This window comes from Sporosarcina koreensis, assembly GCF_001531445.1.
GTDB lineage: Bacteria > Bacillota > Bacilli > Bacillales_A > Planococcaceae > Sporosarcina > Sporosarcina koreensis_C.
The window spans coordinates 13979-71649 of sequence record NZ_LQYA01000064.1 but is presented as its reverse complement, the minus strand read 5'-3'; the positions used below and the strand labels follow the sequence as shown (position 1 = coordinate 71649).

Genomic DNA, 57671 nt, shown 5'->3' with positions numbered 1-57671 from the left:
TCAGAAGATAATTTGTATTCCCTTTATCCATTAGATCATTATCAATTAGATTTTTATGTCGATACAGGTTGGGATTGGCTTCCGTGGAACTGGAATGATGGAATTGGTAAACAAGTTATGTATGGACTTTATACGATTACCAACTTCATTTGGATAATAATTCTATATTTATCAAATGCGACAGGCTACTTAATCCAACAAGCCTACTCCCTTGATTTCATTTCTCAAACAGCGGATGCGATTGGGAAGAATATGCAAACATTAGCGGGGATTACGGCAAGTGGTTTTAGTAGTTCGGGATTTTATGTCGGATTCTTGCTGCTATTTATCTTGATTATTGGAATTTACGTTGCCTATACGGGATTAATGAAACGAGAAACAACGAAAGCGATTCGAGCGATTATGAATTTTTTAGTTGTGTTCTTGTTATCAGCTTCTTTTATTGCTTATGCACCAACCTATATTACGAAAATCAATGATTTTTCAGCGGATATTAGTCAAGCAAGTTTAGATTTAGGAACAAAAATATTAATGCCTAGCTCTACTAGCCAAGGAAAAGATAGTGTCGATATGATACGGAATAACCTCTTTTCTATTCAAATAGAGCAACCATGGATGTTGTTGCAATTTGATGATTCGGACAAAGAAACGATTGGTGAAGATCGGGTTGATACGTTAGTTTCTATCAATCCTGATACGAATAATGGAAAAGACCGTGAAAATGCAGTTAAGACAGAAATTGAAAATCATGACAATAAAAATTTAACGATTACGAAGACCACGACACGTTTAGGAATGGTCTTCTTTTTGTTTCTGTTTAATATCGGGATCTCTGTTTTCGTATTTCTTCTATCGGGCATTATGATTTTCTCACAAATTCTGTTTATTATTTATGCGATGTTTTTACCGATTAGTTTCCTGTTATCCATGATTCCAACTTTTGAAAATATGGGAAAACAAGCGATTATGAGACTGTTTAATGTGATTATGCTTCGTGCAGGAATCACGTTAATCATTACCGTTGCTTTTAGTATTTCCTCCATGCTGTACAGTTTAACAACAAGTTATCCATTTTTCTTAATCGCGTTCTTGCAGATTGTAACATTTGCCGGGATTTACATGAAACTTGGTGACATTATGAGTATGTTTAGCTTACAAAGTAATGATTCACAAAATGTCGGCCGTAAAGTGATGCGACGACCTTACCACATGTTTAATCGTGGGAGTCGTAGATTACAACGAACAATCGGACGTACGCTTGCGGGGGCAACAGCTGGAGCAACAGTCGGGGCCATGGTTGGGAAATCAAAACAAACAAAAGGTTCGTCCTCTCCCCTCCGCCCATTGCAACGGTTAACATCGACGACAAAAAATAATAAAAAACAACCGAAAGAAAAGACGAAACCAACATCTCTCAGTCAAAAAGTAGGTCAAGTCACAGGGAAAATGGTAGGTGCAAAAAATCAATTACGTGCAAATATTAAGCATCGTAAAGAACAAATCCATGATTTACCTACCACTGCCCACTATGCGGTGATGCAAGGAAAAGAACAATTGACAAGACCTGCCCGTGATTTTAAAGAAGGCATGAAACAAGCAAAAGAAAAGAGACACAAAACAGATGCAGACCGTCAAGTAAAACATCGTCAAATCATTGCAGATAGACGGAAAGCGTTGGATAAAAGACGTTCGCCTTCTCTGGAATTTGACAGTCATAAGCGACCAGTCACGCATAATGTCAATGAATCTGTTTATCAAGATCAATTAAAGAATCCAGTTGTCGAATCAAAAGAAAAGACTAAGCCTGCCGCAAAAAGTGAGCATATGAAGCAATTCAAATTACAACGCCAGGTATCGCATCCAGACAGAAAAGAACATTTTACGGATGATACCAAACCACCTATTAAAAAAGAGAACCGATCTTCCAATGAAAAACGGTCTCGTTCAAATAATAGTCGGAAAATCATCAAGCGTCCAATCCATGCAGTTAGGAGGAAACGCTAATGAAAGTGATGAAATTAAAGGTCATGTTCATTGTTGGAGGATTAGGTTTTCTTGCCTTTTTAGGGCTATTAGCATTTGTAGCGATATTTATATCGAATGAAGAACATTCATCGGATAGCAGTGATTTCATTCATGACATAGACAGTATATCCGTATCCGCCGATGTATTAAAACATCAGCCAATGGTAGAGAAATATGCAAAAGAATATGGCGTTAGTGAGTATGTATCCATATTACTTGCCATCATTGAAGTGGAGAGTGGTGGAAAGTTAGTCGATGTGATGCAATCGAGTGAATCCATGGGATTACCACCTAATTCGTTAGATTCAGAAGAAGCGTCTATCAAGCAAGGTGTAAAATATTTTGCAGACTTAATTCAATCTTCAGAGTCTAAAGGGGTAGATAGAAATACGGTCATACAAGCTTATAACTACGGTGGTGGTTTCATTGATTATGTTGCACAAAGAGGTAAGAAATATAGTTTTGACCTAGCCCAAAGCTTTGCGAAGGAACATTCAGGTGGAACTAAAACCACTTATTCCAATCCGATTGCCGTAAAGAAGAACGGTGGTTGGCGTTATCTGTACGGCAATATGTTTTATGCCGATTTGGTCAATCAATATTTTCACTCTCCACAATTTGATGGTGAAACGGTGCAACTTGTGATGGAGGAAGCATTGAAATATGAGGGATATCCTTATGTTTTCGGAGGGGCTCATCCTAACACCTCCTTTGATTGTAGTGGACTCACACAATGGAGTTACCAGAAGGCTGGAATTAGCCTACCAAGAACAGCACAGCGGCAATATGATGTGACAGAACATATTCCACTAACTCAAGCAAAACCGGGTGATTTAGTGTTCTTTCATTCCACGTATAACTCTGGAACATATGTTACTCACGTTGGAATATATCTTGGAGAAAACCAAATGTATAATGCAGGCGACCCGATAGGTTATGCGGATTTGACGTCTTCTTATTGGCAAAAACACTTAATAGGGGCTGGACGTATTAAACAATAGAAAGGACTGGAATAGATGAAAAGCTTTTTTAAGAAAAAAGAAAAACAAACGCTAGAAGCAAAATCTAAAAGACGGAAAGTACGGACTGTTGGAACACAAAAAAAATCAGTGATGATGTTATGGATAGTCCTCATTGGAAGTCTTACCTTTGCGATATATAAAAACTTTACAGCGATTGACCAGCATACCATTCATGAAAGAGAAATCATTGAAACCCAGATGATAGATACAAATGCGATTGAAAGCTTTACTAAAAAATTTGTGAAAGACTATTATACATGGCAAAACGAAAAAGATTCCATTGAACAACGGGCGGAAAAGATCAAAGATTACTTGACAGAAGAATTGCAAGCTTTAAATGTAGATTCCATAAGAAGAGATATTCCGACCAGTTCTAGTGTAGGTAATATAAACATTTGGTCGGTATCGCAGGAAAATGGGGATACTTACGCGGTTGTTTATTCGGTAGAACAAAAAATTACAGAGGATAAAAATAGTAAGTGGGTACACTCTACCTTTCATATTCTACTTCATCAAGATAAGTTAGGAAACTTAGTAATTACTCAAAATCCTACCTTGTGGAGCTTACCGAAAAAATCTGATTATGAACCAAAACAACCTGAAAGTAATGGAACAGTCGATTCTGATACCGTGCATGAAGTGACAGAAATTTTGGAGACGTTCTTTGCGTTTTATCCGACTGCCACAGATAAAGAACTTGCCTATTATGTGAAAAATAGTGCCTTACCACCAATCGGTAAGGATTATCTATTTTCAGAGCTAGTCCATCCAGTTTTCCAATCAAAAGATAGTCAAATAAAAGTCTGGGTTACTGTTAAATATATTGATGAAACGACAAAAGCAACACAGTTTTCACAATATATACTCACGTTAGAAAAAGAGACAAATTGGATGATTGTAGAATAAAAATATATTATTTAAAACACCACGACTCCTTACTACCTGGTCAAGTCGTGGTGTTTAATGATGATTTAGTATATCAATAAATATATTACTCCATTAAAATTCATGTATTAATTGTTAAGTCTTGAAGTGACTTATTTTATATCTTCGTTTTCATCTTCTTTAATAATAGAAAAAACTTCATTCATATCTTCAATATCGAGTGCCCGAACAATTTTTTCTAAATGTTCAAACTGGATTCATTTCCTTTTTCTATTTGCCAGCTCGCTTAAGTTGACATAGAAATTAATTTGAAGTATTATTTATATGAAACCTATCGGTCTCTTTTGTGAGGCGAATCGGCTGCTATTCTTAATCGATATCTTGGTAAGGAGTGTATATAACTTTGCGTAAAGGTGAAAAAACTCGTCAAATGATTATTTCTAAATCATCCCAACTTTTTAACCAAAAGGGATATGCCTCTGCTCTTATTAGCGACGTTATGAAAGAAACTGGACTGAAAAAAGGAGGGATTTATCGGCACTTTGACAGTAAAAATGAACTAGCAATTGAAGCATTTAAATACTCCGCGAAAACAATGCGAGAGCACTATAAAAATGCAATGCATGACAAAAAGAGTGTAAAGGAACAGCTACTAGCATTCATAGATGCATTTACAACTTTGGAAAGAGATGTTCCTATTCAAGGCGGATGCCCCTTAATGAATGCTACAATTGAATTTGATGACTCTACATCTGAATTAATCCCATACGTACAATCAGCAATGAATGATTTATTGTTATCTGTTGAACAGCTAATGATTGATGGACAAAAAAACAATGAAATATCTAAAGATATAAATCCAAAGCAAGCTACTATAATTATACTTTCCAGTCTAGAAGGTGCACTTGCTTTAAGCCGTCTTTATCGTAGTCCTGAACCATTAACCCAAACTGTACATTACTTGCAAAGCTATGTCGAACAACTATAAAAGTGTAATGCTAAGTTTAATAGACTAGCTTTTTTTTAACTAAAAAAGAGACCAATAGGTTTCTTTTGTTCTATCAAAAAAATGTCCACTACTTCGGTTTTATACAAAAAGGAGGACTCTCAATGATTCAAAATGAACGAAAACGTATGTGGCTTTACGCTTTGACAGGTATGATGCTTACACTTACAACAACCGGATTCGCCCGTATGTCCTACGGTGTACTTATGCCGTATATGCAAGAAGAATTACAACTTACTCATGCTCAAGCAGGATTACTCGGCACATTTATTTCTCTAGGATATCTATTCATGGTAATTGCAGCAGGAATATTTGCTTCGCGATTGGGGCAAAAGCGAGTGATTGTAATAGGTGCCTTTCTTGTAACTTTAAGTTTATTTGGTTTCTCGTTAGTTCCTGCCTTTGGTTGGGCGATAACCAACTCTATTTTGGCAGGAGTAGGAAGCGCAATGGCTTTTGTCCCATTAGTCTCCTATATGGTTGCTGCATTTCCACAAAAGCGGGGCTTCGTCTTAGGGCTCTTATTAAGCGGATCTGGAATTGCAATGTTAATAAGCGGATTCATCGTCCCTATTCAGGGAGCATTATTTAATAATTTTTCTTGGCGCTTCTCTTGGCTCATTTTTGCTATTATTTCAACCCTAGTTACTTTTTTTGCTGCTTTTATCCTGAAAGAACCTAAACTAGCTGGTGAAGGGGAGCCTGCTATTGGCCAGAAAATCCACATCGTCTCTGTACAAAAAGTGACATATCAAAATAAAGAGGTAATGAAAATTGCACTTCTATACTTTAGTGTAGGTGTCGCTTATTTAATCCCAATTTTATTCCAAACGGGTTATATGCTATATGTTGGTATTCCTTCATATCTTGCAAGTATTACCTTTGCTGTTGCTGGACTTTTCGGAATTATAGGTGGTCCTATTCTAGGGGGGGGTTCAGACTGGTTGGGGCGAAGAACTACACTTATTATTGCTTTGTGTTTGGCGATAATTGGTACTTTACTACCTGTCTTCTGGCCAAGTACATTTATTTTTTTATTGTCAGCGACGCTATTAGGCTTATTAACAGGAAGTTTGATGGTTTTAATCCAGGCAGCGGTATCAGAACAAGTCAAAACTCATCAGCTTCCCATCGCTGTTGGATTTATCACTTTTTTCTTTGCAACCGGACAGTTAATAGGTCCAGGGTTAGGTGGATGGTTAATTGAAATAGGAGATCATTTTTCGAGTGCTTATCTTTTTTCTAGCTTTCTTTATTTCATTGGATTAGGGATTTGCATCAGTATCAAATTCTCTGAAGACGATAGAAAAGTTCAAGAAAAAAATGTAGCTGGGGCGTGCCCCTAGTTTAAGGAGGAATTTAAATGAACAGTGCAATTCGTCAGATACAGCAAATTATTAATGGAAAACATTCAGGACCACCAATAGCCTATTTAATTGGATTCAGACCCATTGAAGTGAGTGAAGGCTATACAGTCTTTACATTAAACACTAAAGAAGAACATCAGAATCCAATGGGAACTGTGCATGGTGGAGTATTTTGTGACTTAGCTGACAGTGCAATGGGGACGGCATACATGACATTACTTGAAGATGGAGAATCATTTACAACTGTCGAGTTAAAAATAAACTTTCTAAAACCAGTGCGGAATACGGAATTAGTTGCAAAAGCAAAAGTAGTGAAAAAAGGTCAAACAATCGGCCTCGTTGAATGCGATGTTTTCGATGAAAAGAATAGTTTAGTTGCAAGAGCAAGCAGTACATGCATGACATTAAGAGGAAAAACTGCTGATGGACGATAAGATAAACGCATTATTTATGTGAAAAATTCCGCTAATTTAAAAATATTGCAAGTTCTGTTCCATTTGAGCAAACTGTTTTGGAAAGAATAAAGAATGAGATCATTGAGGTGGAAAAATAATGAAGAGAGTTGTTATAACGGGTTACGGTTCTATTTCGTCAAGCGGGGCTAATGCAGAAGAATTATGGGAAAATACGAGTAATGGTCAAAGTGGGATTAAAGCTATTACAAATCCTGATTTTGCGGGGTTACCAACAAAAATAGGTGGGATAATCGAAGAGTATGATATTGAAACTTACTTGGATAAAAAAGAAATCAAGAAAACGGATCGCTTTACTCATTTTGCTACAATCAGTAGTTTACAAGCATTGAAGCAAGCTAAATTTAAAAAGGATGATTTTGATCTGAATCGTTGTGGTGTATTTATAGGCACAGGAATAGGTGGAATTAATTCTTTAGTTGAAAATCAACAAGTGCTAGACACAAAGGGAAGCAGAAAAGTATCTCCACTGATGGTTCCAAAAATGATTGCCAATATGGCAGCTGGATTTGTTTCCATTAAAACTGGATTTAAAGGAGTAACAATGTGTCCAGTATCTGCTTGTGCGACAGGCAATCAAGCAATTGGTGAAGCATTTTTAAATATAAAATATGGATTGAGTGATGCTATATTGGCAGGTGGGACAGAAGCCTCTATGACCCCTTTAGCTTATGCAGGCTTTAGCAATATGAAGGCAATGTCTAAGAATAATGATAATCCGGAAAAAGCTTCAAGGCCTTTCGATAAAAATCGAGATGGTTTTGTGATGTCAGAGGGAGCAGGTGTATTGTTCTTAGAAGAATTAGAGCATGCATTGAATCGAGGGGCTACAATTTTAGGCGAAGTAATTGGTTATGGAATGACCTCTGACGCCTATCATATGACAGCTCCTAGTTCTGAAGGTGCTATTCGCTCTATGCGTTTGGCATTAGAAATGGCACAGGTGGATGCCAGTGAAGTGGACTATTTAAATGCACATGCAACTAGCACTGGTATAGGGGACATTGGTGAGACCAAGGCTATAAAGGAAGTATTTGGGGATTATGCAAAAGAATTGCCTATCAGTGCTACAAAATCTATGACTGGACATTTATTAGGTGCAGCTGGTGGTGTTGAATCAATCATCTGTCTTAAAGCGATGGAAACGAATGTTTTACCGCCAACAATCAATTTAGAGGAACAGGATGAGGAGTGTGATTTGTTCTATATACCAAATGAAAAAATGTCTAAGGAAACCAATATTGTTATGAGTAATGGATTTGGCTTTGGTGGACACAATGCAACCATATTGATGAAAAAAGTTTCTTTTTAAAAACATATAATTTTAATATAAAGTAAAAAATAAAATGTTAGTTTGAGATCTTCTTCTACCGTTCGTCCGTTAGAACACAGTGATATTTAGAGATTAGGAGATAGAAATGAGTGAAAATACTGAGTGGATATACTGTCCGATTTGTAATTCAAAAACAAGGATAAAGGTACATGAAAAAACAATAATAATTAATTTTCCCCTTTATTGCCCTAAATGTAAACAAGAGAGTCTAATTAATATAAAACATTTTAAACTTACTTTAATCAAAGAGCCAGACGCTAAGACGCGGAGCCGATAATCTGAGGTTAATGTATCTCATTTTATCGGCTTTTTTTATAGATATTTAGATTCAATAATCTTTTATTTCATTTGATTCTACAATGCCATTTACTAGAGCTTCCATGAGTATCAACTCTTTTTCAGTAAAACTATCCATCTGTTTTTCTATCCATCTACGTTTTGTACCTTTAATTGTATTTGTAGCAGGTAAGAAAAACTCATCAACGGACACATTTAATAATGATACAAGATCATAGAGTACCTGTATGCTAGGGTGTTGCCCTTTATTCTCAATGTTTGTTAAATAGCGTGGGTCAATCTCTATCGATGCCCCTACCTGTTCTCGGGTTAAACCTTGTTTTATACGGGCTTCTTTTATCGCAAGCCCAAACGTTCTAAAATCATATTTATCTTCTTTTTTACGCATAATAAACCACCTCTATACATTTTACTGTTCCTATTAAACTAGAAACAGGTATAGTAAAACGTACTATGTGGTTATACAATTCCTATTGTGTGTTTTATACAACAAAAGATACTGTCAGACGGCAATAAAAAAAACCGTTATCTGGCAGTGTCCTTTTCATGCCTTAAAATGATATTCCCTTTCCAGACGACGGTTTAAATAGCCGCTGTCTTTCTTTTTATATAGAATTTACAGATGGTGTACGAAGTTTAATCTTTTTTAAAAGATGACGGCTCCTAGGAGGTAGTCGTCATGCAATATATTGTTATTCAACAATGCTTGTTTTCTCACCCCCTTATTAAAAAAGATTATCTACCCACCCTAGATAAAAACGCTTATAAATGTGGTTTTTTAGAACATATAAGACGAACTATTGAAACACATAAACAGACTGAGCAATCTGTTTATGTGTTTTTTTGTTTACCGAAAACTTTTTTAAAAGTATTTTTATCAAATATGCAACAAACAGACCTTTTGTGTTGGGACTTAGTACAAAGGGAGAGAAAAGAGCAAAGCTCACTTCCTTTCATAACACGAAAGGGGATGAGGAAAATGAAGCCATCTTCTTTTCAAACAACCATAGAAAACCAGTTTGATTATATATGCAAGCGTGCGATAGAAGATGAACGTAAAAATTATTTCAAACATCTATCGAGAATTTCAAAACACGAAGTTTCCTTCTCTAATACAGACGATTATCTGGTCAATCAGTTTTCTACCATCGATAACTATTCAAGTGATTTGCAGATTTTCACATGGAATGATTTTAATTTTGGTGTGGAAAGTGATTTGTTATGTGGAGCATTACGGAAGCTGACAGATAAAAAGCGTAACATCGTTTTACTTTATTACTTTATGGATATGAGCGATACGGAAATTGCAGAGTTATTGAAATTAAATCGTTCAACAGTCTATCGTCACCGAACTAGTGGACTAGCCTTTATTAAAAAATTCATGGAGGAGCATACAGAATGAAAACAAAATATCCTATGATTCCCTTCTCTCTTATTGTAAAAGCGACCGATGGTGATACAGAAGCAATTAACTATATTATAAAACATTACAAGGGTTATCTTTCAAAACGTTCCCTTCGATTAATGAAAGATGAATACGGAAATTCACACATGATAGTTGATGAAACGTTACGCGGCAGATTGGAAACCAGATTGATTACCAAGATTTTAGCCTTTGAAATTAAATAATCAATTCTCCATTTGCGGAAGCGTGCTGGAGCGTTACACGCTTCCTGATTAGTAGTTTGTCAATCTATTAAAGCATACTGTACCCAGTATATTTTGATAGGCTGACAAGCCAATGTTCCTTGACAAAGAAAGCACGGAAGAGAATGCCGCGCAGTATAAACAAAAAATCAGATACGTTCTGCTGATGATGAGCTACCTGATTCATACGCCATGACTTTCGATGGAAACGAGCGATTATCTATGAGTCTAATACAATCATGGTAGATTGTTGGCTATAATCCATCAGATAGGATAATGATACTCCTCTATCGTCATGGTTCGAGCGTTCAAAGCGTCGCAAGCTATGAGTAGAGCTGGAAGGAATACTTGCAGGGGTGAAATTCCCGTGGAGCTGTACCGACAGCCGTCTGATTTTTAATTGATTAATTATAAGGGGGCGTGTTTTTTGAAACAAAAACTGATTCTTTATAGTATGCAAATTGCTATGTTAAAACAACTGCTAACCCGTAAATTGATTACTGAGAAAGAATATTACATGGTTAAAAATAAATTAATGAAAGAATATGGCATCATTTCTGATATTACAGGCTGAATTGTGTTTCTATTTGCGATACAATAGAAAGTAAATAGGGAACACAAAAGGAGGAGCTGTTATGTCAAAGGTAGAAGTGATTCGTGCCAATAGTGACTTAGCCAACCAGAAACGTGGGAAAGAAATAAAACAGCTTAGGGTAGCAGCCTATTGTAGAGTAAGTACAGACTCGGAAGATCAGTTAAACAGCTATAAATCGCAAGTCTCTTATTACTCGGATTTAATTCAGAAAAATGTAGAGTGGGTGTTAGCCGATATTTATGCGGATGAAGCCATCACAGGTACACAAGTTACTAAACGTGAAGATTTTCAACGAATGATTAATGACTGTATGAATGGAGATATTGATATGGTGATTACGAAATCAATATCTAGATTTGCAAGGAACACATTAGATACGTTGAAATATGTTCGTATGTTAAAAGAAAAAGATATAGCTGTTTATTTTGAAGATGAAAAAATTAATACGCTTACAATGGACGGTGAATTGTTACTTGTCGTTTTAAGTTCAGTTGCACAACAGGAAGTAGAAAATATATCTGCTAATGTTAAAAAGGGATTAAAGATGAAAATGCAACGTGGAGAATTAGTCGGTTTTCAAGGATGTCTCGGATATGACTATCATCCAGAAGATAAAAGTATTTCAATAAATGAAAAAGAAGCAGAAATTGTTCGTTATATTTTTCAAAGATATGTTGAAGGAGCAGGAGGGAGTATCATCTCAAGAGAGTTAGAGAATTTAGGCTACAAAACAAAGAGAGGTACTCCAACATGGGCTGAAACAACTGTACTTGGAATAATAAAGAATGAAAAATATAAAGGCGATATTTTAATGGGAAAAACTTTTACTTTAGATCCTATTTCAAAACGTCGTTTAGAAAACTTTGGTGAGGAAGATCAGTATTATTTACGAAATCACCATGAACCAATTGTTAGTGCTGAAATATTTGATAAAGCACAGGAAATCAGAATGAGAAGAAATCGTGGACGAAATACAGTAGCAAATAATGGCGGGAAGCGAGAGAAGTTTAGTCGTAAATATGCGTTTAGTTGTATGATTGATTGCGGTTACTGTGAAAGTACATTAACAAGACGCAGATGGCATAGTTCAACGAAATATAGCAAAACGATTTGGCAGTGTGTTACAAGTACAAAGAAGGGCAAAAAATTTTGTCCAGATAGTAAAGGAATACCAGAAGAAGCCATTGAAAAAGCCTTTCTAGAAAGTTATCGAATTATGTGTAATAATAACAAAGATGTGTTGGAAGAATTTTTGCAACGCATGGAAGAAACATTGAGTTCCAATACCGTTCAGAAAGAAATAGCTAAAATAGAAAATGAAATTAAGGGATTGGAAAACAAAAAGAATAAATTAGTGGACATGAGATTAGAGGAAATCATCGATAAGGGAACGTACGAAGAAAAGTACAATGCACTCATGCAAGAGATTAATGAGAAAGTTCAAACAAGAGAAAAGTCCTTATCAAATTTGGAAGAAGAGAAGGATATTAAAAAACGCTTGTTAGCTTTCAAAAAAGTATTGGAACAAAATGAAGTGATTGATACGTTTGATAGGTATGTATTTGAAAGTGTCGTTGACAAGGTAATTGTAGGTGGAGTAGATGAAGATGGAAATAAAGATCCTGCCATGATTACATTTGTATATAAAACAGGTTTAAGTAATAGTCTCGATGGTGAAAAATTTAAACCTGCAAGAAGAAATGCGAAAAAAGAAAACACAAAAACATCTAACGAATTGTGTTCACATACAGTCAACGAGGATAATAAATTGTGTTCACATAGTAGTGACGACACACGTGGAGTGCGTGGCGTTGATAGAGTTGAAATAGCCTAGTGGCGCTGGGTTTGGTGGTTTTTAGTTGAATAGTGAAGTGTGTTTTATGTTCCCTCGGACTAATGGTTCGGGGGATTTTTGACCTGACTTGGAATTAACTTTTTGATTTTTGAATTTGTATGTTTGAGGGCATCTTCAAGAAGCCCGATCAACTGGGAGTAAGAAAGATAATAAAAGGTGAGTAATGAAATAATCACCAATTTAATTGAGCCGCTGCCCATTTTTTATTAGGTATCCGGATAGTAAGACAATTCCCCCACTTTCTTACCGTAGGGGTCATAAAAATATTCAAAAATAGAGCCAGTCGTTCTCTCAAAGAGAATGACCCGGCTCTATATCTATTAAGATATGTTTCTATTACTGAAGGTTCAACTGTACCTTATACAACCTTGTATTAGGATAGCTGATGAATCGACCATACTATATCCGTATTGAAATTAAGGTCTAGACCGTCAGCTTCGTAATATAATTCAACTGTATCACCTGCTTGTAGCTCTACATCACCGGTTAGCGTCACCGTCGCATTACTTAGTACGGTCCTTAGCGTTAAAACCAACGCTACATTGACGTCTAAGATGGGCATATAACCTTTTATTAAATCAGTGTTGCCATTCTTCTTTACAGTAAAAACTGGATCAATGTCACGTCCTATGCTTACACTCACTGCAGCGTTAGTCTTATAGTTAACAGTTGCATGTATCGCATACTTACCAGTAGCCGGTGCCGTAAATGTACCTGTATAAGGATCAAATGCAGAGTTTGCGTAATAAGGAGAATTGACATTCCAGTTATTAAGTACCGTGCTATTTGAGATTGAGGTTGTCGAACCCGAAGCAGAAAACCCTTCCGAGGTAACAGAAGTAGAAGTACCTGGCGGGCCTGGCTCACCTTTATCTCCTTGTGGTCCTGCTGGTCCTACTGGTCCTGGTTGACCTTGGTCTCCAGGCTCACCTTTATCCCCTTTATCTCCTTGTGGTCCTGCTGGTCCTACTGGCCCCGGTTGACCTTGGTCTCCGAGCTCACCTTTATTCCCTTTGTCACCCTGAGGTCCAGACTCTCCTTTATCACCTTGTGGTCCACGAGATCCTGATGAACCTGCGTCTCCTTTATCGCCTTTTTCTCCAGGTGGTCCAGGATCCCCTTTCTCTCCAGATTGTATTCCTTCTTCGCTTATCACTCCAACATAGGTTACTAATATTTTCGTTGCTTGCACACGTGTTACCGGGTTACCAGGCATAAACTTACCGCCTGTTCCACTTGCGATGTCAAATTCATGTAAGAAAGAAATTGCGTTTTTTGTTTCGTCATCAAAGAGTGCAATGTCAGTAAAAGGTGCCATTTCACTCGCAATGTATGGCTCATCCTTAACAATTTCGTATGAGCGCATAATCATTAGCGCAAGTTGGGCACGGGTTACTTTATCACTCGGTTTAAAATTACCATTATGTCCTTTAATAATGCCGTGTTGATAAGCAGCTGCAATTTCTGCTTTTATTGCTTCATCGTAATTTTCGATGTCTTTGAATGGAGCATGTACATTGGTTTTAAGGTCCAATGCACGGACAATCAAGGAAGCTGTTTGTGCACGAGTCAGGTGCATATCCGGTTTAAATGTACCATCAGGATACCCTGTAATAATACCTGCATTTACTGCTTGTTCGATAAAATCTTTTCCCCAATGATTTTCAATGTCAGAGAAGAGACCTTGCGTTGTACTAATTGTTTTCGAACTTAGAACGCTTTCAATGTTCTTTTCTTTCGCTTGTGATGGTAATGGTATTGCTACTAACTGTAAAATAATTGCTAGAATGAAAATCAATCGAAATTTACTCATTTTTTCCTCCTACTTTTTTCTTTTTAATTACTTGGACAACTATAACAAAGCGAAATTCAACTGCCTATTGAGGAATGTTAATAATTATAAATAAATTTGCTCACGTTAAACTTAAATATCTTAACTTTCGCAGAGGGAAATCGGCAAATAAGCCCTGATATAACTAGGCAATCCTTCCATCCAATACATGACTTGCTTTTGGATTAGGTTTCTGATTCGCTTTCCTGTCTTCTTGAGGGCATCTTCAAGAAACCCGACTAATTCCTGCAATGCACAGCCCCAGTCAAGGTCTATTATTACTTGCCACCGGGGAAGTTGTTGGAAATGGTAATTTCTCCTTCTACAAAAACCCAGAAGTTGATAAGCTAATAGAATTAGCACGTACAGAAGCAAATGAAGAAAAGAGAATGGAAATATATGCACAGCTTCAAGAAATTGAGCTAGAGGAGTCACCACTGATTCCTATTAGAACAATTGATCATTTAGCGGTTGTTGCTAAAGATATAGATAATGTATGGATGAATCCAGTCGGCTTCTTCTTCTTTGAATAAGTAAAGCAAGTAGAGTAGGCGCATGAATTATTCATGCGTCTTTTGCGAATCCGTGGATCTGAGAAGAAGGGCATTGCCTCTTCTCCCCTTTTTATATTTTTTTTTGCATAGTTGTTATACTTTACATTAATATAATTACAATTGAAATCGGTAGCATTACCCACCCACCATTCATAAATTGGTAAGGAGGGTGTATATGGACTATTTGTTAAAGCGCGTCCCCTATCACGTTCATAGCACATCTTGATAAATTATTGGAGGTGGCAAGAATGAATAATTTCTATAACGAACTCCAGGCGTTGAATGTTGGCGATTTTAATTCGACTGAGGCAGTTAATTGGGACCCGAACTCAAATCAAGTTGCGCAGCTCGGTACTTTTGGCAACTGTGCCCGTTGCACTAACTGCTTTAGTTGTTTTAGCTGTTTCTTTAACTGCTTTAATTTCTTCCGTTGCTTTAATTGTTTCCAGTGCTCTAATTGTTTCCGCTGCTCTAATTGTTTTCGTTGCGGTGGCCGTTGCCGCGGTTAATACTTCCAGAGTATAACAAAAAATACGATTGCCAAGGTCCCTGCAGTTGTTGCAGGGACTTTTCTATATAAGAGTAAACATATGAAACAAGTTACGGTACATAGGATTGTAGTGTACGTCATCATTTCGATTTAGAAGGAGGAATGGAATGTCAAATTTGACCCCCATGATGCGCCTGAAAGTGAAAAGAGACACATTTTTTCTCCCCGATTCAAATAGTGGTGTGTACTTTCGAAATAATAGGAGTTCTTTTCGTATGGAAGGAAATACGATCGTTCAGTGGATTGAAAAACTGATACCAATGTTCAACGGGAAGAACACGCTAGAGGATTTGACAGATGGATTGCCTGTGCCATATCGGAATCGTGTCTATGAAATTGCGGAAGTGCTGTACCAAAACGAGTATGTTCGGGATGTGAGCAAAGATCTTCCTCATCAATTGGCCGATCAGGTTCTGACTACGTATGCCTCCCAAATTGAATTCCTGGACAGTTTCGGTGATTCGAGTGCGTACCGATTTCAAACCTATCGACAGGCAAAGGTGTTGGCAGTTGGCGCTGGTCCTTTTTTTGTGTCGCTGGTTTCTTCATTACTTGAATCTGGGTTGCCCAAGTTCCATATGCTCATCACGGACTCGGAGTCGACCAATAGACAACGGTTGACGGAACTCGTGGCACATGCCCGTGAAACAGACACCGAGGTAGAGGTAGAAGAAGTCGGTTTACAAAAGGATTGGCGGGAGATTGTTCAACCGTTTGATTCGATTTTGTATGTGTCTCAGAAGGGCGATATTGAGGAACTCCGAGTTCTTCATCAGATTTGTAAGGAAGAGAGGAAGGTGTTTCTCCCTGCTATATGCCATCAGCAGGCGGGCTTTGCGGGTCCGCTAGTGCACCCAGACTCTGAGGTGTGTTGGGAATCTGCGTGGAGGCGCTTGCATCGAGCTGTACTTTCCAATGAGCAGCAGTTCACCGCTTTCTCTGCCACAGTTGGGGCAATGTTAGCCAATATAATCACATTTGAATTGTTTAAAGAGATTACAGGAGTGACCGAAGCCCAACAGAGGGACCAATTCTATCTGCTTAATCTAGACACATTGGAAGGAAACTGGAATCCGTTTTTGCCTCATCCGTTGGTGGAAGGACAGATTTCTAGCGAATGGACATCAGACTTGGATGTGTTTCTTAAACGAAACGTAAGCAAAGATGAATCAAATAGATTGTTACTTTACTTCAGCCAGTTGACATCAGAAGTATCAGGGATTTTTCATATTTGGGAGGAAGGAGATCTCAAACAGCTGCCTTTAGCACAGTGCCGCGTTCAGGCGGTTGATATGTTGTCGGTGGGACCTGCTGACCTTTTACCAGCCGTTGTTTGTGCAGATTTGACGCATGAGGAAGCACGGAGGAAAGCGGGATTGGCTGGAATAGAATCGTATGTGTCACGAGCGGTTGGGCTACTCGATGCGCCCCTACCTTCAAACCAGGAAAATGGGGAGAACGGGGTAGAAATGAAGGAATTCATCGGGGTTGGAGCGGGGGAAACGGTTGCGGAAAGTATATGCCGGGGATTGCAAAAGTGTTTGGACAAAGAGCTAAGCATGCAGCTCATCGATAAAGAAATCCATGTTACTCCGTTGCATGTGGATACTGTAGAAGATGAGCATTGCCGGTTTTATTTGGATGCACTGACCACTATGTATGGCCCGCCGACGATTGGCTTGGGAGAGGAAGTGAACGGTTTTCCTGTCATCTGGGTCGGAACGAATGACGACTGGTATAGCGGTGTAGATCTGAATCGTACATTGGCGTTGCGAAAAGCGCTACAACAAGCGCTTATGACTTCACACCCGGTGCAAGCACAGGAAATTGTTCTATTGGAACAAAAAGTACCACTCAGCCTTATTATCTCCGCTTATGATGAGAAGGGAGAGGCCGAGATTTTGCATTCCGCTATACAAATCCTCGAACGGAATGACAAACGGCTACTCGTATGTGATCTAGCATTTGAACCATTCTTGAAAGAGGGGCTCGCCGGGGTGTTTGGAGTGTCGTTAGGAGAGGAGGGAGGATTCCGGTGAGTGCCGTCATTCTTGTTGTTGGCGAAGGATTATTGGCTGACCGTGTGTGCGGAGATCTATCCACTCAATACGAAGTAATACGCCGCTGCAATTTCGAGGCGGGAGTACCAGAAACGACTGATCTGGTTCTCGTATTGCACGATACCTTGAATCCTTCCATTCATAAAAAAGCGGAAGAGGTATTGCGGCCAACCGGCATACCTTGGATGCGAGGTTTTGTTTCATATGGAGAAGGAGTGATCGGGCCACTCGTACGTCCGGATATACCAGGCTGCTCACAGTGTGCAGACAAGCGACGAATCATGGCCGGACGAGATCGTAAAGAGATGTGGGAGATGGAACAGCGACGTAAGGAAAGTGGTGAAATATCGAGTGATCCATGGGCATCGCGTACGGGATTATTGCAAATGGCGCACCTCCTAGAGTCGGTGATACAGAGCGTACTAGATGGAGATCAGGCTCATTCTGTAGGTCGTTTATGTTTACTCAATCTGAAATCGCTAAAGAGTTCATGGCATTCGTTTCTTCCTGACCCATTGTGTCCAGTCTGTAATCGATTACCCGATGATTCACCAGCAGCTGCCCGAATTACATTGCAACCTAGTCTGAAGATCAGCACTGACAGTTACCGTTGTCGTTCCATGGATGACCTGCAAAAAATTCTAAGCAGGGATTATCTAGATGATCGGACTGGCCTGTTAACTAGTAAAATGTATCACCTTATGCTGCCATTTGCCGATGCAAGTGTTAATCTGCCGTTGTTTATGGGAGACGAGGGGGTGGCAGGCCGAACTCATTCATATGAGGTTAGTGAGTCTACGGCTATTTTGGAGGGGTTGGAGCGGTACTGTGGTTTGTCCCCAAGTGGAAAGCGAACAGTGGTCCATGACAGCTTCCGCAATCTGGAAGATCGAGCGCTTAATCCACTCAAGGTAGGTGTGCATTCAAAGGAACAGTATGCGCTGCCTAATTTTCCGTTCAAACCGTTCAATCCTGATCGCTCCATCGATTGGGTTTGGGGTTATTCGTTTTTGGAAGAGCGCCCTATTCTGGTTCCGGAGTTGCTTGCTTATTATAGCTTGGGAGGAGAGGGAATTGTCTATGAAACTTCCAATGGATGTGCGTTAGGCGGTAGTCTAGAGGAAGCCATTTTCTACGCAATTATGGAAGTTGTTGAGCGTGATTCGTTCCTGATGACTTGGTACGCAGAGCTGGCACTACCACGCCTTGCCCCTTATTCTACTGATGATCAAGAATTACAGTTGATGATTGACCGTGTGAGGACGGTTTGTGGTTATGATCTTCATTTTTATAACTCGACGATGGAGAATGGTATTCCAAGTGTGATGGTACTAGCGAAAAATAGGAAAAAAACGGGGTTGAATATCATTGCTGCGGCCGGCGCTCATCTGGATCCAATACGAGCGGCTAAAAGCGCGATTCATGAGTTGGCTGGCATGATGAAAATACTTGACGAGAATTTGGAGACTAACCGGGAGGAATATGTGCGAATGTTGAAAGACTCTTCCTTGGTACGGAAGATGGATGATCATGGGATGCTGTATGGGCTGCCGGAAGCGCAAGAACGCCTACAGTTTTTGTTAGATGATAATCGGCCATTGCGAACCTTTGATGAGGAATTCAAATGGGAGGCAGTGCATGCAGATCTCACGGATGACCTACGGGATATTCTCCAAGTGTTTAGGGGATTGAACCTCGATGTGATTGTGGTGGATCAAACGACACCGGAAATCAGACAAAATGGACTGTTTTGCGTTAAAGTCCTAATTCCGGGTATGCTGCCAATGACATTCGGTCAACATCTTACCCGAATAACAGGGCTAGAGAGGGTGCTTCGGGTGCCAATGGAACTCGGATATAAGGATGAGCTGTTAACACTTGAACAGCTCAACCCATATCCGCATCCGTTCCCATAACCAGTCGTTAGGAGGTAGGAGGATGAATCTTGAGGCATTGCTGCACAATCTCCATTTTGATATTGATAAGGTAAGTCCGCCCGACTGGGAAGTGGATTGGAATGATGCACCCCTTACGTATAAGCTCTACCGTGGCTTACCTGTGATTCCGCTTTCTTTAGAAGTACCGTTGACGCTTAAAGGAATGGAAGTACCGGCAAAGCCTGACCTAAGCAAAATCGGTCATTTTCTCTGGTATGTATTTGGTCTAACTCAATTTAGCGAGTCTAAGATGGACTTCGGTTCCAGCGATCAAGCCATGGACCTAATGCAGTCGAAACGGCGGTTTGCTCCTTCCGGTGGGGCGCTGTATCCAAACGAATTGTATGTTTATTTGAAGATAGAGAATTTGCCTGCCGGTGTGTACCATTATGATGTGGCACATCATCGCTTAGTGTTGCTGCGAGAAGGGAATTTCGATTCATATATATCCCGGGCACTTGGCAATCGATGTGACCTATCCAATTGTTTTGGGACTGTTTTTGTATCAACAATGTTTTGGAAGAATTTCTTCAAATACAATAACTTTGCATACCGTCTTCAAGGGTTGGATGCTGGTGTGCTAATTGGACAATTACTGGAAGTTGCAAAATGTTTTGGTTTTGCCTCTTGTGTATTCTTCCAGTTCCTTGATCGGGCCATCAACCACCTGCTTGGGCTTTCTGAACAAGAGGAGAGTGTGTATGCGGTGATTCCGCTATCGGCGGGATCAACAAGCTGCTTCAACAGAAGGAACATAGATAGGCATGATTCTGCCACTGAATTATGCCAAGAGTTGACGGCAATTCAGACAACGCACTACGTCCACTCACGAAGGGTTCTAGAGTTTCCGATGTTAACGGAAATGAATGAAGCGTCTATGTTGGAATCGACGAAATCGTTTCGGCAGATCGAGGAGAAGCAAATAAATCCTGAGGGTCAAACAGTGACTCTGCCGTATGTGAAGCGATTGTCATATGATTTGGCGTCAGTATGCCGAATACGATTTTCACCGGACAAAGATTTCGTTTTGGGGAAGGTAAGTCAACAACAGCTTGCTACACTGCTTAAGGGCGCGGTGGATTCCTTTTCGTATCAAAATGATTTGGATGGAGTTCAAAGGAAAACGAAATCCCGTGTCACACTTTACGGATGTTTATATAATGTCGAAGGTATTCCGAATGGTGCATATTACTATGACAGTTCTGGCCATGCGTTACGTAGAGTGCAACCCGGAGATCAGCGATTACAGTTACAGCACGGAATGTCCGGAGGGAATGTAAATCTGTTTCAAGTACCGCTTTGTCTACATGTGACAGGGGGCAAAGATCATTTAAAAACGGAAATGGGATACAGAGGATATCGCATCCAACAAATGGAAGCAGGTATGCTTGTGCAAAGATTGCTCCTAATCGCCTCATCCCTCGGCTTCGGAGGGCACCCACTTCTCGGCTTCGATGTGAACGTAAGTGACGCGATTTACAAGCTGAGTCCACAAGGAAAAACTAGTCTCATCCAAATTCCGACAGGTCCGTATCGACAGCGTCCTTCGTTAAATGGGGGGCTGCATAGTTAAGTAAATGGTAATGCCTCAATTTCCTATTAGGAGTTGAGGCTGTTTTTCTGTGAAAATAAATCTGCACATGGCCTTTGAATAGATTCAATCGGAGAAGTGAGTGACAAAGCTAGATGACAATTTGAAGTGAAGAGAGCGTCGGGATTCCGCTAGTTTACTTGATACTTATTTCAGACTTTGTACTGGATCCCTTTCGCTGCTTTCGTAAAGGGCTTGCTGGAGCTTTTAGTTGAATATTGAAGTGTATTTTATGTTCCCTTGGACGAATAGTTCGAGGTTTTTTCCGCCTGTGATCTACCACTTCATTTGCGTGTTACGTTACGTAATAAGATAACCTGATGTAGAGAAAATAAGGAGGGATCAGGGTGGTAACGGAGAAGAAGCAAAGAAGGAAGATAACGAGAAGATGGTATTTGTTACTATTTATATTGATTGCTAGTGTAGTGGGCTGCTTTAGTTTGTTTTATGATGATGGCTCGGTTTCTTCTTTTATAGATAATGAAGGAGAGCAGGAGTTTATGGAAGCTTATTACGAGGCGATGTCTTATCTGCCGGAGCCTGCGGAAGAAGTTTTGCTCACAACATCATTTGGTCAAGTTAAGCTTTACAAGTTTCAGGCATCCGAGACAGAACGCACCCCATTGCTTTTATTGCCTGGGAAGTCCGCTTCTACGCCAATGTGGGAAGCTAATTTACAAGACCTGATTCAAGAAAGGCCGGTATACACAATTGATTTGATTGGAGAGCCTGGGCTGAGTGTCGAAAATGTGAGAATCCAGACAATACAGGACCAGGCGACATGGTTAAAAGAAGTAGTAACCTCATTAGATGAAGCGGAGATCCACCTGTTAGGCTTGTCCTTTGGAGGATGGAGTGCTGTGAATTTACTAGTTCAGGAAGAGGTTCCGCAGGTAAAATCACTTATTTTAGTTGAACCTGTGTACGTGTTTGATACGATTCCTTTAAAGATGGTTTTAGCCTCGATTCCCGCTAGTGTGCCGTTCATTCCCAAATCGATTAGGGACCGGATGTTAAGCTATATTTCCGGGGGCGCCGAGGTCGAAGATGAACCTATAGCGAGACTCATTGAAACCGGTATGAGATCTTTTAAAAGCAAGTTGCCTATGCCGCAAAAGATTAGCAAGGAGGAACTGGAATCCTTGACTGTTCCCACGCTGGCTATTCTTGGAGGGAAATCAACGATGCACAACCCTGACAAAGCTTTTGCCGCTGCCGAAGCAAACTTGACGCATCCGCAAAGCGAAGTCGTTCTGTTTGACGGGGCATCTCATGCTATTAATGGGGAATACCCTAAGGAGCTTGCGGATCATATTCAGATGTTTTTGACAAGATTGAAGCCGTAGGGATGGAGGGAGAATTTCCATTACGAAAACTTATTCAGTCAAAGAACTGGCAGTAATAAATGGAGTTTCCAGAAGAACTTTGCAATATTACGATAATATAGGAATTTTAGGGGCTATTAAAAATGCCAAAGGGCACCGGACTTACACTGAGGTACATCTGAGGAAACTAACTCGAATTAATTACTACAAAAGCTTGGGGCTTTCATTAGAGCAAATTAAAAATAAACTGAGTGATTCGGATTCAGATAACGCTGTGGAAAAAGAACTGTGTTCCCAAAGTATAATGCTGCGGAGACAGATGGAAGGGATTAAGGCGAAGTTGCATGGCATTGAAGTTTCCCAGAAGCTGCGTGCGGCAGGGTATGAAATACCATGGAAACTGTTAGCTGGCCTGATGAATGTATTGGAAATGGACGCCATTGACCATTGGAGCGAATATGAGTTTCCGGAAGAGGATTATGCGGTTTTTCAGGAAGTTTTCCTGACAGAGGATGCTGTTTTTGAGTTTTACAATGAATTCCGAAGACTGATTTTATATTCAGCAGCTTATGAAGCGAGCGAAGTGCCTATGGAGTCAGAACTGGTTGAAGTACTTTACAAGGATTGGCAAGCGATGGTTACTAACGTAACGTCTGGCAATGCCAAAGCAATGGAGGCTCTGCTAAGAGTGGATAGTGATCGTGCTCAATGGAGCCGAGGAGAACAGGATTTAATAAGTAAAGGGGAACCTTATCTCACCAAAGTCATTCTCCATTATGATCAAGCGAGAGAAGAGTAACTAGGTAAGAGATCGTTCGAAATGGGGTTGTTTCAGTTATCTCCGACGGGGATACTTATGATCATTCTTTATGTTTCTTTTACGCGATTACTTGTGTTTTACGATTCCTATTCATACATCCACGAGTAAAGACCAAACATATTGTATTTACAGTCAGTGTATGAATCGCATTATCAAGTGTCGTTTGACGTCTGTATTGTTCTGAAATCATAAAAAACCGTAGAAGTGTATAGCCGACTTTTAAAGAGGTTATGTACCCTCTGCGGTTTTCGCTTATTTAGGGTTATACTATTTGAATGAATTTCAAAAATACATTATATCTCCGTTTTTTTATATTCGAGGTGTTTTTCTTGTTTAGCGTTTCGGTTATTTAACCTTAATGGTGTGATGAGTCACCCGATTGAGAAGAGAAAGTTTAAAAAGTTGTACTCTATTTTGCTCTACAAGCCGGAGCGAAAGTCAAAGCGGTCTGTTTGAGTTTGACTGAAAGGCAAAAGCTATCGATTAAATGAATCTATTGTATTTACCTATGATAACCATAGGTAAATTGGTATTGTTTACCTTTTTCGTATTTTCTATAATAGAAATTAAGTAGCAATGCTACAAAAAAATGAAGGAGATGATGAATAAATGTCAAAAGCGATTTTTTATCATGCTGGGTGTCCAATTTGTGTAGAGGCGGAGCAAATGGTTCTTGATTATCTTGACAAATCAAGAATTACTACAGAAGTAGTCCATCTTGGTTCAGACCGAAATCGTATTGATGAAGCTGAAAAGGCTGGGATAAAATCAGTCCCAGCATTGGTAATCGGTGAAAATGTATATCATATCAATTTTGGTGCAAGTTTAGCTGACGTTAAGGGATAAATTCTAAAAGAAGGTGCTGTTTGGGCACCTTCCCCTTTTTTCAATAAGGTTTATTACATACCTTTAACTAATATATTTACCACATATAATTAATGGGGAGACCCATATTATGCTTCTGGTGTAATATGGAAGTCGAGAAGGATTACATAAGGAACTTACAAAAGAAAATAGAAAGTTAGATATTCTTGTACAGGTTAACACATCATATGAAGAAAGCAAGTTTGGAGTTGTTACTGAGAAAACTTTGAATTTGTTAGAATTTCTGAATTAGATACTTTAAATATTAAAGGTCTAATGACGATTGGAAAACGACTACTGATGATAAAGAGACTGTAGTATGTTTTCGTCTCCTAAAGTTAATTCAACAACAGGTTATTGATCAAAATTATCCTGAGGTTGCAATGGATATACTATCGATGGGTATGTCTGGTGATTTTGAGATAGCCATAGAAGAAGGAGCAACGCTTGTTCAGGTAGGAACTGCAATATTTGGAGGAAGAGAGTACCCTGACAATTATTATTGGAATGAACAATTACGAATGAGAGATTAATTTAATAAGTAGTTAAGTTACATTAGTAAATGTCTAACAAATAGAATTCTCAAGATTTCACTCTCGTTGTTAAGAATAACAATGAGATTTTTTAATCCACCTTACAGTAAAAAAGTACAGAATATTAGATCATAAATGTTGAACTTGCATATTAAGATTGCAATGAAAAGAGTAGCTAGTGACTGATTTTCTATATGAAACAATTTATAAAATTGAATGTTAAATTAAAAAATGAAAAATTACTATGTAATGAAGTTATACATCGGGGAGGAAATGTAATATGGAGAATTTGATTAAAGAAGATCCTGCTATAGCAAAAGCAATTCAGCAGGAGCTATATCGACAGTGCGATAAAATTGAATTGATTGCTTCAGAAAACTTTGTTAGTGAAGCTGTTATGGAAGCGATGGGTACAGTCCTAACAAATAAATATGCGGAAGGCTATCCTGGACAAAGATATTATGGAGGTTGTGAGTATGTTGACATAGTAGAAGAATTGGCTAGAGAAAGAGTTAAAGGTTTATTTGATGCAGAACATGCCAATGTACAGCCGCACTCAGGTTCGCAGGCTAATGCAGCGGTTTATTTTGCAGCTGTAAATCCAGGAGATACGATTTTAGGCATGAATTTATCACACGGTGGTCATTTGACACATGGAAGTCCCGTTAATTTCTCTGGTCAGCTATATCATTTTGTTTCATATGGTGTCGACGAACAAACCCACCTAATAGACTATGATGAAGTGAGGAAACTCGCCCATGAACATAAACCTCGAATGATTGTAGTGGGAGCAAGTGCTTATCCACGTACAATAGATTTCGAAGCTTTTTCTGAAATTGCTAAAGAGGTAGGTGCGTTATTTCTTGTAGATATGGCTCATATTGCTGGTATTGTTGCAGCTGGTTTACATCCAAACCCTGTACCACATGCAGATTTTGTAACAACGACAACACATAAAACACTGCGAGGTCCAAGAGGAGGAGTCATTTTATGTAAGAAATCCTGGGCACAAGCAATTGATAAAGCAGTCTTTCCAGCTATTCAGGGTGGACCGCTTATGCATATGATTGCTGCCAAAGCGATAGCATTTAAAGAAAATTCCTCTTCTGAATTTAAACAATATATGAAACATGTACTTCAGAATGCAAAAGTATTAGCTGAAGCATTGATGACAGAGGGTTTAAATGTTGTATCGGGAGGTACTGACAATCATCTTATCCTCTTAGATCTTCGCAACATTGAGATCACAGGAATGGATGCACAACTACTACTTGATGAGATTGGCATCACGGTAAACAAAAACGCAATTCCATTTGATCCGACAAGTCCACAAATAACAAGTGGAATTCGTCTTGGTACGCCAGCTATAACTACAAGAGGAATGGGACCGAGTGAAATGATAGAGATAGCACGTATTATTTCACAAGCATTGAAGAATCCACAAGATTCAACTTTAATCAAACGGCTTAGTGATGAGGTCAAACAAATAACTTCGAGGTTCACCTTGTATGAGCGGAAGATTCAGTGAAAGGGGAAAGTAAATGAATACCAAAAGAGTGGATTCTTACTCCAAAGCATTATTCGAACAAGCAAAAAGTGTGATTCCTGGAGGAGTGAACAGCCCCGTACGTGCATTTTCGTTGGTTGACTCTCCTCCAGTTTTTATTACAGAAGGTCGAGGATCTCACATATTTGATGTTGATGGAAATGAATTTATTGATTATATATGCTCATGGGGACCTCTTATACTTGGACATACCCATCCAGCAGTGGAGGAAGAGATACAGAAGGCAGTAAGAGATGGATCAAGCTTTGGATTGTCTACTGAGATTGAAGTGAAAATGGCCAAATTAATATGTGAAATTGTTCCATCGATTGAAATGGTACGTATGGTGAACTCTGGAACAGAAGCTGTAATGAGTGCATTACGTTTAGCAAGAGGCTATACAAGGCGGCAAAAAATCGTGAAATTTCAAGGTGGCTATCATGGACATGCTGACGCTTTGTTAATCAAAGCAGGTTCTGGGGTGGCCACATTTGGATTGCCCGACAGTCCGGGGGTACCCAATAACGTCACTATAGATACTATTATAGTACCTTATAACAGTTTGGAGAGTATCCGTCATACCTTTGAACAATTTGGGGAACAAATTGCAGCAGTTATTGTCGAGCCAGTTGCAGGAAATATGGGAGTTATTCCTCCAAATCTTGGATTTCTCCAAGGGTTACGTGAGATTACTAAAGAGTACGGTAGCTTGCTTATCTTTGATGAAGTAATGACTGGTTTTCGCGTAGACTATCATGGGGCACAGAATCTATACGGAGTCAATCCCGATATTACTTGTTTAGGAAAGATCATAGGAGGGGGATTGCCTGTGGGAGCTTATGGAGGTAAACGTGAAATCATGGAGCAAATTGCACCCGCAGGACCTATTTACCAAGCAGGTACATTATCAGGGAATCCACTTGCAATGTCAGCTGGTTATAGAACTCTGCGGTTACTTGAGCAGATTGAAATCTATGATGAGTTGGAAAGAAAAGCGGCTAGATTAGAAGAAGGTTTCAAACACAATGCTGAATTGACAAGTGTGCCATTAAAAATCAACAGGGTAGGCTCCATGCTTTCTACCTTTTTTACAGAACAAGAGGTTGTTGATTATGAAACAGCTAAGAGTTCGGATATGCAAGTATTTAAAAAATATTATACGAGTATGCTGAATTTGGGGATTTTGACAGCCCCTACACCTTATGAGGTGATGTTCATATCGACAGCACACTCCGATGAAGATATTGAAGATACAATCAAGGCTCATTATCAAGCACTTCGTAATGTCAAAAGTATAGGGTGAGAATAATAATGGAATCGATCAATATATAAAAACAATTTCCAATACTGAATCAAAAGATTCATGGGTATCCGTTGGTTTACTTAGACAACGCAGCATCAACACAGAAACCACTCCAAGTCATAGTAGCTAGCAGCTATGCAAGGGCTGTTTGCAATGAAGGGGATGAAATTGTGATCTCCGCAATGGAACATCAGAGTAATCTGCTTCCTTGGCAACAAGTGGCAAAAGTAACAAAAGCTTAATTAAAATATATACCACTCCAAAATGACGGAACATTTTCTATTGGAGATGCCGAAAAATATACTAAAAAAGAAGAGCTATGATGAAGTTTAAAGTATCTGCAATTAGACAGCGGGTCTCCAATCGGCTCGATGATGGGTAAGAAAAAACTTCGAGAGGATTTCTCAGCAGGGAGTCATGGTTCGTCTCTTGGGGGAGGTCCACTTGCGGTAACCGCAGTTCTTGCAACTCTTGAAACGCTACTTGAGGGATGCTTAATGGAACATGTTACTAAACTTGGAATATACGCATTGTAGCGCTTGACAGATCAACTTCGGCACTATCCCTAGTGTACAAAATATAAGAGGGCTTGGTCTCTTAATTGGTATTGAATGCCGCGAACCGATTGCCCCAATAATTCAAGAGATGCTGCAACAAGGATTGCTCGTACTTACTGCGGGAATCCATGTAATCCGTCTGGCACCGAGTTTATTAATTACTAATGAAGAAATTGACCAAGCCGTTGACCTCTTAGAAGTTATACTGAAAAAGTATTGAAAAGCATAAAGATTATTCCAGATAAAACTCTAATTAAAGCGTTCATCTTTAATTGTTTTAATCAATTGGTCCATAAAAACACGACTAGCAGCACATAAATGTTTGTTCTTTCGATAGGCAATGCCAATCTGTGTGGTGATTACCGGATCTTGAATAGGAATCGTTTTAATATGAATATTATCAATATAATCTAAGTAAGCTTTTGGTAGTATCGTAACACCGACTCCGTTGCTTACCATTTGAATGATAGATTCCATCGTCGTCATTTCAAGTACTGGTTTGGGTGCGAAATTCATTAAGCGACACTGTTCGTTAACAACTTGTCGTAGAAAATAGGTTTCAGGTAATAAAATAGATGATGTTTCTTTTAAAACTTGAAGTGATACAGACGCCTCTTTTGTAATGATATGATCTCTAGGTGCGGCTAAAGCAAGATTTTCTTGATAGAGGGGTATGGCTTCTAGGTCATCATGTTCTATGGGCAAAAAAACGATACCTAAATCAAGTTCATTTTGCAAGAGCCCTTTGTAAATATCTCCAGTTCGTAACCCTTGTACAGAAAGTTCCACATTGGGATAAGCATTGTGAAACTTGATAACTGTTGGGGGAAGCAAGTAATTAACAACTGTTAGCAGAGAACCTATTTTGAGCGTGCCCCGCTCTAATCCCTGAAGCTCGCTAATCGCCGCACGTGCCTGAGAAATTTCATGAAACACATTGTAACTGTGATGTAGCAATGTTTTCCCTGCATCAGTAAGTATGTTCTTTTTGCCAATGCGCTCAAACAATGGCATTCCTACTTCATGCTCTAGTAAGCGAATTTGTTGACTTAAGGAAGGTTGAGCAATGCCTAGTTGCTCGGCTGCTCGTGTAAAGTGCAGCTCTTGACATAATACGATAAAGTATTCCAATTGTTTCAGTTCCATCGAATCCCCTCCTAAGTTTCCAACAAATATCATAGGTTATATCTATTATGTTATACCAACCCATTACGTATTTCCAATCGATGGGGTAAATGGAGGAAAACAGTTTATATAGTAAAGGTTGTACATCATTAGCCCCAAATTATAAAAAGCTGGGATAGAATGAGGGAAAAGGAGTCTGATGTCTGTGAATCAACCTGTAATAGATAAGATAATGGTAGGTAAACCGCAAACATTGGGAAATAAAGATGCAAAACATCCAATGGATCGTGAATGGACGACTGGTATTGTAAAATCCCCTCTTCAAGGGAAAGTTTGGGTGGGAAAAACAAACCTTGAAGGAGATGGACAGGCAGATCTTAAGAATCATGGAGGACTGGAAAAAGCAATTTTTGTCTATACCGTTTCACATTATGATTATTGGCAAAAAAAATTACAAAGGCCGGATTTTTCCGTTGGTGCATTTGGTGAAAACTTAGCTGTTAAAAATATCGCTGAAGATGATTTATGTATCGGTGATATTTTTCATATTGGTGAGGCTGTTGTTCAAGTTTCACAACCAAGGCAACCATGTTGGAGACCAGCAAGACGCTGGAGGATAAAAGATTTAGCTTTGCAAATACAACAAGAGGGCTTAACAGGATGGTATTTTCGTGTTCTTAAAGAGGGGGAAATTCAAGCAGGAGATTATCTCCAACTTCAAGATAGACCATTCCCAGAATGGACTGTGGCTAACTGCAATGATGTAATGCACAATAAAAAACATGATTTGGAGTTAGCAGCTAGACTTGCTGCTTGTGAACTCCTAGCACCTAACTGGCGTAATACGTTATCAAAACGTGCAGAGGGTAAGGGGAAATTGGACATTCGTAATCGTGTAATCGGTCCAAACGAATAATCATGATGTGAAAAATGTGCGGGTGCCTGTGTAACAAAAATTTATGACAATTCGTTACAATGGTGCTCTTCACTTTCAATTTTAATTTATGAAATTGTAGCGTATAGTCAGAATAGTTTGCTGCATAGGCACCATAAAAGAGGCGCCGTACATTATCATAAATAAAGGAGTCGGTTCATAATGGGAATGGTTACACCGTTTTTAATGTTCCAAGACGGTAAAGCGGAAGGGCGATGAATTATTACACATCCCTCATCAAGGACTAGGAAATTACAAGCATTGTTCGATATGGAGCGAATGAGGCTGGTTGGGATGAAGGGACTGTGATGCAGGCTACTTTCGTTTTAAAAGGGCAAGAATTTATGTGCATTGACAGTAATATCGCACATCAATTTACCTTTACACCATCATTCTCGATTTTTTTTACATGCGAAACAGAGGAGGAAATCGATCGTCTTTATGAGCAACTGATGGAAGGTGGCCAAGCACTGATGCCTATAGGGGATTATGGGTTCAGTAAGAAGTTCGGTTGGTTGAATGATAAGTTCGGCGTTTCTTGGCAATTAAATCTGCCTAAATAAAACTTCATGAACTTCCGCTCCCAACCATGTTGCTTAGATGAAAGTCCCATTCACTGGAAATGAAAAAGTCGACCGGTTAATAAAACCAATCGGCTTTTTTCTATTTCAGACGGGCACTTCTCATTCAATTTCATCCTGCTGACTAACCCTTATTTGTTCCATTAAATAACCGACAAAAGCATCGTCCCGTACAAGCCATGCTTCGTAGTTTCTTTTAAGGAAACTTTCACCTTCCTCGAAGCATGCAAAGGTCTGTTCCAACTTTATGTTATTTTGTTTAATTGCCCATACTTGATCGCTCACCGGATAGAGGAAAAAGCTGTCTTCCATCCGATTTTTATAGAGAGAACCGAACGAAGAATATTTTAAATTATAGCGATTTCGTCGCGCATCTTCTCGTAATGGCTCTAAGTGGAACGTGTCCAACACAAACTGCTGAAAAGCATCTTTCGTCAAAGAGCAACCAGAAGCTTTTGCATGACCGCCTCCACCGAATTGTCCGGCAACTTCAGATACATCAATATGATCATGGATTGTTCGGAAGCCGACTCGTTTACTTCCGATATTCAGGATGGTGATGTAATCAAGATGCGGGTATTCTTTGCCAAGTTCATTGCCAAGCTCAGAATGGTAAGATTCCGCATACACGATACCGGCAAAGTGGTCGCCCGCTTGCAATTGGACGAGTTCTCGTCTTTTCCGGCGAATATAACGTTCGATTTTATCTTCTTCCATATCGAGTATTTTCTTTTCGAATTCATCAAAGTGGAAATGGTCATCTGAAAGTAGTCGACTGATCATCGTATCTTCAAATTCTTCAATGGTCATTAGGAAAAAGAGGGCATTGAGACGTTGTGCATACTGATTATTATTTTTCTCCCATTCCCATGTATCATACTGCCTAACGAGCTCGACAAATTCGGCTATCGATTCCGACGGCTCTATAAGTTGATGTGTAACAAGGTATTCATAAAATAGGGAAGTCGCTGAAGTCAATTTTCCTTCGTCGTCCTCTACGACGACATGGCCCCACTTATACTCATTAAAGTGAAGCGCAGTTTTATGGTGATCCATCAATTGGATCTTTCCGCCGTCTTGGTAAAACGCCTCAATCCGACTCTCGTTTTCTTCATTGACCGACAAATCCGTAATGAACAAAAATGTTTCCTTATCTTCATTTTCCAGAAACCATTCCACTTCGCGATCAAGACCGGAAACGGAATTGTAGCGCACTCTAACCTGCTTTCCAAAAGCGATCTTCGCTAAAATTCCGCATCCAACGCCATCCAAATCATTATGAGACAACAATTTATACATGTCCTTCACTCCTCGGACTACAGTATAGTCAAATTGCTTGGGTGGCAATCAATCTAAGTGCTATTCTCCAAAAGAAAACCCCCGATTACCGGGGGCTTGGAATTGTTAATTCGATAGAGACGCCAAGCCTATCGAGAATGAATGCATAACATTCCGCAGCTTCCTTCAAATGGTTGAAACGGCCCGACTTTCCGAAATGGCCGGCACCCATGTTTGTTTTCATCACCAGTACATTGTCATCGGTTTTTAACGCTCTTAGACGCGCAACCCATTTGGCCGGCTCCCAGTACCCGACACGCGGATCGTTTAGGCCGGTTGTAATAAACAGATGCGGGTAGTCTTTTGCTTCCACATTGTCATATGGACTATAGGACTTCATATAAAAGTAATCCTCCCGATCTTGAGGATTGCCCCATTCATCCCACTCCAACGTTGTAAGCGGGATTGTTGTATCGAGCATCGTCGTCACGACGTCGACGAATGGCACTGCAGGAACGACGACCTCGAACAGCTCACCCGCCATGTTTGCGACGGCTCCTACGAGCAACCCTCCAGCACTTCCTCCGCGGGCCGCCATTTTACTCGAAGATGTGTACCCCTCGTCAATCAGATGCTTCGCTGCAGCAATGAAATCAGTAAATGTGTTTCGCTTATGTTGCATCTTTCCATCCTCGTACCAGCTCCGACCCATTTCGGAACCGCCACGAACTTGTGCCGTGACGAATACGACTCCTTTGTCCAAGAGCGGAAGGCGATACGGATCAAAATGCGGGTCGCTATTGGCTCCGTACGATCCGTATCCATACAGAATCAACGGAGCTGGTCCATTATCGAGCGCACCTTCAAGGTAAACGGCGGTCATCGGAACATTGACGCCATCTTCGGAGGTCGCCCACAATTGCTCTTGCCGATAGTCGGTACGATCATATTCTCCGCTGACGGGGGCGACTTGCAATCGATGCTTCTCTCCAGTGAGCAAATCCAGTCCGTATGTTGTTTTTGGCGTGAGCAGGGATTCATATTGAAGTAATACCTCTGCCGCCTCATAGTCTTGATCGGATAGCACGGACACAGTGTATAGAGGCTCGTCCCATTCGATCGGCTCAAGCTTGTCGTCCTGCATCACCCAAATCTGCGTCAAACCGTTCTTCCTGCCGGCAAGCAGCAGCTTGTCGCGGAACGGGTACATAGCTTGAAGATAATGCTCCTCGTCATACTCAATAACATTCTTCCGTGACTTCAAGTTGTCGAGAGGGGAGCGGAATAGTTGGAAGTTCAGTGCGTCTTCGTTCGTCAAGATGAGCAAGTCGTTCTCCCAATGTTCGACATCATATAGAATCCCGTCACGCCGGCCATCTACTAGCTGCAATGGGGATAGCGCGGAATCCGCATCCAGCAGCTGGACTTCACTCGTCGTTTTCGACATGGAATGCACAAAAATGAACTTTCCGCTTTGCGATTTCGACACATACAGTGTGAATGTTTCGTCTTTTTCTTCGAAGACTAGCTTATCACTTTCCACATCACTTCCTATACGATGCCTCCATAGCTGGCAAGGACGTTGATTTTCATCAACGGTAATGTAAAAAATAAAGTCACCGCACCGGCTCCATTCCATACTTCCATACAAAAAGACATTCGGAATCCGATCCGGCAGAAGTTTTCCTGTACTTATATCCTTAATATGAATTGTGTACCGGTCCGTGCCGTCCCGATTCTCCAAATAAGCGAGGTGGGTATGATCAGTATTTATGCGCTGCACTGTTACACTTAAATAGTCATCTTCCTCAGCTAATTCATTCAGATTGAGTATCACTTCCTCTGGCGCTTCCGACAGAAGCTCGCGGCTCTCCGCCTGCTTGCGTGCAAAGATTGGATATTGCTTGCTCTTGTCCAAACGGGAATAATAAAAAAATGTTCCATGCTGCACAGGGATTTTCACTTCCGAATCTGGCACACGGTCCACCATGCTTTGATAAATCTGTTCGGTCTGCTTCTCTAGCGGCCGCATAATTTCATCGTAATATCGATTTTCTTCCTCTAAATACTGGATGACCTGCGGGTTGTTGGGATCCTTCAACCAGTAATAGTCGTCTTCTCGCACATCGCCATGCAGTTCATGGGGGTGTGGAATGCGTTTTGCTATAGGTGGCTTCATATAAAGTCGCTCCTTTCGTTATATGTATAAGGTTCGCGGAAAGGGCAGGGAATTCCTCTTTTTAGATCGACAATGTGTTCAGAATGAAATCAGGAGAGTCGAGACTCGTAACACCTATAGGGTTATCTGCATACTTTAGGGCAAAGGGATTCTTTGCAGACAACCGCCCCCGTCAACATGGGAGTTGCGGGGGGGCGGTCAAATATAGAAGCCTACACATGCTCTCGCTCTTACAGAATGTCCAATTGGACGATTAACGCCAAGAGGATCTGTAGCAATAGCTGCAAGGAAATCGCTATGTCGATATCTTCCGTTTTAACTTCGACATCACGGGAGTTAACGATAAATAATTTTTGACGGTTGGTCTGCCGAATCTGTGAACGCTCCAGTAATTCAGCTGTCACCCGTTCAGCTCGTGCACCGTCAGCGATCGAGATATTGACAACGACAGCAATGGCCACTTGGAGTGCAGCTTGCAAGGACGCGGCGATTTGTGTATCAGTCGTGTGGACCGTGACGTTGCAAGAATCGCGGATGACAATCAGTTCGTGGGAAAGCTGATCGATATCAGAAGTCACCTTTGCCTCTACAGCCGCTTCCTCTTCTTCTTTCCGACAATGACAAGGACAAGGAGACATTGGATGCTTGGCATTACGATTCATGGCAGACCATTTTTCTTGTTGACGTGAATAATATTTATAGCCCATTTTTCTTCCCTCCTCTCTCTATCTATTACATGTGTTGGAAAGCTCTTGAGTTGGACAAATCATCTATTTATGTTGTTTTTTTTATTTTGCTTCATTTGTTTCCTTTGAATGATTGCTTCACGTAATGGATTTGTCGCCTGTCCTTCTGTTTTTTCTGCTGAATCAGCGACTTTCAGGACAGTTGTCGATTCCAAAAAGCCCTCTACTTGAGTTTTTAGGTGTTCTACAGTCTGCTTTAAGCTCTCACGCTGATCATCTGTTATGCGTTCTTTTACTTTTTCGATGTCAACTTTGTTTTTGGAGAATAAATCGGATACAAACAAATCCATCAACTGGCCAGACAGCTCATTCAATTCTTCTCGGCTCTTCCTGTCTTCCACTCAAATCACCTCCTTTTGCACTTACAAATATATATACTCGCGCAAACGAGCTTTGGCCGGGCAGATATACATTCAGACTGAAATTATGCAAACTATGTACATCATTAGTATCTAAAAGGAAGAACATGTCCCTGAATGGACATTGTTCTTCCTTTTTTTTACTGATAGTATGAATGGCTTGATATCAATTCTTTTATTTAAAGTGCACAATAGATTGTTCTTAAATGATATTATTCAAAGTGTACAAGAGGTTGTCCAACTAGTCTGTAGCTGTGAAGAATGTTATGCATTATACATAGCCACCTTTTGTGCGTTTTGTTTAATAGACATAAAGACCTTCTTCATGGGGAGATGTATAATAAGCATTGTTAGATGGATAATAAGTATTGTTAACAACGAAAGAATTTTTGGAGAGTCGCAAATGATGCTCTATGGATGCTTTATGGTTGTTCTACAATAGTAAAATGGGTGGGCAAAATACATGAAGGTTTACCTACAATACTGAAAGGGGTATAACGATGACTTCGATAAATGAAAATATCGACGCACAAGCGGTTCAAAACTCATCATTAGATACATCACTGCATCCAAAATCCGACAGTGATCGGTCTGTCAAACCAAAAGACTATATATTTATGTGGATTGGTGATGGGGTTAACTTAGGGAATATGACACTGGGGGCAAGCGTAATTGTGGCGGGTGTGGCAACATTGAACATCTTCCAGACAATCCTGGCTGCTCTGATCTCAATTGGGATCATTTCAACTGTTTTCGCCTTAAATGACCGACTCGGCTATAGAAAAGGTATTCCGTACGTTGTACAACTTAGAATGTCGTTTGGAATAAAAGGAACTGTCATTTCGTCATTATTACGCGGTATACCCGCCATCGTCTGGTACGGTATACAAAGCTGGATTGGCGGAACTGCGCTGAATGAAATTGCGAAAATCGTTACAAATGGATCTTTTGACAGTATTGTTATCTGTTTCATAGCTCTTCAACTGTTCCAGATTGTTCTTTCGCTATTTGGCTTCCATGCGGTTAAATGGGTAGAGACGGTTGCGTCTGTTGTATTCATGGCTGCACTTGTGTATGTTTTCGGCCTCCTTATGACTTCGCATACAGCTGAGATTTCTCAAAACTGGGTACAGGCTAAAGGTTCATGGGGCTTGCCGTTCTTCGGGCTCATCATGGTGTTCTTAGGTAACTATGCAGGTATCTTCGTAAGTGCTGCAGACTATTCCAGAGAACTTAAAACTGGTTTGAGCGATAAGAAGCGCGGAGCACTATACTTTATTCCGATTACTTTTTCATATGGCTTTGTAATTGTTATCGGTGCAATGCTTGCAGCTGCAACGGGTGTAACGAATCCAGCTCAAGCACTCCCGATCATCCTTGATAATGATTATGTTTCCGTATTTGTATCTGTATTCATCGTAATTGCGGTAATTGCGACAAATATGGTGGCAAACATCATTCCGCCAGTGTATGTTATTACAATGCTGACAAAACTAAAATACAAGCCATCGGCAATCATCACAGGATTGCTTGCGCTAGGTGCATTCCCATGGTTGCTTATCCAGGAGTCATCAGCGACAGGTTTGAATATGTTCATTCTTATCTACTCTGCGTTTTTAGGACCGGTTATTTCCATACTAATCGTCGAATACTATATTTTAAGAAAACAGAGAGTAAATGTTACTGATTTGTACAATGAAGAGGGTCCTTTTGCCGGATATAATCCAGCAGGTTTGCTTGCGATGTTTATCGGTGCAGCCGCTGCGTTTATAGAGGTTGAGCTAGCTTGGATCATCGGGGTAGTAGTAGCAGGCACAGCATACTATCTTCTATCGAAGTTTGCCTTTAAAGGTTCAAGTTTCAAAAAGGGAACTATTTTCGAGGAATAACAACTTTTCGAACTACCTCTTGAAGAATATCTCTTCATGAGGTGGTTTCGTTTGTTTAAAATGCACAATCAGTTATTTAAAGTGCATATAATAATATCCTTCCTTATACACTATACATAATATAAGTTGCTTCTTTTGGTTAAGTGACCTAAAGAAGTACAGCTTTTTATTCTGTATAATGATGTTGTCCATTACTACTATTATAGTAATAAAACATATTGGGTTTACGGCCTCTTGATTAATCGTGTACGCAAAACAAGAAAAAAACTTTTTTGGCGTATGAAGCAATAGGTCTCAATAGTTTGTGGCTACAGTTAAGGAGGAATTCTTTTGAGTCTTTTTGATAGAGAGAAAGCGATGTCTGCTGGATATAGTTTCGATGTTCTGCCGACAAAAGAACAGGAACGAAAGTGGGGAGTAGGGAACTTCTTCTCTGTTTGGATGGGTTCCGTTCATAACATTCCGAACTACATTGCCATTGGCGGTCTTTTTGCGTTAGGTATGTCAGTAGGACAAGTCTTTGGGGCAATCATCGTTGCTTCAGTTATCATTGCAGGGATGCTCGTTCTTAATGGGCATGCGGGATCGAAATACGGATTGCCGTTTGCGATGCTCCTTCGTTTATCATACGGACCGAAAGGAGCAATGATTCCCGGTGTTTTAAGGGGAGTCATTTCGGCGATTATGTGGTTCGGGTTCCAAACGTATGCAGGAAGCCAAGCACTATCCATCCTAATCGGTAAGCTTTGGCCGACATATTTGACGTTAGGCGGGGATTGGAACCTTTTAGGGTTATCATTGCCGGCATTGATTTCGTTTTTAATCTTTTGGTTGTTTAACGTTGCCTTGATTTATGGAGGAATGGGCTTCTTAGGGAAATTTACAAACATCCTCTCACCACTTGTTTACATCGTATTCGGAGGAATGGCAATTTGGGCCATTAACTTGGCGGGTGGAATCGGACCGATTTTAGCGTATACCGGCTCTGGAGTTACTGGAAATAATATCGTTATCTTCATTGCCGCTGTAACAGCTGTAATTGCAGCATGGGCAGCGCCGATTGTTAACGTCTCAGATTTCACGAAGCTAGCGAAATCGACGAAGGCACAAGCGATTGGACAAACTGCCGGACTTGTTGTGGCATATTTGTTGTTTGCGATTGCAAGCATCGCGATTATTGTTGGGTCTGAAATTGCTTTCGGGACGCCAATTTGGAATGTTCTTGATGTTGTAGCCCGATTTGATGGAACATTTGCGATTGCAATTTCCGTTCTTACACTTTGTTTAACGACATTGTCCGTTAACGTTACAGGAAATATTGTACCTGCAGGTTACCAATTAGCATCCTTATTCCCTAAAAAATTCACTTTCAAATCCGGTGCGATCATTGCAGCAATCATTGGTATTCTCGTAATGCCATGGAAGTTGATGGAAAACCCAACGAGTATTTTCGCTTTCTTGAATATTGTTGGCGGGATATTGGCTCCGGTTACCGGAATCATGTTAGCCCAATATTTCATCATCTCTAAAACCAATATCGATTTGAATGCATTATATGATGCAAAAAAGGGAAAGTACCATTATACAAAAGGTTTCAATGTGAATGCGATTGTTACGACAATCATTGCAGGCGTCGTTTGTTTAATTGGAAATTTCGTTCCATTCCTGAAGCCGCTTTACGATATGTCCTGGTTTGTCGGAATCATTACGGCTTTCATCCTTTATACAGTGCTTGAATGGCCGCATAGTAAAGGAACTTTATTTCAAAAAACACCGACATTGAACGAAGAGAATAGTTAAAGAATAAGTGGAAAAACTAATAGTTGGCTAAAAAGTGCGTGTAAAAAATTTTGATAGCTGAAAGGGGAATTCAAATGGCATTTGATTTAGTTATTAAAGGTGGAAATGTAGTTTTACGTGACGGGGTTTATAAAGTTGACTTGGGAATCAAAGACGAGAAAATTTCTTGCATCGCTGAAAATATTACCGACGATGCAAAAGAGGTCATTGATGCAACCGGTCAATATGTTATGCCAGGAATGATTGATACGCATGTTCATATTAGCGAACCAGGACGTGCAGAGTGGGAAGGTTTCGAAACAGGATCGAAATCATTGGCTGCTGGAGGAACGACAAGCTATGTAGAAATGCCGTTGAATGCCCTGCCAGCAACAACGAATAAAGCTGCATTGGATTTGAAATTGGAAGCGGCTGTTGACCAAAACTACGTCGATTACGCATTTTATGGCGGTCTCATCCCTGGGAATGTGGATAAGCTAAAGGAAATGTCTGACGCTGGCGTTCTCGCTTTCAAATGTTTCCTATCCGATATTACAAGTGATATTCCTGATGATTTTGTAAACGTAGACGATTTCACATTGTACAAAGGTATGCAAAAGCTGGCTGAATTGGATCAGATCCTATGTATCCACGCAGAAAACGCAGCTGTTCCATCTGGCCTTGCGAAGGAATTTGCGAGGGAAGGCAAAAACTCCGGAGTCGAATATGCGGAATCCCGCCCAATTTTCACAGAGGTGGAAGCTGTTCAACGTGCAATCCTTTTCGCTAAAGAAACAGGCTGTAAATTGCATCTCGTTCATATCAGCACTTCAGAGGCAATTCAGACGATCTTGAAAGCACGTGAAGAAGGCGTGGATGTAACGGTTGAATCATGCCCGCACTATTTTGCCTTCACTGCCGAGCAAGTTGACGAAATTGGCCCACGAGCAAAATGTCAGCCGCCGATCAGAAAAGCAGAAGACCAAGCGAAACTTTGGGATGAGCTTCTGGCTGGGAACATCGACTGGCTAACGTCTGACCATTCACCATGTACGGAAGATTTGAAGCAAGGGAATCTTTGGGAAGCATGGGGCGGAATTAGCGGCGCGCAAAACAACGTCGACCTTATGTTTGATTTGGCGGTTAAACAACGTGGACTTCCGGTTCATGAGTTCGTTAAATTGATTGCAACAAATCCTTCTGAACGGTTCAACATTCCACATAAAGGTGAAATCGCTGTATCGAAAGATGCGGATATCATCTTGGTGGACCCTAACCAATCATATACAGTAAAAAGGGAAGACCTTTACTACAAAAACAAACATAGTGCATACGAAGGCAGAAATATTGACTGCCGCGTAACAAAAACAATTGTCCGCGGAAATGTTGTGTTCGATTTGAAAGATGGAATCGTTGGAGAACCAATTGGAAAATTGATTTCCGCTAACTGAAACGTCGAATAAAACATACAATCCCTTTGTCATTGTCAGAGCCGACAATGGCAAAGGGAAAATTGTGATGGGGGAATATAAGATGACTACATACGATTTACTCATTAAAAACGGAACAATTGTCACAGCAGATTCCATTGTTCAAGGTGATATTGCGATTAAGGACGGAAAAATTAAAGAAGTTGGTCAAGCCCTGCAAGGTACGGCTGATCGGGAAATCGATGCAAATGGACTTCATATTCTGCCCGGATTGATTGATACGCATGTCCACTTCAATGAGCCAGGAAGAACAGAATGGGAAGGGATTGCTACAGGTAGCCGAAGCTTAGCTGCTGGCGGAGCCACTTCTTTCTTCGATATGCCGTTGAACAGTACGCCTCCGACGATCAATAAAGAAAATCTTGATTTGAAAAAGGCATGTGCTGACGAAAAATCGGTTGTCAATTCTTATTTCTGGGGCGGTCTCGTACCGGAAAATATTGCGGATCTAAAAGAACTTCATGAGAATGGTGTTATCGGTTTCAAAGCATTCATGTCTCCAAGTGGTATCGCTGATTTCAATCATGTGGATGATGAAACAATCTTCAAAGGAATGAAAGAAATCGCTTCTCTTGGATCTCTACTTGCAGTTCACGCTGAAAGCACAGTTATTTGTGATCAGCTCGCTGCAGAAAAACAGAAACAAGGGAAAACAACTGCAAGAGATTTTGTTGAATCTAGACCAATCATTTCTGAAATTGAAGCTGTCAGAAGAATTATCTCTTATGCAGAAGCGACTGGCTGTAAAGTACACGTCGTCCATGCGAGCAGCAAGAAAGTTGTAGACGTCATTCAGGCAGCGAAAGAAAGAGGCGTCGATATTACAGTTGAAACGTGCGGGCATTATTTAGCGTTAACTGTAAAAGATCTTGAAGAAAAAGGCGGTTTGGCGAAGTGTTGCCCACCATTGCGTGACGAAGATGAAGTCGAAGATCTATGGGCTGCGGTCGCTAATGGTGAAATTAACGTTATCGCATCTGACCATTCACCAGCGCCAGCATCAATGAAAACAATTACAGATAACTATTTTGAAGGTTGGGGCGGAATCTCAGGCGCACAATCAACACTCAACATCATGTTGACGGAAGGATATTTCAAACGAAATCTCCCTTTAGAGAAAATTGTTGCACTTACAGCGACAAACCCAGCGAAATTATTCGGACTTGAAAACAAGGGAACTATTGCAGAAGGCTATGATGCTGATATCGCGATCGTCAACTTGGATGAAAGCTTCGAACTGAAGAATGAAGATCTTTTCTACCGTCATCAACATTCGCCATATGTGGGTATGACGTTTAAAGGAAAAGTCAAAACGACGATCGTTAATGGCGAAGTTGTCTTTGAGAACGATAAGATTGTCTTGGAGAAAACAATCGTTGTTCAATAAAAACACAAAAACTAAAGCCATTCTAGCCGCCGCTGAAAAAGTCCATTTGAAAAGAGCTTAAGCTAGAACTGTTGATTTCCGTTCCGAGCGGACGCTTTCCGTGGGGTGGGCGGTGAGTCTCCTCGTCGCTTCGCTCCTGTGGGGTCTCACCTGTCCCGCTCATCCCACAGGAAAAGCCGTCACGAAGAACGGCTTTTGCGAACAAAAGCGAAGCGTTGAGAGCACCTCTTTCGCCGCTCTCCACTCCAATCAACGGAACTCAAGTAAAATAGAAAACATAAAAACAGGCGATTCATTTCCTTTTAACGAGGAATGAATCGCTGTTTTTATTCTACTGATGGTGTTCCCTATTATTTATAATCAAGAACCCCATAGGCAATTTACAGAAACAGTCACTAACTGCTAAAAAATGCCGAAATTAAAGGGTTGCGACACGAGATGCTAAGAAGTGCATAAACAAAGACCTCAGTAGTGGAATCTCCTTAAAAGGAGGCCAAGTTTATTTATTTCATTGTTATAATCTCCAAGTTATTGAAGTAATGAAAGTAACTATTCCAGATAAAACCAGAATGTAAAACAGTAAAAAGATATTTCCTCCCAGAAACAAAAAAGTTTATGAAAACAGCCTTTAAAATAGTTTTGGTGAAAGGGTCTATGTTGGTCTCTCTTAACGGTGGGGGAAAGATCTTTAACTAATGAATCTGATAAAGGAGAAATCAATGACCGCACCTAGTTTACTCACCAAATGTTCTTGAGGAATCAACTGCTCTATGGAAGCATTTCCAACTGTTTCGAATTGATATCCATCATCTCATTCATTTAATAGGTAACACCGTTGATTGAAGCGGAGAGCGGCGACTCCAGCGGGAACAGCAACGAGCTGAAAGCCCCGCAGGAAAAGCCGTAACAACGAACGGCTTTTGCGACCAAAAGCGACAGCGTTGGGAGCACATCCGAGGAGATTGAAGCCGTGCCCGCGGAAAGCGTCCGCTCGCAGCGGAAATCAACATATCTAGCCTTATTTCCATTTTAAAAGAAAAAACTGTAGGCAAATACCAAAATTCATGGTGCTTGTCTACAGTATCACCAGAGCCTTTTCATTGGGCTTTGGTTTTTAATCTTTTTCTTTCAAGATGGTTCCAATCATCAATGCGACACGTATGCGCAATGAATGGGCCGGGTCGCGGAATGAGCAATTGAGCAATTCCTCTGCTTTCTCAATGCGGTATTTCACTGTATTGCGGTGAATGTATAAACGGCGTGAAGTCTCGGAGATTTCACATTGGGAATCCAGGAAAACTTGAATCGTTTTGATCAATTCCTGATCTTCCTTTGTTTTCGTGTAAGCAAGGGATTTTAACGTATTTTCATATAAAGCCTTTAAATCTTTTCTCGGAATTGTGTTCAATAAATCTTCAAGCTCTTTCATTTTGTAAAAATTGATGAAGCCGGTCTTATTCATATCATATCCGCTCATGATCGCTTCACAAGCTTCATTATAGGCTGTTGTAATATCTTTAATGGAATGTACAGTATTGCTGACGCCGAAAGAAATCGAAAAATCTCCTTGGAGGCTCTCTTGACATCTATTGACGAATTCGGTTACTTCGTTCGGATCTGCTTCATTGCCAGCAGCAAATTGCAAAATCATGACAAAGTATTTTTCCTTCGTAAATAAGACTCCATCCAAATTGCTATGAACGATTTCATCTTCAAGTTGGTCGTAAATGCTATTGTATAATTCCCCGGCCTTTTTTTCGTATAGCTGCAAATCTTCGTAGTTCTGTCCTTTTTGATCGACAGTGCAAATGATGCAAATGTTGGTCAAGTTTTCGTTCAAACCATAATAATTGGCGCGGCTTAAAATCTCTTCATCAGAATGGATTCTATCTTCAATTAGATCATCAAAAAAGTTATTCTTTAATAACCTGGAATTTTCCTCGATCGCCTGCTCCTTGATAATTGTAAAGGTAATGACGTTGCCGGCCTGTTCAATCGCCATTTGGGAGGAAGGGTAAGGCAACGTCATGGAATCAATAATGACGAGCATGCTCGGATGCTGCCGCTTTGTTTGAACGGGAAAAGTCGAAATGGATTGATGTTCCCTTGAGGAAATCGTGAATGTGCTTCCTTCCCGGGCTGCTGTTAAATCATCCTTCACTTTTTCGATGATTTCCTGTTCGACTAATTTCATTGAATCCATCCTGAAGTCGTGGCTATGTGCAATTTTTTCTCCCCTATGATTCAAGAGGAGGGTAGGACGTGATAAAAAATGTCCCAATTGTTCGATGAGCGCTGTTAGACTATAGCCTTTGATCATCATATCGGAAAACTCTTTCTGGACATGTAAAGCATAATAAAGCTGTTCCGCTTCATGATCGTTTAAATAATTCAGGACGTGGCGGGAGACTTCCCCTAGTGTGTGTTTTGTCGGCAAATCAATAATCGGGAATGCAAGATTGTCAGCCAATAATTTCACTTCACGCGGCAACTCGTTAAAGAACCGGTTGATTTTAATGACAAGACCTGAACAATTCAATTCATGCATCTGTTTGATGAGCTCACAGAATTTATCAGTATCGTCTTTGAATGCATAACCGGTCGTTAGAAGGAGGTGATTTTCAGCCAAAAAATTGATGACGTCAGGGGTGTCGGATATATTTACAAATTGTACATTTCTCGTCAGTCCGCGATGTCCTGCGAGTACAATGCCTTCCTTCATGCCTTCCAATATGAATAAATCATTTACTGTTTTCATAAGAATAACCTCATTTTAATTTCTCTTAAGAAATTTTATCTCTTCCTATATTAAGTACCTATCATTTTACGTCAAAAATGAACAAAAATCAAGCTTCTTTTTGTTCATAGTAAACAATGAAATTTTCAATCGATAGCTGTAAACTAGAGTAGTTAAGGGTGAAAAAATAGGGGAAGCTATATAATGGATATAATCTAGTTTGGGGTGAAGATATTGTTTAATTCAACGAATAGGGATTCCAATCGTACTAGTAATGCGTTTGTATTGAATGCCATTGCTGCTAGCGATGAAATTCTCCGTATCTTTAAAAGAAACCCAAAAGGTCATGTCCATAGTGTTTTTAATACTAGTTTCAATTTATCCTTTGGCGGACATCTTGTCCACATCGGCGCATTGGGGAGTGGGTTGGCTCCGTTCGGAATTGGCATGGAACAATCGAATGCGCATCTACTGACAGCGTTGGTGGCCGTTGACTTGGAAGTATATTGGAACATGGATTCAATGGCGCTGCATTTTCCAAAAGGCATAACGCTTACCTTGGGCCAAGTGAAATGGACAAATCATACGATGCAGCCATCCGATTACGATTTCCCGACTCTTACAGACAATTTTGCGTTTATGGCAGATAGACTTCTTCAAGGTGATTGGCAAACAGGCTTAGCAGAAAGAGCAGAAGATAAGAAAAGTATCATTCATTATTTGTTGGATCCATCGTCGAAGACCGGGAATATTCAGGTTCTGGAGAAATTGGAAAGCTTACGTAATCTTGTCTGTCATCATGAATTGGATGCCGAAAGCGTATTTGATTATTGGATTGGCAGGGGGCTTGGGTTAACACCGAGTGGAGATGACTGCATAACAGGGATTTGTGCTGTACTTTCAGCAATGGAAGGCACGGACCAGACATTTCTGCGCAAGCTTAAATCCTATTTGGACGAACGAGGTCGAAAACGGACGACGCATATTGCTCTGGAGTACCTTCTGTATGCGACTGAAAATAAATTTCATTCCCATCTTCTACAGTTATGCAATGTAGTAGATAAACCGCGCGGGACTGAATTTTTGAAGGCGCTTGAAGAGATGAAGGAAATTGGCCATACATCAGGCGCGGACACAGTAGTAGGTATGTTAATCGGCATGAAAGCTGCCGTTATTCATAAAAAAGAAAGGTGATCGTCATTAATAACGAGTTATTAAAATCAAGTAACTGGATTTCGGGCTTACAGTGGCTCTTTTTTATTTTCACGAATATTGTTGTCATCCCAATCACTGTCGGTGCGGCTTTTGATCTTTCGCCGGAAACGATTGTCAATATGCTTCAGCTTTCCTTTATCGTCACAGGTCTAGCCTGTATTATCCAAGCGTTTTTAGGGCATAGACGTGCCATTATGGAAGGACAATCCGGTCTATGGTGGGGTGTCATTTTAACACTGACTACGACAGCTGCGGCTCAAGGAATGCCATTGGATGTTCTAGGGGGCAGCTTGACGGTTGGAATCCTCATCGTGTCGGTTATTACTCTCTTGATAGGGGTAACAGGGCTTGGGCCTCGTATAGCCAAATTATTCACTCCGGCCGTGATGGGTGTATTTATGTTCTTGTTCGGATGTCAATTGATCGGGATCTTTTTAAAGGGGATGCTCGGTATACCTTTTGGCAACCAGGCTACAAACCCGTCTATTGATGTACCCGTTTCCTTATTGGCGATTGTCATTGCAATCCTGATCATCATCATCAGCGTCAAGGCGCCGACAAGTGTAAGGCGTTACGGATTGCTAATCGGGATAATCGTCGGCTGGATCGTTTATACAATCATTTTCAAGCCGGAAAGCACAGGTGGCGGATCGACAAAATTCGCGCTTGAATTATTCCCATTAGGGAAGCCCGCATTTGACGTCGGCATTATCATTACGACTATTTTAGCGGGGTTATTGAATACGGCGAATACGTTTGGCGCGTTAAAAGGAACGGAAAGCATGTATGAGGTGGAAACGACGAAGTCCGAATACAGGGCATCATTCACCATTACAGGCATCTTCACAGTCATTGCAGGTATTTTTGGCCTCGTTCCAAACTCACCATTCGTTTCATCGATCGGTTTCTTAAGCCAAACAGGGATTATTAAGAGGCTTCCATTTATACTTGGTGGATTCATGTTCCTTGTCATGGGACTTATCCCACCGCTTGGCAGCTTTTTCTCGCAGCTGCCGTTAAGCATCGGTAGTGCTGCTTTATTTGTTTCCTATTTGCTCCTGTTGAATTCTTCCTTGACTTTCTTTAAGGAAGTTAAATTCAATACGGTCAACATTTATCGTTCTGCGATTCCGTTATTCGTCGGGGTAGTCATCATGACCCTCCCGGCATCTTATTTCATTACGATTCCGGGAGTTGTCCGTCCTTTGCTTAGCAGTGGTCTGCTCGTCGGGATCATTCTGGCACTCCTATTGGAAAACCTAATTAATTGGGATAAATACGGTGTGGATACGAAGAAGAAAGAAAAGGATACAGCGGATTCCATTTCATGAAATGATGAGTAAATCAAAATGATGAATAGAAGAAACGAAAAAAGGGCATGAGATTTAATTCTCAGCCCTTTTCTTTACTTCAAATATTCGTTTAGGAAAGTGATCACTTCGTCAAAAGCATTTTGTACAACCGGGTTTTGCCACTCTTCGTCGAATTGGTGCTTTCCGTCCGGAATGGTAATCAGTTTATGATCGACGCCCTGTTCTTGTAAACTCTCCGCCATTAAGACCGATTGCTCGTAAGGGACGTCCTCGTCTTTCGTTCCGTGGAGCAGCAGTGTAGGCGGGTAGTCCGGCCCTACATTGAATAGCGGACAGTATGTTGACAGTTCTTCCTTTGAAATAATAGGAATGAGCCCTGTCAATTCCTCGATCCAGACGCCATACTGCCTCGCATGCATGTAGAGCGCATAACGCTTTTCGATCGGACCGACTGAAATGATTTCATTCGACACAAGCATTTTGGCAAGCTCTCTCGGTACATTCGTCATTGCGGAATAATGGGGGCTCGGCTTCACCGCCCAATCTCCGGTAATGTCGCCATACCCATAAAAAGAAACGATTGCTTTCGGCTTATTTTTGAACGTGCCCGTAAGAAGAGCTAAGAAACCGCCTGCTGAACTTCCGATGACAGCTATTTTTTCAGGATCATAATCAAATTGCTTCGTTCCCTCGTTTTCAATCCAGCGCAGTGCGTCTACAATATCTTCTTGAATGGCAGGCAGCTTCGTTTCTGGCGCCAGCCGGTAGTCAATGGAAAAGATATTGAACCCGGCTTGATGATAATAATCAATCTGTTCCGCTTTCATGTCTTCGCGTGATCCCCATAGAAGTCCGCCGCCATGTATATAAACAATTATTGGGCGAGATTTTTCAGAAGCGGGGTAAAAGTCCGCTTTCAGCTCGAAGTTTTCCTTCTGTTTGTAGATGACTGTTGTTTTCGACAAAATGTCTCACTCTTTCCTTCGTTTAGATATGTGTAATGTAAATATTGTATAATAAGATGAATAATATTTCGAGATAAGGACTTTATCATTCGTGGAAAGGAGTGGGGAAATGGAGTTGAAAGTAATCGATTTATTGGCGATGGAGTCCATGAAGGATGCAGAAGTGTTAAGCGGACATGATTATATTCATAATGGTATTGAAGGTGTAACGATCATGGAAGGTCCCGATATCGCGAATTGGATTAAAGGCGGAGAAGTGATTTTGACGAGCCTTTATTCGATACGGGATTTTAATGAAAAAGAGCAAACAGATTTCATTTTCAAGTTGGCTGAAAAGAGAGTCAGCGCACTTATCATTAAGAAGCATAGTGAAGAAATTTCGGACCAGTTGCTTGAAGCGGGCGAAAGAAATAGGATGCCAATCATCCAGCTTCCGCAAGAAGTTCCATTTGTCGATGTCATGTATCCGATCATGGGGGAGCTTTTTAATAAACAGGTCACGAAACTGCAATACTACAAAGAGATTCACGATCGATTTACAGCATTATCACTTGCCGATAAAGGTCTTGAAAAGATCATCCATACACTTGAAGAGTTGATCGGGAACCCTGTTGCTCTTTTCGACAGGAATTTCAGATGTATCGTTTCAACATACCCCGAGCTTGAAAAGTTTGAAATGGTTGAGAAAGTCCATTTTTACGAACAGACATCAGGCATCAAATTTCCACATTATCGGCAAATTGTGAAATACCCTGAGCTGGATAATATTAAAGGGCATCAGATTGTCGTTCCTATAGAAGCGTTAAACCATAATAAAATGTATTTGCTAATTGGTGAAATTAATAAATCGCTAGTTGAGCTGGATTTGATTGCTGTCGAAAACGCAGCGACTTCCTTATCGCTTGAGTTAGTGAAGCAATTTGCGGTAGCCGAGGTTGAAAAGAAATATAAAAATGATTTGATTGAGGAACTGATCAGCGGGAAAATCCAATCGATACAAGCTGTTTATGAAAAGGCGAATGTTATCGGCTGGGATTTTTCAGGAGCATTTGCCGCGGTTTTATTCAAAATCAATCGCCAGTCGGATGGTATGTTACAGCAAAAAGGAGACCTCGCCGACCGCAGCCATTTTCTCGTGCATGAAGCCATCCATCATTATTTGCCGAATGGCATCATATCGAATAAAAGCAATTTCTTCATTGTCCTTTGGAAAGTGGAGAAGACGTGTAAAAATGATACCGATTGGATCGACGATATAAAGAAAACAGCCCGGACGATTCAAGAGGTCATTAAAAAGCAATTGAAAGACATTGATGTACAAGTAGGGATAGGATGTGCAGTGAATGAAATTTCTGAAATTCCGCAAAGCTATCGGGAAGCGCATGACGCGCTGGATTTAGGAGAGACGTTAAACGGCTTGGCATCGATCACCGCCTTTTCGGAGTTGGGGATTTTTCGATTGCTGCGCCATGTAAATGATTCATCCGCGTTACTGCAATTCATCCCAAAATCCCTGAAGGAACTGCTCGATTATCAGCAGGCGAATCAATCGGATCTGCTGGAAACCTTACAAACCTTTTTGGAATGCAATCAAAACGCCGCCCAAACTGCCAAGCTCCTTTTTGTCCATTATAAGACTGTTGTGTATCGCTTGGAAAGGATCAAAGAAATTACAGGAATGGATTTTGATGACTCTGAAGAAATGTTGTCTGTACGGGTCGGGCTAAAGATTTATGAGCTTTTGCAACGTGAAAAACAAGAATAGGTTCAGGAGGCAGCCATATGTGCTGCCTCTTTCTTATTAAGTTATCCATTTTGGTTAAATAAAAGATAAAACTTTATCAATACATGCTAAAGACTAATTAGTTTAGAACGGTTACAATTAGTAGTGGAGCTTAAAGGCCATCCGGAAATGAAAGATAGTTCATTGCATACTATCCGTACGAAATACAAACAATAATTTGCATCACGAAAATAATGATCAGCATTTACATAACACGGAAAAGGGTGGTGAAATAGGTGAACGATATGAAAGACATTGTACAAAATCTTGATTTAGCCGAAGAAACTGCTGGCCAACTTGAATGGCTTGCTGAATTCGGAAAAGATCCCAAGGGCGGTGTTTCTCGTTTACTCTATACAAAAGAGTGGGTTGAAGGTCAACACGCATTAAAAGAATGGATGGAAAAAGAAGGCCTTGAAGCTCGATTTGATGAAATCGGAAATTTATTCGGAACCTTAACAGGAAAAAACACGAATGAAACGGTATTGACTGGCTCCCATGTAGATACTGTGAAAAACGGCGGTCGCTTTGATGGGGCATATGGAATCATCGCTGGAATCCTGGCGCTGAAATACTTGAAAAAGCATTTCGGGCAACCACTCAGAAACATCGAAGTCGTTTCGATGGCTGAAGAGGAAGGCAGCCGCTTCCCGTACTCGTTCTGGGGATCCAAAAACATTGTCGGTTTAGCGAAACGCGAAGACGTTGAATCAATTAAAGATTTCGATGGTGTTCCATTCGTTGAAGCAATGAAGAAAGCGGGCTTTGACTTCAGAGATGAGGCAAAAGGTGCTCACAAGGATCTAAAAGCTTTCGTAGAAGTTCATGTTGAACAAGGAAGTGTTTTGGAAACAGAGAAAACGGATATTGGTGTAGTGAATAATATTGTCGGTCAAAGACGGTATACCGTTGAAATAACAGGTCAAGCTAACCATGCCGGTACAACGCCGATGGGATATCGGAAAGATGCACTTTATGCAGCTAGCCATATGGTCCATGAAATCATTTCGATGGCTAGAAAAATCGGTGATCCACTTGTGACGACAGTCGGAAAAATCGAAGCTTATCCAAACATCGTAAATGTCGTGCCTGGAAAAACTATTTTCACAATCGATGTCCGTCATACTGATAAAGAAGCGATTGTTTCATTTACAGAGCAAATGACGGCTAGAATGCAGGAAATTTCGAGTGAACATGAAGTGGAAATGAATATCGATCTATGGATGGATGAAGATCCGGTTCCGATGGATCAAACGGTCGTTGAGCTTATTGAAAAACAATGTAAAGCAAATGGCCTCAATTATAAAGTGATGCACAGCGGTGCAGGACATGATTCCCAAATCTTCGCTCCTGTTGTGCCGACAGCCATGCTGTTCGTTCCGAGCCTTAAAGGAATAAGCCATAATCCGGCTGAATTTACAGAGCCCGCAGATTTGGCGGAGGGCGTAAAAGCGCTGATTGGCGCTCTTTATGAGCTAGGCTATAAAGAATAACAGGTTATTTTTTAAAAATGCCGGGTTCTTCCCGGAAATACAAACATACAGAGGAGAATGTAACGATGGGTTATCCAAAAGATATTCTTTCAAGCAGATCTATTATTAAACCGGGTCAATATGCACTAATTGCTCCAGAAGGATTAGTAAATAATGTGATCCCAGGATTTGAAAATTGCAGAATCTCCATCCTAGGTTCACCGAAACTTGGTGCAAGCTTTGTTGACTACATTGTCACAATGCACGAAGGCGGAAAGAACACAGAAGGTTACTGCGGGGAAGAGGATGTACAAAGCTTTGTGTACGTGATTAGCGGTAAAGTGAAAGCGAAAGCGGACGACGAGGAATTCATTCTCGAAGAAAGCGGCTACCTGTATTGCCCTCCAGGCGTAACAATGTATTTGGAGAATATGGAAGCTGGCGATTCACGTCTATTCCTCTACAAGCAAAAGCATAACCCGCTCGAAGGGAAAAAACCTTGGGTTGTTTCCGGTCATGCAAATGACATCGAGTACATGGACTACGATGATATGACAAACGTTCATCTGAAAGACCTATTGCCATTAGACCTTGCATTTGATATGAACTTCCACATTCTTTCATTCGATCCGGCAGCAAGCCACCCATTCGTTGAAACACATTATCAAGGCCACGGTGCATACTTGCTATCTGGTGAAGGCATGTACAACCTTGACAATGAATGGATTCCAGTGAAAAAAGGCGATTACATTTTCATGGCGCCATACGTGCATCAAGCAGCATATGCAGTTGGCAGAGAACCATTAACGTATGTTTATTCCAAAGATTGTAATCGGGATGCAACACTATAATAATCCCAGCAAAGAGGTGTCGAGATGAGAGTAAGTAGTGAAGACTTAAAAGGTCTAATCAAAACAAAGCTTCAAAAGGCTGGTCTGAAAGAGGAACATGCTGATGTCGCTGCAGATGTCCTGACGTTTGCAGACGAGAGAGGTATTCATTCCCACGGTGCCATGCGCGTTGAGTATTATGCGGAACGAATTGCAAAAGGCGGCATCAATACAAACCCGGACTTCAAATTTGAAAAAACCGGTCCGGCTACCGGCGTATTCCACGGTGATGGCGGAAATGGCCATACAGCTGCAAAGTTAGCTATGGATGAAGCCATCAAAATGGCTAAAGAGAGTGGAGTAGCCATTATCGGTGTTAAAGATATTTCCCATAGCGGTGCGATTTCTTATTTCACGAACCAAGCGGCTGCTGCAGACTTGGTCGGATTCTCCGTTTGCCAATCGGACCCGATGGTTGTTCCATTTGGCGGCGCTGAGCCTTACTATGGTACAAATCCGATTGCCTTTGCTGCACCAAGCAGCAACGGGAAGATGATTACATTGGATATGGCAACGACTGTTCAGGCGTGGGGGAAAATTCTTCATGCACGCTCAAAGAACGAATCAATCCCCAATACATGGGCAGTTGACAGCAACGGCGAACCAACGACAGATCCGATGAAAGTAAATGCATTATTGCCGATTTCAGGTCCGAAAGGGTACGGCCTTGCAATGATGGTTGACGTTTTATCCGGAATCCTTCTTGGACTGCCATTCGGAAACAAAGTTTCCTCCATGTATGAAGATTTATCGGAATACCGCAAACTGGGTCAGCTCCATATTGTCATCAACCCGGCATTCTTTACGGGATTGACTTCATTTAAAAATGACATCACGCAAACGATGGATGATTTGAATGGCATCAAACCTGCACCAGGCTTTTCAAAAGTCCTTTATCCTGGACAGAATAATGATGTAGTCATCGAGGATTATAAGGAAAATGGTATTGAAATTGTGGACGATATTTATGAGTATCTAAAATCGGATGTCATCCATAATAACCAATATGACCATAAGAATCCATTTGCTGAATAATAGTCACGTATTGAATAGAGAAGTCGGTTGAAAATTTAATAGGGGTGAGTGGAATGAGAGTAAGTAATGAGCAGTTGAATGAGTTGATTACGACAAAGCTGCATAAGGCGGGTTTGACTGAGGAGCATGCACGTGGCGTTGCAGACGTGCTCGTCCATGCAGATGCCAGGGGAGTCCACTCACACGGAGCAATGCGTGTTGAGTATTATGCAGAACGGATCGCTAAAGGCGGACTTAATGCAAATCCTGATTTCAAATTTGAAAAGACGGGTCCAGTCACAGCTGTATTTGACGGCGATAACGGAGTAGGGCATGTCGCTGCGAAGTTAGCAATGGACGAAGCGATTCAAATGGCGAAAGAAAATGGAGTAGCTGTCGTTGGTGTAAGAAGAATCGGTCACAGCGGCGCGCTTTCCTACTTTGTTCAACAAGCTGCAAACGAGAATTTGATCGGCATTTCAGTTTGTCAATCGGATCCGATGGTTGTTCCATTCGGCGGGGCGGAGCCTTACTATGGAACAAACCCGATTGCTTTTGCAGCACCAGGTAAAAACGGTGAGAATATTACATTCGATATGGCAACGACCGTTCAAGCTTGGGGCAAAATTCTTCATGCTCGATCAAAAAACGAATCCATTCCTGATACATGGGCAGTGGATAGCGATGGACACCCGACAACTGATCCATTCAAAGTGAATGCTTTGGTACCAATCGCTGGACCAAAGGGTTACGGACTTATGATGATGGTTGACGTTTTATCAGGAATTCTTCTCGGCCTTCCGTTTGGAAACAAAGTGTCGTCCATGTACCATGATCTCACCGAGTATCGAAATCTTGGACAACTTCACATTGTCATTAATCCGGAGTTCTTCACAGGATTAGGTTCATTCCAAGAAAGTATTGCGACTACGATGCAAGATCTCAATAACATTAAGCCGGCTCCTGGTTTTGATCATGTTTCCTACCCTGGACAAAGAAGTGCTGAAAGGGAGAAACAGTACGAGGAGAACGGAATTGAAATCGTAGATCATATTTACGAATATTTAACTTCAGACGTTGTTCACAACAATGCCTATGATAATAAAAGCCCTTTTGCAAAGTAAGACTTTTTCATCTAGACTCCGGGCGCCATTAGGCAGGCGCCCTGCGCTTTTGGCTAGAAGGGTGGTCATCCTGAGTGGCCACCCCCTTTTCTGTGCGTTTTTTACAAAAAAAATTTTAAGAGGTGCGTGAAAACATGCTTTATACGATCGTAAAACAGAATTCATACCAGGATTCAGTTAACCTAATGCTTCTTACGAATAAAATTTCCACAATGGAAGGCATTACTAAAGTTCAAATTATGATGGGAACGCCAGCTAACAAAGATATCCTCAAAGCTGCAGGCCTTTACACGGAAGAACTTGAAACTGCTGCTTCCAATGATATGTGTATCGTTGTGGACACTGAACAAGAAGAGAAAATCGAAGAAGTTCTTGAAGAAATCGACAACTATCTAAGCAACCAAGCAATCAGCGCAGGTAAAGAATCTTTCGAAACTGTAAATTCATGGGATAAAGCAGTGAATGCACTTCCTGATGCAAACATTGCAGTTATCTCTACACCAGGTCAATATGCTGCTGAAGAAGCGGAAAAAGCGATTGACAGAGATATGCACGTCATGATCTTCAGTGACAACGTAACGACTGAAGATGAGCGCCGTATCAAAGAAAAAGCACATGAAAAAGGTCTTCTTGTAATGGGTCCTGATGCTGGTACAGTAATCGTTTCCGGTGTTCCTCTTGCATTCGCAAACGTAGTGAAAACAGGGAAAATCGGTGTTATCGGAGCTTCCGGAACAGGTATCCAAGAAGTAACGACTGAAATCGACCGTCTAGGCGCAGGCGTAAGCCATGCAATCGGTACTGGAGGCCGCGACCTTTCTGACAAGATCGGTGCAATCACGATGTTGGACGGCCTCAAAGCGTTGGCTCAGCACAACCAAACAGAAGTGATCACGCTTATCTCTAAGCCACCTGCAAAAGAAGTTCGCGACGAAGTTGTTAACTTGCTGCACAGCATCTCTAAACCGGTTGTTGCAATTTTCCTAGGAGAAGAGCCGCACAACCATGAAGGCAATGTGTACTATGCAAACACGCTTGAAGAAACAGCAGCACTGGCTGTCGATCTAGTGAAAGGCAACCCGATCAAAGCGAACTACAATCACCTTGAAGACGAAGCACCTGCGGTTGACTTGAAACCTGAACAAAAAACGATTAAAGGTCTTTATTCCGGCGGTACGCTTGGATATGAAGCAGCTACTTTGATCAGCAGAGGTTTGAATCTTGGAGAAACTGAACATGATCAAGCCGGCTACCTTCTAAATGCGGACGGTTTTGAAATAATCGACCTTGGTGACGATATTTACACACAAGGAAAACCACACCCAATGATCGATCCGGATACACGTATCCAGTTCTTCCAAAAAGCCGCTCAAGACGAGTCAACAGCTGTCATCCTATTTGACGTTGTACTTGGATACGGTGCACACGACGATATGGCAGGCGCATTGCTTCCTGGCATCGAAAAAATCCAAGCAGAAACGAAAGCAAATGGCAGAAACGTTTACTTCGTAGCAACTGTTTGCGGTACTGACCAGGATCCACAAGACATCGATGAGCAAAAAGCGAAACTGGAAAAAGCTGGTGTTATCCTACGCGATAGCAACAACCAAGCGACTCTTACTGCTTTGGCGATGCTTGGCATTCAGGTTGAAGAGGTAACAAAAGAAGTCGTTCCTGCTAAAGAAGCGGCTACGACTGTTGACTTCACAGTTTCTGAAGCAATCGAGAGACTGTTGAATGAAAAACCAAGCGTTGTTAACGTAGGATTGAAGAGCTTCACTAACTCAGTTACTGCAACGGGCGGAAGAGTTGTTCAATATGACTGGCGTCCAGTTGCTGGCGGTAATCCAAGACTTCGCAAAATCCTAAGCCTTCTTAAATAATAGCTAAAGCATAAGCGCCCCTACACTTAGGGGGCGCTGGAGCTAGGCGAAACAAAAGCGAAGCGCCTATGTCATCCATATAGGGAATATTGAATTATCAGGAGGAAATCAAATGTACGGACAATTTAAAACAATTGACGAAGCAAACCGAGCGGTATTAGATAAAGTTGTATCTGGTGCTCCATTCTTAATCGATGTAGTTCCAGCGAATTCTGTTATTGAAGAACTAAACGGCAAAGTATTACTACACGCTGGCCCACCAATCAAATGGGAAAACATGACAAGCCCGATGCAAGGATCTTGTATTGGTGCTACACTTTTCGAAGGCTGGGCAACAAACGCTGACGATGCACGCAAGATGCTTGAAAACGGAGAAATCGAATTCATTCCATGTCACCATGTGAATGCAGTTGGTCCAATGGGCGGTATCACATCTGGAAACATGCCTGTTCTTGTCGTTGAAAACCAAGATGGCGGAAACCGTGCATACTGCACAATGAACGAAGGAATCGGTGCAGTACTTCGTTTCGGTGCATACTCAGAGGAAGTTATCAACCGTCTAAACTGGTTCAGAGATATCCTAGGTCCAACTCTATCCAAAGCACTTAAAATCAAAGGTGACGGCCTAAACGTTAACGTTATGATGGCTAGAGCAATTACAATGGGTGACGAATTCCACCAACGTAATATTGCGGGCTCACTTATTTTCTTGAAAGATATCGTTCCATATATTCTACAAACAGATGTTGCAGATCAAGATCAACAGGATGTTATCCAATTCCTAGCTGACACAGATCAGTACTTCTTGAACATTGCAATGGCTTCTACGAAAGCTGTAATGGATTCAGCTCGTCAAATCCAACACGGTACAGTTGTTACAGCTATGTGCCGTAACGGATATGAGTTCGGTATCCGTATCGCTGGTATGGGTGACCAATGGTTTACAGCACCAGTTAACACGCCACAAGGTCTATTCTTCACAGGATACGATCAAGACATGGCTTGTAAAGACATGGGTGACAGTGCAATCACTGAAACATTCGGCGTCGGCGGTATGGCAATGATCGCTGCTCCTGGTGTTACACGTTTCGTAGGTGCCGGCGGTATGGACGATGCAGTTAGCACAAGTAATGACATGATGGATATTTGTATCGATCACAACCCGAACTTCTCTATTCCTACTTGGGACTTCAAAGGTGCTCCACTAGGAATCGACGCTAGAAAAGTTGTTGAAACTGGAGTTGAACCGGTTATCAACACGGGTATCGCTCACAAAGAAGCGGGCGTTGGACAAATCGGTGCAGGTACTGTTCGTGCTCCATTGGCTGCTTTTGAAAAAGCGATCGATGCTTACGCAGTGAAGCTTGGTCTAATCGAAGCGGAATAATGAATTCATGTGGAGAGGAATAGTCGTAAGCTAGTTCCTCTCCATTTTTTTGTCAGAAATACAGTGGAATCACATTAAGTTTATTTTTTAAAAAATAAAGGAGAGTCATCGATGAGTAAAAAAATCGTTCTTGCCATTGGCGGAAATGCAATTATTAAAGAAGGT

At 40.9% G+C, this 57671-nt stretch carries 47 protein-coding genes and 3 pseudogenes (1 of these 50 cut by a window edge); 41 read left to right on the top strand and 9 right to left on the bottom strand.

Going from position 1 to position 57671, the window contains the following annotated elements; translation table 11 throughout:
- The 8 genes from AWV70_RS10345 to AWV70_RS22890 all read left to right on the top strand — a co-directional run.
- Nucleotides 1-2004, top strand: partial view of a CD3337/EF1877 family mobilome membrane protein gene (locus AWV70_RS10345; RefSeq protein ID WP_082713554.1) — the 3' portion only. Its footprint begins 123 nt before the window's first position; 2004 of the gene's 2127 nt are visible here — the last part of the coding sequence; the start codon falls outside the window, past its left edge; its stop codon occupies nucleotides 2002-2004.
- 8 nt (nucleotides 2005-2012) lie between these two features.
- A complete protein-coding gene (locus tag AWV70_RS10340; RefSeq protein WP_060206801.1) occupies nucleotides 2013-3026 on the top strand; it encodes a bifunctional lytic transglycosylase/C40 family peptidase in 1014 nt (337 codons plus the stop codon).
- 15 nt (nucleotides 3027-3041) lie between these two features.
- Nucleotides 3042-3953, top strand: coding sequence for a conjugal transfer protein (locus AWV70_RS10335; protein WP_060206760.1), 912 nt, complete (start codon nucleotides 3042-3044; stop codon nucleotides 3951-3953).
- Nucleotides 3954-4335: 382 nt separating this feature from the next.
- Nucleotides 4336-4920 (top strand): TetR/AcrR family transcriptional regulator, encoded by a 585-nt coding sequence (locus AWV70_RS10330; RefSeq protein ID WP_060206758.1) that lies wholly within the window; start codon nucleotides 4336-4338, stop codon nucleotides 4918-4920.
- 122 nt (nucleotides 4921-5042) lie between these two features.
- A complete protein-coding gene (locus AWV70_RS10325; protein ID WP_060206756.1) occupies nucleotides 5043-6284 on the top strand; it encodes an MFS transporter in 1242 nt (413 codons plus the stop codon).
- A 17-nt stretch (nucleotides 6285-6301) separates the two neighbouring features.
- Entirely contained in the window at nucleotides 6302-6739 is a 438-nt protein-coding gene (locus AWV70_RS10320) for a PaaI family thioesterase (RefSeq protein WP_060206754.1), read from the top strand.
- Between the two features lie 115 nt (nucleotides 6740-6854).
- The gene (gene fabF, locus AWV70_RS10315) at nucleotides 6855-8090 is read left to right on the top strand and encodes a beta-ketoacyl-ACP synthase II (protein WP_201024351.1); all 1236 of its coding nucleotides are present in this window, start codon (nucleotides 6855-6857) and stop codon (nucleotides 8088-8090) included.
- A gap of 106 nt (nucleotides 8091-8196) precedes the next feature.
- Nucleotides 8197-8388 carry a cysteine-rich KTR domain-containing protein gene (locus tag AWV70_RS22890; RefSeq protein ID WP_082713553.1) on the top strand — a complete coding sequence of 64 codons (192 nt, stop codon included), beginning with the start codon at nucleotides 8197-8199 and terminating at the stop codon, nucleotides 8386-8388.
- Between the two features lie 51 nt (nucleotides 8389-8439).
- Here the strand turns inward: AWV70_RS22890 and AWV70_RS10310 are convergent, their stop codons facing one another.
- Nucleotides 8440-8796, bottom strand: coding sequence for a helix-turn-helix domain-containing protein (locus tag AWV70_RS10310; protein ID WP_060206750.1), 357 nt, complete (start codon nucleotides 8794-8796; stop codon nucleotides 8440-8442).
- Nucleotides 8797-9387: 591 nt separating this feature from the next.
- On the opposite strand from AWV70_RS10310, the gene AWV70_RS10305 reads away from it, so the two are divergent.
- The 4 genes from AWV70_RS10305 (at nucleotide 9388) to AWV70_RS10290 (ending at nucleotide 12484) form a co-directional block, all read left to right on the top strand.
- Nucleotides 9388-9810 carry an RNA polymerase sigma factor gene (locus AWV70_RS10305; RefSeq protein WP_060206799.1) on the top strand — a complete coding sequence of 141 codons (423 nt, stop codon included), beginning with the start codon at nucleotides 9388-9390 and terminating at the stop codon, nucleotides 9808-9810.
- A complete protein-coding gene (locus AWV70_RS10300; protein WP_060206748.1) occupies nucleotides 9807-10037 on the top strand; it encodes a helix-turn-helix domain-containing protein in 231 nt (76 codons plus the stop codon). The genes AWV70_RS10305 and AWV70_RS10300 overlap by 4 nt, the downstream gene beginning before the upstream one ends.
- A 445-nt stretch (nucleotides 10038-10482) precedes the next feature.
- Nucleotides 10483-10629, top strand: coding sequence for a hypothetical protein (locus AWV70_RS10295; protein WP_060206746.1), 147 nt, complete (start codon nucleotides 10483-10485; stop codon nucleotides 10627-10629).
- Between the two features lie 61 nt (nucleotides 10630-10690).
- Nucleotides 10691-12484 (top strand): recombinase family protein, encoded by a 1794-nt coding sequence (locus AWV70_RS10290; protein ID WP_060206744.1) that lies wholly within the window; start codon nucleotides 10691-10693, stop codon nucleotides 12482-12484.
- Between the two features lie 394 nt (nucleotides 12485-12878).
- Here the strand turns inward: AWV70_RS10290 and AWV70_RS10285 are convergent, their stop codons facing one another.
- Entirely contained in the window at nucleotides 12879-14318 is a 1440-nt protein-coding gene (locus tag AWV70_RS10285) for an S-layer homology domain-containing protein (protein WP_060206742.1), read from the bottom strand.
- A gap of 269 nt (nucleotides 14319-14587) precedes the next feature.
- Here AWV70_RS10285 and AWV70_RS10280 point away from each other — a divergent pair, with 269 nt between their 5' ends.
- From AWV70_RS10280 to AWV70_RS25080, 14 genes and pseudogenes are all read left to right on the top strand, one after another.
- Nucleotides 14588-14869 (top strand): hypothetical protein, encoded by a 282-nt coding sequence (locus AWV70_RS10280; protein WP_060206740.1) that lies wholly within the window; start codon nucleotides 14588-14590, stop codon nucleotides 14867-14869.
- Nucleotides 14870-15138: 269 nt separating this feature from the next.
- Complete coding sequence (locus tag AWV70_RS22880) at nucleotides 15139-15399, top strand: heterocycloanthracin/sonorensin family bacteriocin (protein ID WP_082713551.1); 261 nt, start codon at nucleotides 15139-15141, stop codon at nucleotides 15397-15399.
- Between the two features lie 148 nt (nucleotides 15400-15547).
- Entirely contained in the window at nucleotides 15548-17479 is a 1932-nt protein-coding gene (locus AWV70_RS10275; RefSeq protein WP_060206738.1) for a putative thiazole-containing bacteriocin maturation protein, read from the top strand.
- Nucleotides 17476-19416 carry a TOMM precursor leader peptide-binding protein gene (locus AWV70_RS10270; RefSeq protein ID WP_060206736.1) on the top strand — a complete coding sequence of 647 codons (1941 nt, stop codon included), beginning with the start codon at nucleotides 17476-17478 and terminating at the stop codon, nucleotides 19414-19416. Before AWV70_RS10275 ends, AWV70_RS10270 begins: the two co-directional genes overlap by 4 nt.
- A 22-nt stretch (nucleotides 19417-19438) precedes the next feature.
- Complete coding sequence (locus tag AWV70_RS10265) at nucleotides 19439-21010, top strand: SagB family peptide dehydrogenase (RefSeq protein WP_060206733.1); 1572 nt, start codon at nucleotides 19439-19441, stop codon at nucleotides 21008-21010.
- A gap of 365 nt (nucleotides 21011-21375) precedes the next feature.
- The gene (locus AWV70_RS10260) at nucleotides 21376-22374 is read left to right on the top strand and encodes an alpha/beta fold hydrolase (RefSeq protein ID WP_235588618.1); all 999 of its coding nucleotides are present in this window, start codon (nucleotides 21376-21378) and stop codon (nucleotides 22372-22374) included.
- 13 nt (nucleotides 22375-22387) lie between these two features.
- Nucleotides 22388-22594, top strand: a pseudogene (locus tag AWV70_RS25305) (MerR family transcriptional regulator); the annotation flags it as partial.
- Between the two features lie 78 nt (nucleotides 22595-22672).
- Entirely contained in the window at nucleotides 22673-23152 is a 480-nt protein-coding gene (locus AWV70_RS24460; protein WP_235588617.1) for a hypothetical protein, read from the top strand.
- 630 nt (nucleotides 23153-23782) lie between these two features.
- A complete protein-coding gene (locus tag AWV70_RS10250) occupies nucleotides 23783-24019 on the top strand; it encodes a glutaredoxin family protein (protein ID WP_060206729.1) in 237 nt (78 codons plus the stop codon).
- 831 nt (nucleotides 24020-24850) lie between these two features.
- Nucleotides 24851-26098 carry a serine hydroxymethyltransferase gene (glyA, locus tag AWV70_RS10245; RefSeq protein ID WP_060206727.1) on the top strand — a complete coding sequence of 416 codons (1248 nt, stop codon included), beginning with the start codon at nucleotides 24851-24853 and terminating at the stop codon, nucleotides 26096-26098.
- 13 nt (nucleotides 26099-26111) lie between these two features.
- The gene (gene hemL, locus AWV70_RS10240; RefSeq protein WP_060206725.1) at nucleotides 26112-27419 is read left to right on the top strand and encodes a glutamate-1-semialdehyde 2,1-aminomutase; all 1308 of its coding nucleotides are present in this window, start codon (nucleotides 26112-26114) and stop codon (nucleotides 27417-27419) included.
- 41 nt (nucleotides 27420-27460) lie between these two features.
- A pseudogene (locus AWV70_RS22875) lies at nucleotides 27461-27658 on the top strand (aminotransferase class V-fold PLP-dependent enzyme); the annotation flags it as partial.
- A 132-nt stretch (nucleotides 27659-27790) separates the two neighbouring features.
- On the top strand, nucleotides 27791-27955 hold the full coding sequence (locus AWV70_RS25085) for a hypothetical protein (RefSeq protein ID WP_306464387.1): 165 nt from the start codon (nucleotides 27791-27793) through the stop codon (nucleotides 27953-27955).
- A 10-nt stretch (nucleotides 27956-27965) separates the two neighbouring features.
- Complete coding sequence (locus AWV70_RS25080) at nucleotides 27966-28196, top strand: aminotransferase class III-fold pyridoxal phosphate-dependent enzyme (protein ID WP_306464388.1); 231 nt, start codon at nucleotides 27966-27968, stop codon at nucleotides 28194-28196.
- A 29-nt stretch (nucleotides 28197-28225) separates the two neighbouring features.
- On the opposite strand, the gene AWV70_RS10235 is transcribed toward AWV70_RS25080, so the two are convergent.
- Nucleotides 28226-29122 carry a LysR family transcriptional regulator gene (locus AWV70_RS10235; RefSeq protein ID WP_060206723.1) on the bottom strand — a complete coding sequence of 299 codons (897 nt, stop codon included), beginning with the start codon at nucleotides 29120-29122 and terminating at the stop codon, nucleotides 28226-28228.
- Between the two features lie 178 nt (nucleotides 29123-29300).
- On the opposite strand from AWV70_RS10235, the gene AWV70_RS10230 reads away from it, so the two are divergent.
- Together AWV70_RS10230 and AWV70_RS10225 are read left to right on the top strand one after the other, a co-directional pair.
- Nucleotides 29301-30017 (top strand): MOSC domain-containing protein, encoded by a 717-nt coding sequence (locus AWV70_RS10230; protein WP_060206721.1) that lies wholly within the window; start codon nucleotides 29301-29303, stop codon nucleotides 30015-30017.
- A 180-nt stretch (nucleotides 30018-30197) separates the two neighbouring features.
- Nucleotides 30198-30598 (top strand): annotated as a pseudogene (locus AWV70_RS10225) (VOC family protein).
- Nucleotides 30599-30718: 120 nt separating this feature from the next.
- Here the strand turns inward: AWV70_RS10225 and AWV70_RS10220 are convergent.
- The 4 genes from AWV70_RS10220 to AWV70_RS10205 form a co-directional block, all read right to left on the bottom strand.
- Nucleotides 30719-31915: a DHH family phosphoesterase gene (locus AWV70_RS10220; RefSeq protein WP_060206720.1), complete on the bottom strand. Its 1197-nt coding sequence runs from the start codon at nucleotides 31913-31915 to the stop codon at nucleotides 30719-30721.
- Nucleotides 31916-32000: 85 nt separating this feature from the next.
- Entirely contained in the window at nucleotides 32001-34073 is a 2073-nt protein-coding gene (locus tag AWV70_RS10215) for a S9 family peptidase (protein WP_060206718.1), read from the bottom strand.
- Between the two features lie 230 nt (nucleotides 34074-34303).
- Complete coding sequence (locus AWV70_RS10210; RefSeq protein ID WP_201024350.1) at nucleotides 34304-34780, bottom strand: spore coat protein; 477 nt, start codon at nucleotides 34778-34780, stop codon at nucleotides 34304-34306.
- 59 nt (nucleotides 34781-34839) lie between these two features.
- Nucleotides 34840-35160, bottom strand: a complete 321-nt coding sequence (locus AWV70_RS10205; RefSeq protein ID WP_060206716.1) for a hypothetical protein — start codon at nucleotides 35158-35160, stop codon at nucleotides 34840-34842.
- A 518-nt stretch (nucleotides 35161-35678) separates the two neighbouring features.
- Between AWV70_RS10205 and AWV70_RS10200 the strand changes: the two genes are divergently transcribed.
- The 4 genes from AWV70_RS10200 (at nucleotide 35679) to AWV70_RS10185 (ending at nucleotide 41723) form a co-directional block, all read left to right on the top strand.
- Nucleotides 35679-37067, top strand: coding sequence for an NCS1 family transporter (locus tag AWV70_RS10200; protein ID WP_060206714.1), 1389 nt, complete (start codon nucleotides 35679-35681; stop codon nucleotides 37065-37067).
- Nucleotides 37068-37397: 330 nt separating this feature from the next.
- Nucleotides 37398-38867, top strand: coding sequence for an allantoin permease (gene allW, locus AWV70_RS10195; protein ID WP_235588616.1), 1470 nt, complete (start codon nucleotides 37398-37400; stop codon nucleotides 38865-38867).
- Nucleotides 38868-38941: 74 nt separating this feature from the next.
- Complete coding sequence (gene allB, locus AWV70_RS10190; RefSeq protein WP_060206712.1) at nucleotides 38942-40297, top strand: allantoinase AllB; 1356 nt, start codon at nucleotides 38942-38944, stop codon at nucleotides 40295-40297.
- Nucleotides 40298-40379: 82 nt separating this feature from the next.
- Entirely contained in the window at nucleotides 40380-41723 is a 1344-nt protein-coding gene (locus tag AWV70_RS10185) for an allantoinase (protein WP_060206710.1), read from the top strand.
- Nucleotides 41724-42837: 1114 nt separating this feature from the next.
- Here the strand turns inward: AWV70_RS10185 and AWV70_RS10180 are convergent.
- The gene (locus AWV70_RS10180) at nucleotides 42838-44481 is read right to left on the bottom strand and encodes a PucR family transcriptional regulator (protein WP_060206708.1); all 1644 of its coding nucleotides are present in this window, start codon (nucleotides 44479-44481) and stop codon (nucleotides 42838-42840) included.
- A 213-nt stretch (nucleotides 44482-44694) separates the two neighbouring features.
- Here AWV70_RS10180 and AWV70_RS10175 point away from each other — a divergent pair, with 213 nt between their 5' ends.
- Both AWV70_RS10175 and AWV70_RS10170 read left to right on the top strand, forming a co-directional pair.
- Nucleotides 44695-45654 carry a DUF2877 domain-containing protein gene (locus AWV70_RS10175; protein WP_060206706.1) on the top strand — a complete coding sequence of 320 codons (960 nt, stop codon included), beginning with the start codon at nucleotides 44695-44697 and terminating at the stop codon, nucleotides 45652-45654.
- Nucleotides 45651-47006, top strand: coding sequence for a uracil/xanthine transporter (locus tag AWV70_RS10170; RefSeq protein ID WP_235588615.1), 1356 nt, complete (start codon nucleotides 45651-45653; stop codon nucleotides 47004-47006). Before AWV70_RS10175 ends, AWV70_RS10170 begins: the two co-directional genes overlap by 4 nt.
- A 74-nt stretch (nucleotides 47007-47080) precedes the next feature.
- Here AWV70_RS10170 and AWV70_RS10165 read toward each other — a convergent pair whose 3' ends face one another.
- Nucleotides 47081-47953 (bottom strand): alpha/beta hydrolase, encoded by an 873-nt coding sequence (locus tag AWV70_RS10165; RefSeq protein WP_201024349.1) that lies wholly within the window; start codon nucleotides 47951-47953, stop codon nucleotides 47081-47083.
- Nucleotides 47954-48062: 109 nt separating this feature from the next.
- Between AWV70_RS10165 and AWV70_RS10160 the strand changes: the two genes are divergently transcribed.
- The 7 genes from AWV70_RS10160 (at nucleotide 48063) to AWV70_RS10130 (ending at nucleotide 57506) form a co-directional block, all read left to right on the top strand.
- Nucleotides 48063-49718 (top strand): PucR family transcriptional regulator, encoded by a 1656-nt coding sequence (locus AWV70_RS10160; protein ID WP_060206704.1) that lies wholly within the window; start codon nucleotides 48063-48065, stop codon nucleotides 49716-49718.
- A 263-nt stretch (nucleotides 49719-49981) separates the two neighbouring features.
- On the top strand, nucleotides 49982-51229 hold the full coding sequence (gene allC, locus AWV70_RS10155; RefSeq protein WP_060206787.1) for an allantoate deiminase: 1248 nt from the start codon (nucleotides 49982-49984) through the stop codon (nucleotides 51227-51229).
- Between the two features lie 65 nt (nucleotides 51230-51294).
- Nucleotides 51295-52059: a (S)-ureidoglycine aminohydrolase gene (allE, locus tag AWV70_RS10150; RefSeq protein ID WP_060206702.1), complete on the top strand. Its 765-nt coding sequence runs from the start codon at nucleotides 51295-51297 to the stop codon at nucleotides 52057-52059.
- 24 nt (nucleotides 52060-52083) lie between these two features.
- The gene (allD, locus tag AWV70_RS10145; RefSeq protein ID WP_060206700.1) at nucleotides 52084-53133 is read left to right on the top strand and encodes an ureidoglycolate dehydrogenase; all 1050 of its coding nucleotides are present in this window, start codon (nucleotides 52084-52086) and stop codon (nucleotides 53131-53133) included.
- A 53-nt stretch (nucleotides 53134-53186) separates the two neighbouring features.
- Nucleotides 53187-54236, top strand: coding sequence for an ureidoglycolate dehydrogenase (gene allD, locus AWV70_RS10140; protein ID WP_060206698.1), 1050 nt, complete (start codon nucleotides 53187-53189; stop codon nucleotides 54234-54236).
- A gap of 134 nt (nucleotides 54237-54370) precedes the next feature.
- Nucleotides 54371-56119 carry an acyl-CoA synthetase FdrA gene (fdrA, locus tag AWV70_RS10135; protein WP_060206696.1) on the top strand — a complete coding sequence of 583 codons (1749 nt, stop codon included), beginning with the start codon at nucleotides 54371-54373 and terminating at the stop codon, nucleotides 56117-56119.
- Between the two features lie 112 nt (nucleotides 56120-56231).
- On the top strand, nucleotides 56232-57506 hold the full coding sequence (locus tag AWV70_RS10130) for a DUF1116 domain-containing protein (RefSeq protein ID WP_060206694.1): 1275 nt from the start codon (nucleotides 56232-56234) through the stop codon (nucleotides 57504-57506).
- The last annotated feature ends 165 nt before the right edge of the window (nucleotides 57507-57671 follow it).

What these genes read in the sequence shown, in the direction of transcription:
- AWV70_RS10325 (WP_060206756.1), top strand. Translation starts at nt 5,043, where the DNA reads ATGATTCAAAATGAACGAAAACGTATGTGGCTTTACGCTTTGACAGGT.
- AWV70_RS24460 (WP_235588617.1), top strand. Translation starts at nt 22,673, where the DNA reads ATGGAAGGGATTAAGGCGAAGTTGCATGGCATTGAAGTTTCCCAGAAG.
- allD (WP_060206698.1), top strand. Translation starts at nt 53,187, where the DNA reads ATGAGAGTAAGTAATGAGCAGTTGAATGAGTTGATTACGACAAAGCTG.
- allB (WP_060206712.1), top strand. Translation starts at nt 38,942, where the DNA reads ATGGCATTTGATTTAGTTATTAAAGGTGGAAATGTAGTTTTACGTGAC.
- AWV70_RS10320 (WP_060206754.1), top strand. Translation starts at nt 6,302, where the DNA reads ATGAACAGTGCAATTCGTCAGATACAGCAAATTATTAATGGAAAACAT.
- AWV70_RS10290 (WP_060206744.1), top strand. Translation starts at nt 10,691, where the DNA reads ATGTCAAAGGTAGAAGTGATTCGTGCCAATAGTGACTTAGCCAACCAG.
- allC (WP_060206787.1), top strand. Translation starts at nt 49,982, where the DNA reads ATGAAAGACATTGTACAAAATCTTGATTTAGCCGAAGAAACTGCTGGC.
- AWV70_RS10200 (WP_060206714.1), top strand. Translation starts at nt 35,679, where the DNA reads ATGACTTCGATAAATGAAAATATCGACGCACAAGCGGTTCAAAACTCA.
- glyA (WP_060206727.1), top strand. Translation starts at nt 24,851, where the DNA reads ATGGAGAATTTGATTAAAGAAGATCCTGCTATAGCAAAAGCAATTCAG.
- AWV70_RS10335 (WP_060206760.1), top strand. Translation starts at nt 3,042, where the DNA reads ATGAAAAGCTTTTTTAAGAAAAAAGAAAAACAAACGCTAGAAGCAAAA.
- AWV70_RS10280 (WP_060206740.1), top strand. Translation starts at nt 14,588, where the DNA reads ATGCACAGCCCCAGTCAAGGTCTATTATTACTTGCCACCGGGGAAGTT.
- allD (WP_060206700.1), top strand. Translation starts at nt 52,084, where the DNA reads ATGAGAGTAAGTAGTGAAGACTTAAAAGGTCTAATCAAAACAAAGCTT.
- AWV70_RS10305 (WP_060206799.1), top strand. Translation starts at nt 9,388, where the DNA reads ATGAAGCCATCTTCTTTTCAAACAACCATAGAAAACCAGTTTGATTAT.
- hemL (WP_060206725.1), top strand. Translation starts at nt 26,112, where the DNA reads ATGAATACCAAAAGAGTGGATTCTTACTCCAAAGCATTATTCGAACAA.
- AWV70_RS10130 (WP_060206694.1), top strand. Translation starts at nt 56,232, where the DNA reads ATGTACGGACAATTTAAAACAATTGACGAAGCAAACCGAGCGGTATTA.
- AWV70_RS10185 (WP_060206710.1), top strand. Translation starts at nt 40,380, where the DNA reads ATGACTACATACGATTTACTCATTAAAAACGGAACAATTGTCACAGCA.
- AWV70_RS10265 (WP_060206733.1), top strand. Translation starts at nt 19,439, where the DNA reads ATGAATCTTGAGGCATTGCTGCACAATCTCCATTTTGATATTGATAAG.
- AWV70_RS10215 (WP_060206718.1), bottom strand. Translation starts at nt 34,073, where the DNA reads ATGAAGCCACCTATAGCAAAACGCATTCCACACCCCCATGAACTGCAT.
- AWV70_RS10180 (WP_060206708.1), bottom strand. Translation starts at nt 44,481, where the DNA reads ATGAAAACAGTAAATGATTTATTCATATTGGAAGGCATGAAGGAAGGC.
- allE (WP_060206702.1), top strand. Translation starts at nt 51,295, where the DNA reads ATGGGTTATCCAAAAGATATTCTTTCAAGCAGATCTATTATTAAACCG.
- AWV70_RS10230 (WP_060206721.1), top strand. Translation starts at nt 29,301, where the DNA reads ATGTCTGTGAATCAACCTGTAATAGATAAGATAATGGTAGGTAAACCG.
- AWV70_RS22880 (WP_082713551.1), top strand. Translation starts at nt 15,139, where the DNA reads ATGAATAATTTCTATAACGAACTCCAGGCGTTGAATGTTGGCGATTTT.
- AWV70_RS10300 (WP_060206748.1), top strand. Translation starts at nt 9,807, where the DNA reads ATGAAAACAAAATATCCTATGATTCCCTTCTCTCTTATTGTAAAAGCG.
- fdrA (WP_060206696.1), top strand. Translation starts at nt 54,371, where the DNA reads ATGCTTTATACGATCGTAAAACAGAATTCATACCAGGATTCAGTTAAC.
- AWV70_RS25085 (WP_306464387.1), top strand. Translation starts at nt 27,791, where the DNA reads ATGATGGGTAAGAAAAAACTTCGAGAGGATTTCTCAGCAGGGAGTCAT.
- AWV70_RS22890 (WP_082713553.1), top strand. Translation starts at nt 8,197, where the DNA reads ATGAGTGAAAATACTGAGTGGATATACTGTCCGATTTGTAATTCAAAA.
- AWV70_RS10160 (WP_060206704.1), top strand. Translation starts at nt 48,063, where the DNA reads ATGGAGTTGAAAGTAATCGATTTATTGGCGATGGAGTCCATGAAGGAT.
- AWV70_RS10340 (WP_060206801.1), top strand. Translation starts at nt 2,013, where the DNA reads ATGAAATTAAAGGTCATGTTCATTGTTGGAGGATTAGGTTTTCTTGCC.
- AWV70_RS10220 (WP_060206720.1), bottom strand. Translation starts at nt 31,915, where the DNA reads ATGTATAAATTGTTGTCTCATAATGATTTGGATGGCGTTGGATGCGGA.
- AWV70_RS10235 (WP_060206723.1), bottom strand. Translation starts at nt 29,122, where the DNA reads ATGGAACTGAAACAATTGGAATACTTTATCGTATTATGTCAAGAGCTG.
- AWV70_RS10275 (WP_060206738.1), top strand. Translation starts at nt 15,548, where the DNA reads ATGTCAAATTTGACCCCCATGATGCGCCTGAAAGTGAAAAGAGACACA.
- AWV70_RS10310 (WP_060206750.1), bottom strand. Translation starts at nt 8,796, where the DNA reads ATGCGTAAAAAAGAAGATAAATATGATTTTAGAACGTTTGGGCTTGCG.
- AWV70_RS10250 (WP_060206729.1), top strand. Translation starts at nt 23,783, where the DNA reads ATGTCAAAAGCGATTTTTTATCATGCTGGGTGTCCAATTTGTGTAGAG.
- AWV70_RS10210 (WP_201024350.1), bottom strand. Translation starts at nt 34,780, where the DNA reads ATGGGCTATAAATATTATTCACGTCAACAAGAAAAATGGTCTGCCATG.
- AWV70_RS10285 (WP_060206742.1), bottom strand. Translation starts at nt 14,318, where the DNA reads ATGAGTAAATTTCGATTGATTTTCATTCTAGCAATTATTTTACAGTTA.